General features: G+C 30.5%; 50 protein-coding genes, 2 other RNA genes and 2 riboswitches (1 of these 54 running past the window's edge). Of the genes, 14 read left to right on the top strand and 38 right to left on the bottom strand.

Features of this window, described 5'->3' with window-relative positions; all coding sequences use genetic code 11:
* From preA to ACJDTP_RS19140, 14 genes are all read right to left on the bottom strand, one after another.
* On the bottom strand, positions 1-878 hold the 5' portion of the coding sequence (gene preA / locus ACJDTP_RS19205) for an NAD-dependent dihydropyrimidine dehydrogenase subunit PreA (RefSeq protein ID WP_173706795.1). 622 nt of this gene lie to the left of the window's left edge; the window shows 878 of its 1,500 coding nt (coding positions 1-878); its start codon is at positions 876-878; its stop codon lies off the left edge, out of view.
* A 146-nt stretch (positions 879-1,024) separates the two neighbouring features.
* Positions 1,025-2,392, bottom strand: coding sequence for a dihydropyrimidinase (gene hydA, locus ACJDTP_RS19200; protein ID WP_406762135.1), 1,368 nt, complete (start codon positions 2,390-2,392; stop codon positions 1,025-1,027).
* Between the two features lie 238 nt (positions 2,393-2,630).
* Positions 2,631-3,692 (bottom strand): ABC transporter substrate-binding protein, encoded by a 1,062-nt coding sequence (locus ACJDTP_RS19195; RefSeq protein ID WP_078116987.1) that lies wholly within the window; start codon positions 3,690-3,692, stop codon positions 2,631-2,633.
* 155 nt (positions 3,693-3,847) lie between these two features.
* On the bottom strand, positions 3,848-4,615 hold the full coding sequence (locus tag ACJDTP_RS19190) for an ABC transporter permease (RefSeq protein WP_077844119.1): 768 nt from the start codon (positions 4,613-4,615) through the stop codon (positions 3,848-3,850).
* 12 nt (positions 4,616-4,627) lie between these two features.
* Positions 4,628-5,404 (bottom strand): ABC transporter permease, encoded by a 777-nt coding sequence (locus ACJDTP_RS19185; protein ID WP_012058170.1) that lies wholly within the window; start codon positions 5,402-5,404, stop codon positions 4,628-4,630.
* A gap of 2 nt (positions 5,405-5,406) precedes the next feature.
* Positions 5,407-6,240 carry an ABC transporter ATP-binding protein gene (locus tag ACJDTP_RS19180; RefSeq protein ID WP_077306094.1) on the bottom strand — a complete coding sequence of 278 codons (834 nt, stop codon included), beginning with the start codon at positions 6,238-6,240 and terminating at the stop codon, positions 5,407-5,409.
* Positions 6,241-6,312: 72 nt separating this feature from the next.
* On the bottom strand, positions 6,313-7,464 hold the full coding sequence (locus tag ACJDTP_RS19175; RefSeq protein WP_168981609.1) for an iron-containing alcohol dehydrogenase: 1,152 nt from the start codon (positions 7,462-7,464) through the stop codon (positions 6,313-6,315).
* A gap of 13 nt (positions 7,465-7,477) precedes the next feature.
* Positions 7,478-8,803 (bottom strand): aminotransferase class III-fold pyridoxal phosphate-dependent enzyme, encoded by a 1,326-nt coding sequence (locus ACJDTP_RS19170; protein ID WP_406762134.1) that lies wholly within the window; start codon positions 8,801-8,803, stop codon positions 7,478-7,480.
* 387 nt (positions 8,804-9,190) lie between these two features.
* Complete coding sequence (locus ACJDTP_RS19165) at positions 9,191-10,345, bottom strand: PucR family transcriptional regulator (protein WP_078116992.1); 1,155 nt, start codon at positions 10,343-10,345, stop codon at positions 9,191-9,193.
* 275 nt (positions 10,346-10,620) lie between these two features.
* Positions 10,621-10,980, bottom strand: coding sequence for a hypothetical protein (locus ACJDTP_RS19160; protein ID WP_103698929.1), 360 nt, complete (start codon positions 10,978-10,980; stop codon positions 10,621-10,623).
* Positions 10,981-11,239: 259 nt separating this feature from the next.
* Positions 11,240-12,517 carry an FAD-dependent oxidoreductase gene (locus ACJDTP_RS19155; RefSeq protein ID WP_168981607.1) on the bottom strand — a complete coding sequence of 426 codons (1,278 nt, stop codon included), beginning with the start codon at positions 12,515-12,517 and terminating at the stop codon, positions 11,240-11,242.
* 200 nt (positions 12,518-12,717) lie between these two features.
* Complete coding sequence (locus ACJDTP_RS19150; RefSeq protein WP_406762133.1) at positions 12,718-13,896, bottom strand: iron-containing alcohol dehydrogenase; 1,179 nt, start codon at positions 13,894-13,896, stop codon at positions 12,718-12,720.
* A 365-nt stretch (positions 13,897-14,261) separates the two neighbouring features.
* Positions 14,262-14,720, bottom strand: coding sequence for a hypothetical protein (locus ACJDTP_RS19145; RefSeq protein ID WP_077839396.1), 459 nt, complete (start codon positions 14,718-14,720; stop codon positions 14,262-14,264).
* Positions 14,721-14,887: 167 nt separating this feature from the next.
* Positions 14,888-15,256 (bottom strand): hypothetical protein, encoded by a 369-nt coding sequence (locus ACJDTP_RS19140; RefSeq protein WP_077844130.1) that lies wholly within the window; start codon positions 15,254-15,256, stop codon positions 14,888-14,890.
* A 423-nt stretch (positions 15,257-15,679) separates the two neighbouring features.
* Here ACJDTP_RS19140 and pknB point away from each other — a divergent pair, with 423 nt between their 5' ends.
* On the top strand, positions 15,680-17,176 hold the full coding sequence (gene pknB, locus ACJDTP_RS19135) for a Stk1 family PASTA domain-containing Ser/Thr kinase (protein WP_406762132.1): 1,497 nt from the start codon (positions 15,680-15,682) through the stop codon (positions 17,174-17,176).
* Between the two features lie 34 nt (positions 17,177-17,210).
* Here pknB and ACJDTP_RS19130 read toward each other — a convergent pair whose 3' ends face one another.
* Positions 17,211-18,317, bottom strand: coding sequence for a DUF3810 domain-containing protein (locus tag ACJDTP_RS19130; protein ID WP_406762131.1), 1,107 nt, complete (start codon positions 18,315-18,317; stop codon positions 17,211-17,213).
* 273 nt (positions 18,318-18,590) lie between these two features.
* Entirely contained in the window at positions 18,591-20,585 is a 1,995-nt protein-coding gene (locus ACJDTP_RS19125) for an oxidoreductase (RefSeq protein WP_168981604.1), read from the bottom strand.
* A 209-nt stretch (positions 20,586-20,794) separates the two neighbouring features.
* On the opposite strand from ACJDTP_RS19125, the gene ACJDTP_RS19120 reads away from it, so the two are divergent.
* Entirely contained in the window at positions 20,795-21,340 is a 546-nt protein-coding gene (locus ACJDTP_RS19120) for a PadR family transcriptional regulator (protein ID WP_078117000.1), read from the top strand.
* A 273-nt stretch (positions 21,341-21,613) separates the two neighbouring features.
* Positions 21,614-22,132, top strand: coding sequence for a hypothetical protein (locus ACJDTP_RS19115; protein ID WP_406762129.1), 519 nt, complete (start codon positions 21,614-21,616; stop codon positions 22,130-22,132).
* A gap of 50 nt (positions 22,133-22,182) precedes the next feature.
* Here ACJDTP_RS19115 and aspD read toward each other — a convergent pair whose 3' ends face one another.
* Positions 22,183-23,820: an aspartate 4-decarboxylase gene (gene aspD, locus ACJDTP_RS19110; RefSeq protein WP_406762128.1), complete on the bottom strand. Its 1,638-nt coding sequence runs from the start codon at positions 23,818-23,820 to the stop codon at positions 22,183-22,185.
* A gap of 230 nt (positions 23,821-24,050) precedes the next feature.
* On the opposite strand from aspD, the gene ffs reads away from it, so the two are divergent.
* An RNA gene (ffs, locus tag ACJDTP_RS19105) (signal recognition particle sRNA large type) lies at positions 24,051-24,316 on the top strand.
* 277 nt (positions 24,317-24,593) lie between these two features.
* Here ffs and ACJDTP_RS19095 read toward each other — a convergent pair.
* The gene (locus ACJDTP_RS19095) at positions 24,594-25,799 is read right to left on the bottom strand and encodes an MFS transporter (RefSeq protein ID WP_406762127.1); all 1,206 of its coding nucleotides are present in this window, start codon (positions 25,797-25,799) and stop codon (positions 24,594-24,596) included.
* A 332-nt stretch (positions 25,800-26,131) separates the two neighbouring features.
* Here ACJDTP_RS19095 and ACJDTP_RS19090 point away from each other — a divergent pair, with 332 nt between their 5' ends.
* Positions 26,132-27,175, top strand: a complete 1,044-nt coding sequence (locus tag ACJDTP_RS19090; protein ID WP_103698938.1) for an agmatine deiminase family protein — start codon at positions 26,132-26,134, stop codon at positions 27,173-27,175.
* A 22-nt stretch (positions 27,176-27,197) separates the two neighbouring features.
* A complete protein-coding gene (gene aguB / locus ACJDTP_RS19085) occupies positions 27,198-28,076 on the top strand; it encodes an N-carbamoylputrescine amidase (RefSeq protein ID WP_406762126.1) in 879 nt (292 codons plus the stop codon).
* Between the two features lie 493 nt (positions 28,077-28,569).
* Here aguB and ACJDTP_RS19080 read toward each other — a convergent pair whose 3' ends face one another.
* The 4 genes from ACJDTP_RS19080 to murQ all read right to left on the bottom strand — a co-directional run bounded on the left by ACJDTP_RS19080 (position 28,570) and on the right by murQ (position 32,968).
* A complete protein-coding gene (locus ACJDTP_RS19080; RefSeq protein ID WP_017209592.1) occupies positions 28,570-29,415 on the bottom strand; it encodes a MurR/RpiR family transcriptional regulator in 846 nt (281 codons plus the stop codon).
* A gap of 38 nt (positions 29,416-29,453) precedes the next feature.
* Complete coding sequence (locus tag ACJDTP_RS19075) at positions 29,454-30,527, bottom strand: DUF871 domain-containing protein (RefSeq protein ID WP_406762125.1); 1,074 nt, start codon at positions 30,525-30,527, stop codon at positions 29,454-29,456.
* Positions 30,528-30,671: 144 nt separating this feature from the next.
* Complete coding sequence (locus tag ACJDTP_RS19070) at positions 30,672-32,033, bottom strand: PTS transporter subunit EIIC (RefSeq protein ID WP_078117005.1); 1,362 nt, start codon at positions 32,031-32,033, stop codon at positions 30,672-30,674.
* Between the two features lie 14 nt (positions 32,034-32,047).
* Positions 32,048-32,968 (bottom strand): N-acetylmuramic acid 6-phosphate etherase, encoded by a 921-nt coding sequence (gene murQ / locus ACJDTP_RS19065; protein ID WP_207716591.1) that lies wholly within the window; start codon positions 32,966-32,968, stop codon positions 32,048-32,050.
* Positions 32,969-33,342: 374 nt separating this feature from the next.
* Between murQ and ssrS the strand changes: the two genes are divergently transcribed.
* Positions 33,343-33,535, top strand: a non-coding RNA gene (gene ssrS, locus ACJDTP_RS19060) — 6S RNA.
* Positions 33,536-33,654: 119 nt separating this feature from the next.
* On the opposite strand, the gene ACJDTP_RS19055 is transcribed toward ssrS, so the two are convergent.
* The gene (locus ACJDTP_RS19055; protein WP_406762124.1) at positions 33,655-34,332 is read right to left on the bottom strand and encodes an SIMPL domain-containing protein; all 678 of its coding nucleotides are present in this window, start codon (positions 34,330-34,332) and stop codon (positions 33,655-33,657) included.
* A gap of 164 nt (positions 34,333-34,496) precedes the next feature.
* Positions 34,497-34,961, bottom strand: a complete 465-nt coding sequence (locus ACJDTP_RS19050) for a hypothetical protein (protein ID WP_078117008.1) — start codon at positions 34,959-34,961, stop codon at positions 34,497-34,499.
* 380 nt (positions 34,962-35,341) lie between these two features.
* Between ACJDTP_RS19050 and bioB the strand changes: the two genes are divergently transcribed.
* Both bioB and ACJDTP_RS19040 read left to right on the top strand, forming a co-directional pair.
* On the top strand, positions 35,342-36,304 hold the full coding sequence (bioB, locus tag ACJDTP_RS19045; RefSeq protein ID WP_406762123.1) for a biotin synthase BioB: 963 nt from the start codon (positions 35,342-35,344) through the stop codon (positions 36,302-36,304).
* Positions 36,305-36,339: 35 nt separating this feature from the next.
* Positions 36,340-36,885 carry a biotin transporter BioY gene (locus ACJDTP_RS19040; protein WP_406762122.1) on the top strand — a complete coding sequence of 182 codons (546 nt, stop codon included), beginning with the start codon at positions 36,340-36,342 and terminating at the stop codon, positions 36,883-36,885.
* 92 nt (positions 36,886-36,977) lie between these two features.
* Here the strand turns inward: ACJDTP_RS19040 and ACJDTP_RS19035 are convergent, their stop codons facing one another.
* The 9 genes from ACJDTP_RS19035 to ACJDTP_RS18995 all read right to left on the bottom strand — a co-directional run bounded on the left by ACJDTP_RS19035 (position 36,978) and on the right by ACJDTP_RS18995 (position 46,966).
* Positions 36,978-37,151, bottom strand: a complete 174-nt coding sequence (locus ACJDTP_RS19035) for a hypothetical protein (RefSeq protein WP_017209600.1) — start codon at positions 37,149-37,151, stop codon at positions 36,978-36,980.
* 211 nt (positions 37,152-37,362) lie between these two features.
* Complete coding sequence (locus ACJDTP_RS19030) at positions 37,363-37,566, bottom strand: hypothetical protein (RefSeq protein WP_026887434.1); 204 nt, start codon at positions 37,564-37,566, stop codon at positions 37,363-37,365.
* Between the two features lie 115 nt (positions 37,567-37,681).
* Positions 37,682-37,765: riboswitch (cyclic di-GMP riboswitch) on the bottom strand.
* 859 nt (positions 37,766-38,624) lie between these two features.
* Positions 38,625-40,019 carry an NAD(P)/FAD-dependent oxidoreductase gene (locus tag ACJDTP_RS19025; protein WP_017209602.1) on the bottom strand — a complete coding sequence of 465 codons (1,395 nt, stop codon included), beginning with the start codon at positions 40,017-40,019 and terminating at the stop codon, positions 38,625-38,627.
* Between the two features lie 26 nt (positions 40,020-40,045).
* Positions 40,046-40,150, bottom strand: a riboswitch (purine riboswitch).
* 246 nt (positions 40,151-40,396) lie between these two features.
* On the bottom strand, positions 40,397-41,008 hold the full coding sequence (locus tag ACJDTP_RS19020) for an ECF transporter S component (RefSeq protein WP_103698329.1): 612 nt from the start codon (positions 41,006-41,008) through the stop codon (positions 40,397-40,399).
* 328 nt (positions 41,009-41,336) lie between these two features.
* The gene (locus tag ACJDTP_RS19015) at positions 41,337-42,737 is read right to left on the bottom strand and encodes a hypothetical protein (protein ID WP_406762121.1); all 1,401 of its coding nucleotides are present in this window, start codon (positions 42,735-42,737) and stop codon (positions 41,337-41,339) included.
* Between the two features lie 127 nt (positions 42,738-42,864).
* Complete coding sequence (locus tag ACJDTP_RS19010; protein WP_077839496.1) at positions 42,865-43,146, bottom strand: SoxR reducing system RseC family protein; 282 nt, start codon at positions 43,144-43,146, stop codon at positions 42,865-42,867.
* A gap of 239 nt (positions 43,147-43,385) precedes the next feature.
* Positions 43,386-45,872, bottom strand: a complete 2,487-nt coding sequence (locus ACJDTP_RS19005) for a CoA-disulfide reductase (RefSeq protein ID WP_406762120.1) — start codon at positions 45,870-45,872, stop codon at positions 43,386-43,388.
* A 301-nt stretch (positions 45,873-46,173) separates the two neighbouring features.
* Positions 46,174-46,329, bottom strand: coding sequence for a zinc-ribbon domain-containing protein (locus tag ACJDTP_RS19000; protein WP_012058137.1), 156 nt, complete (start codon positions 46,327-46,329; stop codon positions 46,174-46,176).
* Positions 46,330-46,462: 133 nt separating this feature from the next.
* Positions 46,463-46,966: a CarD family transcriptional regulator gene (locus tag ACJDTP_RS18995; protein WP_078117012.1), complete on the bottom strand. Its 504-nt coding sequence runs from the start codon at positions 46,964-46,966 to the stop codon at positions 46,463-46,465.
* A gap of 341 nt (positions 46,967-47,307) precedes the next feature.
* Between ACJDTP_RS18995 and fba the strand changes: the two genes are divergently transcribed.
* On the top strand, positions 47,308-48,174 hold the full coding sequence (gene fba / locus ACJDTP_RS18990; protein WP_078117013.1) for a class II fructose-1,6-bisphosphate aldolase: 867 nt from the start codon (positions 47,308-47,310) through the stop codon (positions 48,172-48,174).
* A gap of 80 nt (positions 48,175-48,254) precedes the next feature.
* Here fba and ACJDTP_RS18985 read toward each other — a convergent pair whose 3' ends face one another.
* Complete coding sequence (locus tag ACJDTP_RS18985; protein ID WP_171771148.1) at positions 48,255-48,611, bottom strand: hypothetical protein; 357 nt, start codon at positions 48,609-48,611, stop codon at positions 48,255-48,257.
* 247 nt (positions 48,612-48,858) lie between these two features.
* On the opposite strand from ACJDTP_RS18985, the gene ACJDTP_RS18980 reads away from it, so the two are divergent.
* Positions 48,859-50,208, top strand: coding sequence for a [Fe-Fe] hydrogenase large subunit C-terminal domain-containing protein (locus ACJDTP_RS18980; protein WP_406762119.1), 1,350 nt, complete (start codon positions 48,859-48,861; stop codon positions 50,206-50,208).
* A 140-nt stretch (positions 50,209-50,348) separates the two neighbouring features.
* Here ACJDTP_RS18980 and ACJDTP_RS18975 read toward each other — a convergent pair whose 3' ends face one another.
* Together ACJDTP_RS18975 and gloA are read right to left on the bottom strand one after the other, a co-directional pair.
* The gene (locus tag ACJDTP_RS18975; protein ID WP_406762118.1) at positions 50,349-52,382 is read right to left on the bottom strand and encodes a penicillin-binding transpeptidase domain-containing protein; all 2,034 of its coding nucleotides are present in this window, start codon (positions 52,380-52,382) and stop codon (positions 50,349-50,351) included.
* 177 nt (positions 52,383-52,559) lie between these two features.
* A complete protein-coding gene (gene gloA / locus ACJDTP_RS18970) occupies positions 52,560-52,937 on the bottom strand; it encodes a lactoylglutathione lyase (protein WP_406762117.1) in 378 nt (125 codons plus the stop codon).
* Positions 52,938-53,277: 340 nt separating this feature from the next.
* On the opposite strand from gloA, the gene cax reads away from it, so the two are divergent.
* Positions 53,278-54,324 carry a calcium/proton exchanger gene (gene cax / locus ACJDTP_RS18965; protein WP_017209612.1) on the top strand — a complete coding sequence of 349 codons (1,047 nt, stop codon included), beginning with the start codon at positions 53,278-53,280 and terminating at the stop codon, positions 54,322-54,324.
* 78 nt (positions 54,325-54,402) lie between these two features.
* Here the strand turns inward: cax and ACJDTP_RS18960 are convergent, their stop codons facing one another.
* Complete coding sequence (locus tag ACJDTP_RS18960) at positions 54,403-55,323, bottom strand: magnesium transporter CorA family protein (RefSeq protein WP_406762116.1); 921 nt, start codon at positions 55,321-55,323, stop codon at positions 54,403-54,405.
* Between the two features lie 284 nt (positions 55,324-55,607).
* Here ACJDTP_RS18960 and ACJDTP_RS18955 point away from each other — a divergent pair, with 284 nt between their 5' ends.
* Positions 55,608-56,174: a LemA family protein gene (locus ACJDTP_RS18955; RefSeq protein WP_077843698.1), complete on the top strand. Its 567-nt coding sequence runs from the start codon at positions 55,608-55,610 to the stop codon at positions 56,172-56,174.
* The gene (locus ACJDTP_RS18950; protein ID WP_173713478.1) at positions 56,171-56,965 is read left to right on the top strand and encodes a TPM domain-containing protein; all 795 of its coding nucleotides are present in this window, start codon (positions 56,171-56,173) and stop codon (positions 56,963-56,965) included. The genes ACJDTP_RS18955 and ACJDTP_RS18950 overlap by 4 nt, the downstream gene beginning before the upstream one ends.
* 87 nt (positions 56,966-57,052) lie before the next feature.
* Here ACJDTP_RS18950 and ACJDTP_RS18945 read toward each other — a convergent pair whose 3' ends face one another.
* Positions 57,053-57,322 carry a late competence development ComFB family protein gene (locus ACJDTP_RS18945; protein WP_012058126.1) on the bottom strand — a complete coding sequence of 90 codons (270 nt, stop codon included), beginning with the start codon at positions 57,320-57,322 and terminating at the stop codon, positions 57,053-57,055.
* Positions 57,323-57,671 lie beyond the last annotated feature (349 nt).

Raw genomic sequence — 57,671 nt, 5'->3', positions numbered from 1 at the left:
GTTGCTCCTGCCTCCATTGCAGCCATTGCTGGTATTTCCATATTTCCAATATTAGGTGTCATCTTCGCAAGTATAGGTAAATTTGTTCCCTTTCTAGTAGCTTTAGTATATAGTGCTACCAAATCTGGATTTTGTCCAACATCTGAACCTACGCCTTTACTTGTCATATGTGGACATGAGAAATTACATTCAATAATATCTGCTCCTGCCTCTGTCATTAGCTTGGCCAATTTAGTCCATTCTTCTTCATTTTGCCCCATAATTGATGCAACAATAATTTTGCTTGGATAGTCTTTTTTCAATCTTTTTAAGAATTCTATATTCTCTTCCAATGTGTGATCTGAAATCTGTTCTATATTTTTAAAACCAACAAATGGAACACTTTCTTTACTTAAAGCAGTAAACCTTGGTGAAACCTCCTTGGGTACAAACATACCAATAGTCTTAAATGCTACCCCTGCCCAGCCCATTTCAAATGCTTTAGCTACCATTTCGTAATTACTTCCAACTACTGATGATGAAAGGAAAAATGGATTTTCACACTTCACACCACAGAAATCTATTACTAAATCAACTTCATTTTCTTTAACTCTAGATTCAGTTGATATTGCTTTCATAACTTTGTCAATTGGTACTGATTCATTAATTTTTCCTTTTAAGCAAGCCTCCTTACATGGCTTTTCTTCACATGTGTCACAAGGAAGTAGATTGGGCAGTTTATTTACTGCCCCAGCCTTATTTTCAAACCTTAAAGAGCGAATAATAGTATCCACTTCAAGGGAGTGGGGACAAGCTTTGCGACAAGGTGCTTCATCACATAACAAACATCCTGACACATATTCATTTGTTGAAATATCTTTATAAAATAAACTACTCATTTCCATTCCTCCTAAATTATAATTTATCTGATGTTTAGCCTCTGTAACTCTCATTATTCTTAATCTGTAGATAACATCATTATCATAATCCTAGATAGCTTGAACTACAGTCAAGGTACTAAATATCACCAAAGCCAAGTTCCAATTTACTTTCTTCCTACTCGTTTTACAAATTGTCCAAATCCTGCTTTTCCAACGAATTCACCATTATCATAAACTAAATTTCCACGCACATAAGTTTGTACTGGATATCCATGAAGAGTTTTACCTTCCCAAATTGTATGATCATAATCTGAATGCATATTCTCTACCGAAATTGTGAAGTCTTTATTTGGATCATAAATTACAATGTCTGCATCTTTTCCAACTGTTAGAGAACCTTTTTCTGTGCATCCAAATATTTTAGCTGGATTAAATGAACATAATTCTACCGCTCTATTAAAAGTGATTTTTCCTTCATTTGCTGCTGAAAGCATATATGGATATAAATTTTCTACACCTGCACACCCATTTGGAATCTTCGTAAAATCATCTTTCCCCCAGTCCTTTTCATAGCTTTGGAATGGGCAGTGGTCTGTAGCTACAGTATCAATATCTCCTGATTTAATAGCTTTCCAAAGTGCATCTTGACTTTCTTGCCCTTTCATTGGTGGTGAACATACAAAATTTCTGCCATCTTCTCTTTTATAAACATCGCACGTAAATTCCAAATATTGTGGGCATGTTTCAACATATATATCATGACCTTCTCTTTTGGCTTCAATAGCAGTTTCTAATCCTTCCTTGTCTGCCATATGAACTAAATATAGTGGCGCTCCTATGGATTTAGCTAAATGCACTGCCCTTTTATCTGCCTCAGCTTCAACAAATTCTGGTCTGCTTAAGTAGTGATACCATGCTGAAGTTTTTCCTTCTTTTAAGAAGTTTTCAATATTTAAGTCAATCAAATCGGGATTTTCAGCATGGATGTTTGTCATCGCCCCAGTTTCTTTAGCCTTCAATAGTATTTTCACTAAAGTCGCATCATCCACCATCATCCCCTCTTTTTTATAAACTAAGAAACATTTAAAACTAGGTACTCCATATTCAACCGCATCTTCAAATTCATCTAAGATAGTTCCTTCATTTAAATCAGTTATGATACAATGAAATGCATAATCTACGCACGCCTCTGGATCACACATTTCTTTTCTTGTTTCAATGGTTTCAATTATTCCACTGCCTTTTCTTTGCATCGGATAATCAAATACTGTTGTAACACCTCCACATGCAGCTGCCCGTGTTCCGGCAAGATAGCTGTCAGCTGAAACAGTACCTCCAAACGGCATAGCTAAATGAGTATGTGCGTCTATAGCCCCTGGTAATATTAACTTGCCTTTAGCATCTACAACACTTGCACCTTCTTCTGAAAAACCTGTTCCAATCGCTACAATCTTTCCACCTTTTACAGCAAGGTCAGCTACATAAGATTCTAATGGTGTTACAATAGTTCCATTCTTAATAATTAAATCCATAAGTATTCTCCTTCCATTTATATATATCCTTAATATCTAAATAACTAATTTAGTTAATAATTTTCTCTTTAATGCTTCTGCTTTTTGTTGTACTTTTGATTTAAGCTTCCTAATGTATTTGTTTTTTAATAAATTAGTTCTTTTGTGATAAATTACTTTCTCAAATTAAAATTTTGTTATATAAATTTTAAGATGATTCCGTGTGGATTTAACCACACAGGAATCAATTTTTATCATATTATTTTGTTGCTTCTTCCCAATACTTTGAAGTGAATGTTGTATCATCTACCACTGGAGTTTTAGCTAAATCTTTATTATAAAGTTTTAAGAAATCCCCTGTTTGCTTAATTGCATTCATATCGATTTGTCCAATTTTTGAAGTATCAAATCCTTGAGGTGCAACAAGTTTAGCAACTTCTTTCGCCATATAAACTTGGTGATCTAATGAAACTGATTTATCTACATCATAAACTGTTTTTCCTGCTGCTTCTGGATCTTGGACTGCATCTTTCCACCCCTTTATAGATGCTTTTAAGAAACGAACTAATAAATCTTTATTCTTACCTGCCCATTCAGAGTTTACAAATAAACAATCTTCCATCATTGCAACACTTTCATTGTTCATATCAATTACATTTAAATCCTCTTTCTTCATGCCGCCTTCAAGTAATAAACCAAATTCGTTATAAGTCATTGCTGATGCTGCATCAACTGATCCTTCTTTTAATTGATCCATTGTAAAGTCTTGTTGTACAAGTTTTAGGTCTTTGTCTTTATCTAAATTGTATTTTGAAAGCAGAGCAAGAAGTTCATATTCATTACCACCAAACCAGTTACCTACTTTTTTACCAGCTAAATCTTTTGGCGAATTAATACCTTTTTCTTTTTTAGATACTAGTAACATGCCTGATTTTTGAAATACTTGAGCGATTTCTTGTAAATCATACCCTTGAGCTTGGTAAGTCATCAAACTTGAAACCCAAGTTACCCCTATATTGGCTACACCATTATAAACATTTTGCTCTGGAATAATGTCACTTCCTCCTGGAAGAATTTGAATATCTATTCCTTCATCTTTATAGTAACCTTTTGCTGCTGCTACGTAATATCCCATAAATTGTGATTGCGGAAGCCATTTTAATTGAAGTGTTACTTTTTCTAACTCCCCATCCTTCTTTGTAGTATCCTCTGATTTAGTTGCATCTTTCGCTGTTGTTTCTGATGTTTTTGATCCACATCCTATAAGCATCGTCCCCATCATTAATACAGCTAACCCTAAAGCTAATAACTTCTTTTTCATAATAAATTCCTCCTTATTAAATAAATATTATTTATCTTATACATGCCATGTGTGTGTTCTCTTGAAATTCTAAGAGATATCGGTGACTTTCAATTTTGCTTATAAAGCAAATAGTATATTAGGTTGAACTAAACTTTTCTATTTTAAAGTTGGTATTATCTTTGTGATGCATGCCATTTTATGGTTCTACGTTCTATTAATAAAATAATTAAGTATAAAACAATCCCAACTAATGCTGCCATTACTATATAGGACCACCCCATGGCCATCATTCCTTTTCTTAAATTATCTTTAATTCCAAAACCAATACCTGAAGTTGATGCTGCAAAGTATTCACTTATCATAGCCGCCATTATTGCTGCTGCCACATTAATTTTTAATGCAGTTAAAACACTCGGAAGACAATTAGGTAAACGAAGCTTGAAAAATATAATTTTTTCTGGTGCTGCATATGACTCTAATAAATCTTTTGCAAATGGTTTCAAATCATTTAATCCCCTATATGAGTTAATTGCCATAGCTGCCATACATACAACCGTTACAACACCAACCTTTTGTGCAAAACCACTTGTAAACCAACGATTCATAATAGGCGATAATGCAACTATTGGAATTGCATTAAATGCTGCTATTACACTAAGTCCTGTATATCCCCACTTTGGAAACTGCGTAGCTATCACTGCGACAATAAATCCAATTATGCATCCTAAAGCAAGTCCTACCAATGCCCCTGAAACTGTAATCATCGTGTCAGTTAGAGCTTTAGAAAAATTATCACTTAAAGTTTTAATAATTTGTGATGGTACTGGTAATTGAAAGGGTTTAAAACCTAATGCATCATGAATGATACCAACTTGCCATGCGATTATCATTAATATTCCAAAGCCTAAAGGCCATAAGACATTTTTAATTTTTTCATTCATAAAATTACCTCCCTATGTAGTCTGTTTTCTCCAAGGCATACAAATTTTTTCGAATAATATTACTATAAAATAACTCAAAATCCCCATTAAAGCGCTGGTAACTACTGATCCCCAGAATACATCTTTTGTTCCTGAGTATAACGAGTATAAAAGTTTCACTCCAATTCCACCACTTGAACCTAACATATCAACTAAGATAGATGCTGTTATTGACATTGGTGCCGCTATTTTTAAACCAGCAAATAAATATGGCATTGAATATGGAATCATAAGCTTATAATATATGCTTTTCTTTTTTGCAGCATATGAGTATAGCAATTCTTTTTTATCGCTTTCTACACTATTTAATCCACTAAGCATATTTACTGAAACTGGGAAAAATGTGATATATGCTGCAATTACTATTCTAGAAGTATTCATATCCCTGACTAAAGTAAAGATTATAGGAGCTAACCCTAAAACAGGTATCATTTGTGATATTATTAAATAAGGTAATGATATTTTTTCTGCTATTTTCGATAAACTCATAATTATTGCTAAAACAAATCCTATTGCAGCTCCAAGTGCAAACCCAAATACAGCTCTTGAAAAAGTAAGTCCAGCTGCGCTCATTAAATCAGTGAAATTTTCTGCTATTGATATGATGACACTATGTGGATAAGGCAATTTTGCTCCAGCCATTGGATCATGCATCACTTGTTCTAGAAAGAAAGCTACTAATTCCCAAGCTATAAAGATGCCTATAGCCCAAACTAGATTAACTTTATATTTCTCTTTCCTGCTAATCATAATCATACCCCCTCAAAGCTATTTCTTATTTTGGTTATATAATCATAAAATTGTTTTGACTGCTTTGATTCCATATTTCTTGGTCTTGGTATGTCAATATCAATCACAGCAGAAACACGTCCTGGATGTGGAGATAAAACCACAACTTTATCCGATAAAAATACTGCTTCTGAAATATTATGGGTTACAAAAACTACTGTCTTTTTGGTCTTTGTCCATATTTCTAAAAGATCTTCATGAAGCTTTTCACGTGTAAATTCGTCTAAAGCTGAGAATGGTTCATCCATAAGAAGTATTTCCGGATTAATGGCTAATGCTCTTGCTATACCAACCCTTTGCTGCATCCCTCCACTTAATTCATAAGGATAATGCGTACCAAAGTTAGTAAGTCCTACTAGATCAAGCATTTCCGTAACTCTTGAAGTACGATCCTGCTTCTTCATTCCTAGAAGCTCCATTGGCATACAAACATTTCTTCTTACTGTTCTCCAATCGTATAGAACTGGATTTTGAAATACGATGCCATATTTCTTTTGAAGTCTTATTTCTCTTGGACTTTGTCCTCGTACTATCACTTTTCCTGAAGAAGGTTGCAATAGATCAGCTATAATACGAAGTAACGTTGTCTTTCCGCAACCAGAAGGACCTAGTAATGAAATAAATTCTCCTTCTTTAATTTCTAAATTAACATTCTTAAGTGCTGTTACTGGTTCGCCCCCATTCTTATCTTGATAAACCATACTTAAATCTTCAATTTTAATTTCTACTTTTTCTTCTCTTGTCCTAAAAACATTTCTGCTTTCAAATTCTGTATCTATTTCATTCAACATACTCATTGATTTACGCCTCCTTTTAAACAAAAAACGGTACAAAACTATTTGTTTTGCACCGTTGCAATTATTTTATATTTACCATAATCTACTGTATATAGTTAATAAGTCTTCCTTTTTAACTTCTTTTATAGTATTCGATGGACTTCCACTGTTCATAGCATCTTGCGCCATCTTATCTACTACTTTATTGAATTCTTCTTTATTAATTCCATACTCTTTTAAAGTTGGTATTTCACATATGTTACATAACTCTGTTAATTTTTCTAGAAAAGCTTCTGCTGCTTCCTTATCACTTTTCTTATCGTCTGCTACATTAATTGCTCTACCTATTGTACCAAAACGTTCATAGCTTCCATCTAAAACATAAGATAAACATTCCTTTATAAGCATAGCATTTGAAATTCCATGAGCAACATGAAAATTAGCTCCAATTGGTCTGCTCATGCCATGCACCAAGGTAACTGAAGAATTATTTATACATACACCAGCTTCATATGCAGCAATGGCCATTTCTTCTCTAGCCTTTTTATTTTCACCATCTTTATAAACCAATGGTAAAAACTCAAAAATTCTTTTGATTGCAGATAATGCAAAGGTATCTGTTAGTGAATTTGCTTTTCTTGATGTATACGCTTCTACTGCATGAGTTAACGCATCCATGCCCGTTGCCGCTGTTACGCTTTTAGGTGATGTCATTGAGAATTTTGAATCAATCACTGCCAAATCAGGTAGTAATGCTTCTCCCTTTAGAAGCATTTTTATATTCCTCTTTGAATCTGTAATAACCGTAAATTTGGTAGCTTCTGAACCTGTTCCTGCTGTAGTTGGAATCAAAACCAATGGTGGAAAATCTCCTTCAATTGTTTTTCCCATGTAATCAGATATTGAACCTTCTAATTTTGTCATGGCAGCAATAGCTTTACCGCTATCTAATGGACTTCCTCCTCCAATTGCTATGCAGAAATCACATTTAGCGTTTTTATAGGCTTTTACTCCACTTTCAATCATTAAATCGGTTGGCTCTCCAATAATATCATTAAAAATTTCATATTCAATTCCTAAGTTATCTAAACAGTCTGTCAAAACTTTAACTGTTCCAATTCTAGTTACATTTTTTCCAGATACAATAAATGCTTTTTTCCCAAGGGATTTTATCAAGCTCTCGCTTGATTCTAATGCGTTATCTCCAATAATCGTACGTCTTGGTAAACTAAACTCATATGCCATTTTCTCACCTCATCTAGATAAATTGTTTGTCTACAATTCCAAGTACTTCGTCTAATTTAGCTAACTCTTCTTCTAATTGCTCCTTAGTAATTATTAGTGGAGGGGCAACAAGTATCATGTTCTCATGAGTATATGTCATAAACTTTCTTTCCTTTAATAATCCTAAAATTTTCCCCATAACTCCTTCTGGATCCTTTCCATATGGTACTAAGGGTTCCTTGCTTCCTTTATCCTTTACTAATTCCACTGCTGAAAATAATCCAATATACCTCACATCTCCAACTGATGGGTGAGAAGCTTTCATCTCTTCTAGTTTTTCACCAAGTACACTACCTACTTCGTTAACATTTTTTAGTATACCTGCTTCTTCATAATAGTTTATACACGCTACACCTGCTGCACAAGCTAGTGGATGTCCACTATAAGTTAGTCCGCAAGATAATAAATTATCATCAAAGTAAGCTGCTATTTCTTTACTTACTACAACTCCACCAAGTTGAACATATCCACAAGTAACACCTTTTGCAAAAGTTACTATATCTGGTTTTACATCAAAATTCTCAAAGCCAAACATTCTACCCGTTCTGCCCCAGCCTGTCATAACTTCATCACAAATCATTAAGATTTTAAATTCATCACATAAAGCTCTAACTCCTGGAAGATATCCTTTTGGCGGAATGATAACTCCATTTGAACCTGTTATAGTCTCTAAAACTATTGCAGCCACACTGTCAGGTCCTTCATAAATTATTTGTTCTCTTAGCTTGGCCAAGTAATATTTTGTTGCAGCTTCTTCTGATTCGAATTCTATTGGTTCTCTATAAATATATGGATCAAAGAATTTTACGAATCCTGGAATACCAGGTTCTAATTGATATCTTCTAGGTTCACCTGTTAAATTACCAGCACCAAACGAAGATCCGTGATAACTTCTATAACGGCTGAACACCTTTGTCTTACCTGTGAACATTCTTGCTATCTTTACAGCATTCTCATTTGATTCTGCACCTGCATTTGTGAAAAATACCTTTCCCATATTATCAGGCATTAATTCAACAATCTTCTTTGCAAGCTTGGCTCTGGATTCAGCTCCATAAGATGGCCCTACAAAACAATATTTATCTACTTGTTCTTTTATTGCATCTCCAATCGCTTTATTTCCAAAACCTAAATTCATATTAACAAGTTGTGACGACATATCTGAATATCTATTTCCATCATAATCCCAAAAGTAAATACCATCAGCTTTTTCAATTGAAATAGGATTTAAATTTCTTTGTTTGCTCCATGATTGTAAATTATATTCTTTTAAAGTACTCCTAATTTCTTCACCATTCATCTTTATACACTCCCTCATATACATTTAATATTTTCCTCAAATAAAAAAACGGAACTTATTCAAGTGAACAAGCTCCGTTGCTGTTATCTCTATTAAATTCGTTTTTTCTTTAAGTTGTTTTTATTATATACTAGTAAAACTGTTATATCAATGAATAAGTGACTAAGTTTATTTGTGCAACTGCACATTTAGGCACATAAAAATAAATAACAATTCCTAAGTTGTCATGAAGGTTCTTTATATACAACATAGCTGCTTCCTTTCAATGTGCATATTTTTAGGCAAGGAAGCAAATTGCCCTCATAGCGGGCCTATTAGGTCAATTTGCCGACGCAGTATGATGGAAAATAGACTGGCAAATGGACTTGTTATTTTTTTGAATGTGCCTTACATAACATCCCTTACAAAAAAACCTAAATAAAATCGTAGTTTTTCTTCTAAATTTGATGGATTATATCCAGTAATCTTTTCAATCTTTTTAAGCTGATTATTTACTGTATTCCTATGAATATATTGTTTCTCAGCAACAAGACTTTGACTACCGTTGTTCTGTAAAAACATATATAAGAAGCTCATTAAATCAGTGTTATTTTCCTTATCATATTTTTCTAACTTACCTAGAGTATCCTTGTAATATTCTTTAAGCACTTCTTTATCCTTAGCATTTAAAAGCAATTTATGAATATCTAATTTATCATAAAACACCATTTCTTTGCCTTGTTTTTTTGCCATCGTCATTGCTGTAAAAGCATTATTAAAATTCTCCGCCTGCATTTTAATGCCTGCTTTATTTTCACTTATTCCCATATGAACCTTCCATGAAGGTTCATTCCAATTCTTAAAAAAAGTATCAACAAAATTAGTGACATCGTAATTTCCATAATTCACAAGAGCCAGAACCCAAGAATCTTTATATGAAAATGAAATATATAATTCATGAATACTTCTAGCTAATCTTTCTGAATACATTTTAATTTTATTCATATCAAATTCTAATTGATTGTCTTCTTTGTGTTCAAAGGACATGACTATAAAGCAGAAATGACTGTCTCTCAAATACCCATATCTCTCCATCTGTAAAATTAATGTTTCTATATCACCTGTTTTAAATATAATATTCTTAATCGTACTTGCTATACTTATTTCTACTTGCTCACTTTGCATTATTCGATAACATATATTCCGTGTTAAATCTACCATTCTTGTTTCCCATGGAATAGTATAAAGAGGCATTTTTATTTGGTTACAATATTCTATAACATCGTTAGGTATTGACTTGGTGTATGGCCCAATATTTACAACAAAAGCGCTTGCCCGAGCAGCATATAGTTTTTTTGTATATTCTAACAACCATCCATCACCATCATTTAGAATGCCTGACGTAAGGACAACTTCATTTCCATGAAGAAATTCACTCACCTCATCATTTTCAATAATATGTACCCATTCCACTAGATTATTAAGACCTTTCTGTCCTGCTAGCAGTTTCATTTGATATAAAACAGCCCCATTTCCAAATAATTTCCCTACAGTAATTGACATATTATCACCCCAATTTTATATAAAACTATAAGAGTTTTATGCCTATTATATCATAATTTTATTTTAATTAAATTTTATTAAATAATACAAAAACTTATTTATATTATTTATTTATAAATAGAAACTTAATAAAGTTAAGCTGGTTTTACAATTAGTAATCTTTGCTATAAAATGATTCGGATGTATTCTACATAAAAGAATTCTACCCATATTACTTAAGGCAATAAATAAAGAGGCACTTTGATAAAAATCAAAATACCTCTTTATTTATTTCTTTACTTATTATTAATTGACTTTAAATATTCTTTAACACTTGGCGATATTCCTATAATATATACGCTAAAGATATACACTATCATTAAAATAGTAATCATTATATTAGGCGAAATCATAATTGCTGCAACTGCCGCTAAAATGACAATTATAAGCAAAATTATCATTATAATCTTAGCCCATGCTTTTCCTTTAAATATAAAATATAAGAGAATAGCTTCTACTACAGTCCTAGTTAGTCCTGAAATTATTCCTATGTTTCCTTGCATAAAATAGCTAAATGCAGTTGTAACTATACTTACAGCTAATATTGCTATTACCATGGATAAAAATAGTTTTTTTCCTTTTTCTATACTTTTCATAATATCCTCCATAACAATGTATTACACTAATTGGATATAACGTTTTAATTAAATAAATAAGTAATTATTATTAATAATTACTTATTTATTTTTACTTAACATTGCGTTATTATTCCTTAAAAATAAATCTTTATGTACATTACCATATTTTATATTTATTATAACATGAATTCATAGAATTTATATTCTTATTTTCATTCATAATTATTGGGAAGCTAATAAAAGCTCCCCAAAATTTAATATTTTTAATTATAGAAACCTAGTTTTTACATTGCTTTGAAAATATATTTGTTAGATTTAGTTTTTTAACTCTTGATCTTATTTCATCATTATCTATACTATACAATCCTAAATCTTTCATCCTTTCAAAATATTCTGCTCCTGAAAATGTATATCTTTCACTCATTTTTCCTTCCTTAACTTTGTCATTTGCATATGCAATAATATCACCTGTAGCAAGCTCTCTTGGCAATTCTAATAAAGGCTTTTTCTCCAAATATTGAACTGCATTATAACCTGCTAAAGTCCCTGTAGTCATAGCCTCAGTATGACCTACAAAGAATCCACTTTTTTCACCTCCACAAAATAAATTTTCAACTCCATTTACTTGCATTGAATTATTTCTAGGCGCAGCACATAAATATCTAATTGAATTACCATTACTTCCAACTAGTGGATCTATATAAACTACATTTTCTAATCCTTTTATTTTCCTTAATTTATCTAGTGGATAGTGAGATGTCATAAGCTTTACGCGTCCTGTATCTAATAATATAATATTCTCTGCAAATTCTAAGGTCGCATATTGCTGACATACCTTTTGTTCTAACTTTTCTAAATGTACATCTTCCTTAGGTATAGGAATAACTACAACCCCATTTTTCTCTAATTCTTTTATTATGTCTTTTGATAAAGATTCTCTAGGAAATTCACAAGATCCGCTCATTGCACCCTTCATTCCATTTGCTCTTTCTCCTACTAAGTCATTTACTCCTGCTCTGCTGCTTATACTAACTCTTGCGCCAAAGCTAGGACATCTTAATGTACACATGACGCATCCATTTCCATACTTCACACAATTAGGCATTGATCCTGTTGAGCCTGTAGTTTCTACAAATACATCTCCATTTATAATATCTTTATTAAATAATACCAATGATTTTATTTTATTGTCTTTCATATTTACATCTGTTATTCTACTTTGCAGAAATATTTTAACTCCACATTCTATTAAATATCTTCGAACAATAGGCTCAGCTTTACCTATATCACATAGCCATGCATGTTTGTGTTCTGGGAAATCTATATTCTTATGAATTGCTATTGAATCCATAATTCTTATGAAATCACCTGCGCCAAGATTTATAAGCTCTTCTGCAGCAGTATATCTTCCATTATTCCTCATTATTCCCCCAACATTTCCTACTCCAAGTAGCAAGTCAGTTCTCTCATATAACTCAACTTCTGCACCTAATTTTACTGCTTCTAATGCGGCTGAGCACCCTGCCCATCCTCCACCTATAATTATAACCTTCATTTTATTCTCCTTTAAAATAGTTATCTATTATATATTGTATTCAATTTTTTGTCTAAGTTGAGTCTTATCATGTTTACTGATCAAATTCTCTAAAAATTTATCACCACTTATTAACGTATAAAAAAGCCAAAAAGCTGATCTTGTCTGCTTTTTGGCTCCTTAAAAATCTATAACGCTGACTATAATTCCTGAAATAATTTTTATCTAGCCATTATATAAATTTTTTTCATGTCTTCCATATTAAGTTTTTGGAATTCTCCTATGGTTCTAGTATCTTTGAAGCTACATTTATAAGCTAGTTCATTAATTTGATCATCTGTCAAATTAACTCCAAGTTCTTTTATTGATATTGGCATATCAATGGAATGATAAAAACTTTCCATTGCTTCGATTCCCTCTAATGCAACTTTTTCTGGATTATAAAAGTCATTGGTTATTCCCATTACGTTTACAGCGAATTGTACAAAACGGCTTATATTACTTTTGTACACATACCTAGCCCAGCTTCCCCAAACTGCTGCCAAACCAGCTCCGTGGGCAACATCAAACATACCTCCAAGTTCATGTTCTAATTGATGACATGACCAATCACCAACTGAACCACATCCAGTTAAATCATTATGCGAAAGACTTCCTGCCCACATTACTTCAGCACGTGCATTATAATCTGTTGGATTTTCCATTAATATTTTTACATTATGAATCACTGTTCTCATTAATCCTTCGCTAATTCTATCTGTTATCTCCATGCTCTGTTCTTTTGTAAAATAACGTTCCATAGTATGCATTAATATATCAGTAGCTCCACTGGCAGTCTGATATTTAGGTAATGTATAAGTAAGTTCCGGATTCATAATTGCAAATTTACAACGTGCATACTCAGAATTACATCCTCTTTTCAGCCATCCTTCTTCATTTGTAATAACCGATGAATTGCTCATTTCACTTCCTGCAGCTGCAATAGTTAAAACTGCCCCAACAGGTAAGCAGCCGGTTGGAATAACTTTTTTACTATATATATCCCATACATCACACTCATTAGCCACGCCATATCCTATTGCTTTTGCTGAATCAATAACACTGCCTCCCCCAACAGCTAATATAAAATCTACCTTTTCCTTTTTGCATAAATTGATTCCTTCATATACTTTTGAAAGTCTAGGATTAGGTACAACTCCGCCTAAGCTAACATAATCGATTTCAGCTTTCTTTAAAGATTCAAAAATTTTATCTAAAAGCCCAGACTTTTTCGCACTGCTTCCACCAAAATGAACTAGGACTTTCTTACAATTTTGATTCTTTATAATAGTGCCGATCTGTTTTTCTGAATCCTTTCCAAAAATCACTCTCGTAGGAGCATAAAATTCAAAATTCTTCATTATTAATGCACTTCCTTATTTCTAATTTAGTATTAAGTTCTTTAATAATATATTACTCCTTCGAGACAACTCTAAGTCAAGAGAAATATATGAATAAAATAGTAAAATGAAAAACTAACTTCTTGATTGCAAGAGTAAATTCATCTTACAAGAAGTTAGTATCAATTGAATACTTAACCTATCACAGCTTCAAATAAAAATTTATTATTGAATACATATAAGTTAAAATTATATTATTAAACTAAATTTAAGATATTGCATTATAAAAAATACACTCCTAAAGTTTTATATTAAAATAAATGATATTATTTAAAATATTACCAACATTCTAAGTTTTAGATTTTTATTTTTCTATTTAAAGACCTTTAGAGTGTGATGTTATTCATTTCATTTATCATGTTGGTGACTAGATCATCCATTCCTATATTTTCTAGCCCACTAGGAACTATAAAATTAGGATCGTCTAACTCTCCACCAGCTTTAGCTATAATTTGTTTTGCCCTTTCGGCATTATTTTCATCTGTATTTACAATCACCTTATAATTTACATCAGCTATTTCCTCAAAACCGCCCATACCGCTTACCATTGGATTTGCAGCTGCCATTGGCCCATAACCTGGATCAACCGTAGGATTATCGTTAGATAGTATTAAGTTTGCTAAACTATTTGTGCTGCTTTCAGTACCTGGCCTGTTTTGTCCTGGGTTATCATTTGTATAATGATCATTTATATCTGCCACAGCATCTTTTATGCCTATTTTATTTAATGCTTCTACAGCTTGATTAGCTGCTTTTATACCGCTAAAATAACCTTCTATCTTCATAAAAAATACCTCCTCTTATACTTTTATTCAGTGGTATTTTTTCACTATGTTTAAACTATTATTCCTAAATCTTGAATATCTAAATATCTTTTTTTAATTTTTTGCACTAAAAAGCAACTGCAGGGTTGCTTCATTTACCTATCCCGCAATTGCTTTTTTATAATTACCTATTTATTGGGTTCACATGGATATATATAATTTCCTATAGTACGAACTCTTAATCTTTCTGGATCACATTCTTCGTGTTCTGGAATTACGAACACTATTTTACGCTCAATAGTTCCACATGCATCACGATCGCAAGGATCTTCATGTGCCATTGTTACAAATCCTTTGAATGCAAGTATTCTATCGCAATCATCATATAAAATAGCTGCAATAGCTACTTTTTTGCCTAAGCAAACATTATTTACTTTTATTTTTACTGTTACTAATTTTGCACCATGCTTTTCCAAATTAACTGGTTTTGATTTGATTGTACTACATAATTCGCAGTCATGCTTAGTACACTTACATTTATTTTCATATCTTTCCATTCTATACAACTCCTTGCATATAAACTCAAAATGAAATAAAAATTACTTATATTGACTTGGTCATTTTAAATTTTTTATAGTTACATATATCATTAAAATATATCTTCAACATAAAGTATAAGTTGATATATGTTCTCCAAAATCAACTGAGTATCTTTAAAACGCATTTATTGCACATATGCACTGCTTTATCAGTAACGGATCTTTAATGAAAATATTTAATGTGCTTCCTATGTTTATAATATATTCTGTAATAAATATTTATGTGAAAGAAAACGACATTTTTTCCTATAAAATAAAATCATAAATTTAAACAAAATGACATTTCCTGTAATAATATTCTTTTTTCTTTGCTATTATTTGAAAACAAATATAAAATTAGTTATGATATAATAGATATACAACTGTTTTAGGGGGACATATATGATTGGAACATTACTTATAAACAGGTATGAGTTGCTTGAAAAAATAGGTGAAGGTGGTATGGGAATTGTCTATAAAGCAAAATGCCATTTATTAAATAGATTTGTAGCTGTAAAAATATTAAAATCAGAATTAAGTAATAATGAAGAATTTATTCTCAGATTTAAGAGAGAGGCAAATTCAATTGCAAGTTTATCACATCCAAATATAGTAAATATTTATGATATTGGCTCAGAGAATAATATTAATTTTATTGTTATGGAATATATTAATGGTAAAACATTAAAACAAGTATTAAGGGATAATGTACGTCTCAGCCCTGATACTACCTTAAATATATCTTTACAAATGGCTGAAGCTTTAATATACGCTCATAAAAATAATATAATTCATCGAGATATAAAGTGTGATAATATTTTAATTTCAGATGATAACATTGCAAAATTAACAGACTTCGGAATTGCAAAACTTCCAAATTCTTCAACAATAACAAATTCAAATAAAATTATAGGTTCAGTACACTACTTTTCACCTGAGCAAGCTAAAGGAGGATACGTTGATTTCAGAACTGACATCTATGCTCTTGGTATTGTCATGTATGAAATGATTACTGGAAATGTTCCTTTTAATGGGAAAACGTCTATTTCAGTAGCAATTATGCATATACAAGAGCCTGTTATTCCTCCAAAGAATTTTATTTCAGATATACCTGAGAACATTAATTTAGTAATTCTAAAAGCCTTAGAAAAAAATCCAGCTGATAGATTTAAATCAGCTAAAGAATTTGCTAATGTTTTAAGCTCAATAAAAGAAAATCCCAACTTAAAAATAGACTTTGATAGCACATTAATAGAAGATTCAACTGTCATGATTGATACCCATAAAGAAATTGATCCCACTGTGATTATGAGCAAAGAGCCAATACAAGAAACTGTGCTATTAAAGAACGTTACTAATACTTTACATATAAACAACCTAAAAAGTAAATCCAAAAAATTTATTTTACCAATTGGGATGATTGCGTTTTGCATTGCTGCCTTTGCCTTAGGCGAATATTTCTATGGAGGATTCTCTAAAAGTACAGGATATAAAGATTCTCCTATAAATAGCAGCATCGAAGAAAATACTTTAGGAACCACTAGTAAAGAAAATAATGACAAGTTGCAACCAAGTGAAGAAAGGCAAGTACCACTATTAGTTGGAAAATCTCAAGATACTGCTGAATCTATTATAAATAGTAATGAATTTTTACTTGGAAATATAAGTTATGAATACAGCGATAATGTAGCAAATGGTCTAGTTATAAGTCAATCTCCTACTGTTGGTACCTCTTATGAAAAAAGTGGAAAGATAGATTTGATTATAAGCCAAGGACAAAAAGTTACTCAACCTGCACCAGAAACAAGAAAAAATAATAGCAATAATAATAATAATAATAATAATGGCAATGGTAACGGTAATGGAAAAGAAAAAGAGAAAAAGCAAAAAAATAAATGACCAAAGGAAAGTTTATCTCCTTGGTCATTTCTTATTAAAATTGAACTTTATACCCTGATATGAGTAGTTTCACGACAGCATTATAACTTTTAATTCCTTCTGTTTGACCACCAGCTTTTAATATCTTATCATATACATTATCATACAGCTTTGATATTTTACCTCTATAATTGCTCCAGTATAACGAATCATTTTTTAATTCTAATTTCACATTATCTGAAAGTTCATTATTTATTCTTTTAAAGGCTTCTTGATTGAAATAATATAAATCATTCATGCAGTAAGAATACGCTATAAGATATCCGCTATATTGATATTCATAATTTTTAGAGTTAGTGCATGCTAGAAAACTTATATAATTTGCTTCATCTTCACTATTAAAACCTCTTACATGGCTCAATTCATGACAAATTGTACTTGGAACATTCCATTTGGGCATATCATTATTATAATTAGCTTCAATGGTAAAAGTTGTTTCTCCTTCCAACAATTGATATGACATAAGTTTTGAAAAAACAACTGGCTTTGGATTTGGATAAAAACCTTGCAAAGACGGATAAATTTCTCCTATATGTTCCATACTAATTATTCCTTCTTTTTTTGAATCATAATCTAGCTTTAATAGTCCATCTTCATCTCTTTTTATCTTTCCATCTAACTCATTCAATCTAACTTTTAAATAGTCACAAAGTTCTATTAATTTTTCTTCTGAATTATCCTGCACTTTTAATCCAGTTAATTCAACAAAATTTGATCTGAATGAGTTTATCCCTAGAGTCATTATATTTAAAAATACAAATGCTGATATATATATAAGCACATTTGAAGTAGCTCTTATTATTATTTTTTTTAATGAATGTTGTTTTGAAAAGAGTAGATATGTATAATTTAATATTCTTACAAGAATATATATAAGGAAAGCATATAATATTATTTCGTATACTGAAAATGGTATTAATGACAAACATCTTGAAAGTGTATTTACCAGTGTTAAATAAATATACTTGTAATAGAAATTTGAAAATCCATATATATACCGTGCCATTGCAAATAAAATGATGCTGAATCCAAGTAGTAATCCACTTATTATAAACTTAGTTTTAATTGATATATTCTTTTTTCTTTTTAGTAAATTTCCCATTCTCAATGTTCCTTTCTTACTAAGAAACTAACCTTCTAATATTGTAAATCAGTTCCAATATCATTATAATATCACTTTTTATTTTTACATTCTATACAAAAAAAAACAGTAAATTTATAAATACAAATTCACTGCCTTTTTATAATTCCCATACATATATTACAATATTGATTTTGTAAATAAAATTTACTCCTAAAATACTATATGAAAAACCTTCTAAATATAAAGTGCCATATAAATAGCTTATATAACACTTTGCTAACATTAGATTAATTATATATGATTTGTGACCTCATATGCATCCCAGATAGCATACATAATATTCGAAACCTTACGTGCATCTCCTAATAGATAAATTTCTGGAATCTCAAATTCCAATTCTCTATATAAAGAATTTTCTTCTTTATATCCTACTGAAAGTATTACTGAATCACATTTGATTTTTTCTACTCCATTTTCTGTTTCTATCTCAAGATTTCCATCCTTATAAGCTTTAACTTTTGAATTTACTTTTACTTCAATACTGTTAAATGGTATTAATCTTTCAAGCATTTCACTATTTGCAGAACACAAAGGCCCATTTAGTGAAAGAATCTTATGCAATGCTTCTACTATAGTAACTTTCTTACCCTTCTTAGCTAGATGAAGTGCTAATTCACAGCCAACTAATCCACCACCAACTACTACAGTATTATTACCTGACTCTTTCTTTCCTAATAATACATCTGCTGCTGTAAATACTTTCTCATCATCTCCCAATGAAAATACTTTAGGAGTAGATCCTGTTGCTATTATCACAGAATCTGCCTTATAACTTAGTATTTGTTCTTTTGTAATTTCGCTATTTAAATTAACTTCTACATTTAGTTCCTTCAATGTATTTGCATACCAGTTAGCTAATGCAATATCATCTTCTTTAAAGTCTGGCGAACCTCCTGGTATAAGATTTCCACCTAATCTATCAGTCTTTTCATAAAGTACTGGTTCATGCCCTCTAAGAGCTAAAACCCTTGCTGCTTCACAACCTGCAACTCCACCACCAACTATAAGTACTTTTTTCTTTCCTAATATAGGAGTTAATGCATTGTCCTTTTCTTTACATGCTTGTGGATTTACCGCACAGTTAAGCATAGCATAATTTTGAAGACGTCCCATACATCCTTCTTGACATGATATACAAGGTCTAATTGAATTACACTTATTTGCCCTTAATTTATTTACATAATCAGGATCTGCAAGAAGTGGCCTTCCAAGACTCACAATATCACAAGTTCCATTTTCAATTGCCTCAAGAGCCATATCAGGATTATCCATTCTTCCAGCACATATTACTGGAACATCAACAGTTTCTTTCATTAATTTAGCATATGGTCTGTATAACCCCTTTTCTTGATACATTGGTGGGTGACTCCACCACCATGAATCATAAGATCCAACATCTGTATCTAATGAATCATATCCATAGGATACAAGTAACTTAGCAGCTTCAATACCTTCTTCTAAATCTCTTCCTTTTTCAATAAATTCTTCTCCTGGAAGTGCTCCATCTCTTAAATCTTTAATAAAACTCTTTGGAGAATATCTAAGAGTTACAGGGAAATCCTCTCCACATCTATCTTTAATTTCTTCTACTATTTCACGTGCAAATCTAAGTCTATTTTCTAGGCTTCCACCATATTCATCAGTTCTATGATTAAATAATGAAATAGCAAATTGATCTATTAAATAACCTTCATGTACAGCATGAATTTGTACACCATCAAATCCTGCTCTCTTTGCGTTATAAGCCCCATCTCCAAATTTTTTAACTATAGATTTAATTTCATCTATTGTAAGTTCACGACATATTTTATCAAGCCATCTATGTTGAATTGCTGATGGTGCAACTGGTGGATATTCTCCAAGATTAGTAGGAATTGTAACCCTTCCAAATCCACCTGACATTTGTAAAAATACTTTTGCATTATATGCATGTATCCTTTCAGTCATTTCTTTGCTTGTTCTAACAAAATGTACTGGGTTATGTGTAGGACATGGAGTACTTGGCATACCATGTTCTTCTACTTCATTATCCACAAAAGTAACTCCAGTGATAATTAGGCCTGTCCCACCTTTAGCTCTTTCAGTATAGTAATCAATTCCCCTTTGATTAAATCCACCTTCGCTATCAGCTAGTCCAAGTGGTCCCATTGGCGCTAATGCAAAACGATTTTTTATCTCACAGTTACCAATTTTAATAGGTTCAAATAGCTTTTTATACTTATTCATAAATTTCCTCCTATAATATTTGAACGTTTAATTATCTGATTACATTAATTTCCTTATTTAACTATATTATAATACTGCAAAAATAAACATGTCAACATTTACATGTTTAACAGTTAATATTTTTCTATTTCACTTTATATTTTACTATGCTAAAATTGTCATTGGATAAACTCAAGCGAATAAGCTACAGAAATATTAGAGGTGCATGTATGAGAACTTTAAAATATGCTATTTTAGGACTTATTAATAGAAATCCTTTAACCGGATATGATATAACAAAAGAATTTAATTCTGGTTTAGTTGAATTTTGGTATGCTAAGCATAGTCAAATATACCCCGAATTAAAAAAATTAACCGATGAAGGCTTAATTTCATATGAGACTGTTATACAAGGAGAAAAGTTAGAAAAAAAGTTATATACTATAACTGAAAAAGGGCGAAAGTCATTGCAGAAATGGCTTTCAAAAGACGATCCTTTAGAGCCAACCCCAAAAGATATTTTTAAACTTAAAGCTTATTTTTGTGATGAGATGGATCACGATACTTTAATAAAGCAGTTTAAAAATACACTAACCAAACACATTGAAAGATTGGAATACCTTGAAAATTCAATGGATGAACTTTTAAAAATAAAAGACATTTCAGCAGTATCCTCTCCAGGTTTCGGGGACTATATAATATTGAATGGAGCCATTATGCGAGAGAAATCATACATAGATTGGCTGGAAGATTGTTTAAGAAAGATGCATTTATAGTTTGCAATTTTCTTGGTAAATTAATCTTTAACTGCTTAAATATAGATATAGATAAACAATATATAACTTAGACTTATGCAATAATCTGCCGAAAGTAAAAACATTGTTATTTCACAGGACTATGAAAATTTCGCTGAAAGTACTAAATTGCAGGTTGTATCCTCTTTACAAAAATAAATTAAAAATTAAAGTTATTTTTATCAATAAAATCAGAATTATTTTTTCAATGTGAAAAAAACTATATAATAAAATATCGTAAGGAGGATCACAAAAATGAAAAACTCTAGATCAAAAAGCTTATATATATTAGTAATAATATTGTTTATAGTACTTATATCTGCATTTTCTTTTTTCAGATATTCCAATAGTAATCCGCCCAAAGGCAATAGTGATTTATCAAATAATGAAAGCCAAGACTCTTCATATTATAAAAGTCTATATGGTACTTGGACTATTGAAAAGCATATACCTTCCAATATAAAAACTACTCTAAGTGAGTCTACTATTTCTCTATGTATAGGCCAAAAATTTACTATAGAGAAAGATAAGATTTCTTCAATTTACGGAACTGTATCTGATCCAACTATTAATGAAGGAACAATTACAGCTACAGAATTTTATAACACTTATAATGATACTTTCAAAAATCTTGGTATTTTAGGTGATAAAATTAAATATATAAAAATAACTCAGCCTGAAAAGACAACTCATTCTGCAACTCTTTTTATTACAGATGATCAAAAAGTCTATGCTTTATTAGGTGGAGCACTTTTTGAGTTAAAGAAACAGTAAAAAAGCTAAAAAGATAACTAAATTAATTCTAGTTATCTTTTTAGCTTTTTTTATGACTTATTTCCTTGATTTCTCCATGAATTAACATATTCATCTAAAATTTTATGAAGTGCCTCTCCAATCCTTGAATATGCATCATCATTAAGATTAGCCAGAGATATTCTAATTGACCACTCTGGTCCTTTAAACCCTCCACCACTTAATAGAACTATAGATGATTCCTCAGCCAATTTGTATAAAATATCTACTGGCTTATAGTTAATTTGAAGATATTCACCAAATTCACTTCCATAATAGCAAGTAGCCCATTCTAATAAATCAAATTCTGTATAATATGCAGCATCATACGGATCTTCTCTTAAATCTAATCCGAGGCCATTAAACAAAAGTTTTTGTCTTCGTTTGCAAATATCTTTGGTTTGTTCTTTATATATGTTTTCTTCGTCTAATAGAGCAAACGCACAAAAGAAGGCCATTTGAACTTGCTGTGGAGTTGATAATCCTGCCGTGTGATTAAGAGCTACTTGTCGGCTGTCTGCTACAATTCTATCTATAAATTTTATATCATCTGGAGTCGTTGAAAGATCTCCATACCGCTGCCTTAACTCAACCTTTTTATCTTCTGGTAAATTCTTTAATAATTTATCAAAGACATTCTCTGAATAAAGTGATATTGTTCCAAGTCTCCATCCAGTTACTCCAAAATATTTTGAAAAAGAATAAACACCTATCGTATTATATGGCAAGTCTGCCATTAGAGATCTATAATTATTTACAAAAGTGCTGTAAACATCATCTGAAATAATCATTAAATTAGGGTTATAATCTTCTACTATATTTATTAACTGCTTAACGCTCTCTGGTTTAATTGCTACAGAAGGAGGATTACTTGGATTAACAACGAATAGAGCCTTAATACTACAATCTTTAAGCTTATTAAGTTCTGATTCTGGATATTGCCACGTATGAGTTCCATCCTCTGTAAGTTCTGTCGCTTCAATATGTATAATTTCAAAGTTATAACGCGGCAAATGTGGTATTTCCAAATAAGGTGTAAAAACTGGAACCATTAGTCCTATTTTGTCTCCAGGAGCCAGCAATTCATTTGCGATTAAGCTATCGAATATATAACACATTGCTGCAGTAGCCCCTTCAACTGCAAAAATGTTAAATCTACCTACAGGCGGTTTATTGTAACAAAGCTCTGAGACAAGATACTCATGAACAATTTTTTCAATATGTATTAGCATCCGATCTGGCACTGGATAATTATCTCCTATAATAGAATCTGTAAGCTCAAATATCCATGAGTCTGCATCAAAAACTTGATTTTTAATACCATAATCGATTATTCTTCTTAAAAGCTCTATTCCTGGCATCTCTTTATTTTTGTCTAGAAAGTTATAAAATCTTTCAGCTATCCCCTCTTTTTTAGGCATGCCAGCTAAATCGCCATCATTCCAAACTCTTCTTGTTTCTTCTACTGCAAAAATTCCAAAAGTAAAAAAAGCTTCTCTAGGTGTTGCAGCAGTCCAGTTAGGATTGCCTCTTCCTGCGTTTAATAGCGTACGTGCGCTCTTTTTTCTTTGACCTTCAGCTAAATTTATTAATTCATTTTTGAATTCAAATGGACTTATTTTACCATAAACTTTTTCTATTTCTTGACGCTGAACATTTTTAATACTCATAAATAGTACTCCTTACTCAAGTTATATGAACATATTTGTTATTATTGTTCAACAAGTTAAGATAATTTATTCCTAACTGATCATACAACTTTTTATAAGAATATTTTTTCAAATACTGCAAACTTATCAAATATGAACTTAAATTCCCACGGAAATGTCTCTTGAATATAAGCTTCAAAGATGTTATTATTATTTCACGGCAAGAAAATGCTTGTCATTATAAGTAATTTTCGTGCTAGATGGGGAGCTAGCGGTGCCCTGTAACCTGCAATCCGCTATAGCAGGATTGAATTCTCATTATAGGCTTTAATCTATTTGGTCAGCTTAATACAAGTGGTGTTGAGAATCGGGTCCCATGCAGCAGAAACTCATGAATTCCGTCAGATCTGGAAGGAAGCAGCGGTAAATGATAACTTCTGAGTGCCGTGGATAAACCTAGTTTGAGCTAACTATATTAGTAGCGCAAGTATGTTAATTGTCAACAATGAGTGCACGTTTCCTTGATTATTAATTCTGAGATATTCGTTAAGCTCTTATTTTGAACCTACAAATTAAATTCGGGAGTTTAATATTTAGATGATGAAATGTACTTTTGAGTGAATCCTTTTACGGTTTTAAAAGCGATTGAGGCATCTTTGAAAACACCCACCTGTCGAGAGATAGGCGTCAAAATTGGAGTACCGATATTTTGGATCTTATTTTAGAGATTTAAAGCCAATGCTTAACAATATTAAGCATTGGCTTTTTGTTTTTTTCTAGAAACAAACCAAATTCTATCCATGATTTTCTACCTTAATAAGTTTTAAAACTGATGATAAGCCAATTAGAATAAAAAATGCAACTGCTAAAAAACATGATATCATAATAACAACGCCTTCCCATCCATATAAAGACCAAAACGTTCCTCCAGCAGTTCCACCAACGCTTGAGCCAACATAATAAAACAATAAATAAAGGGATGACGCCTGAGCCTTATCATGAGTTGCTATTTTGCCAATCCAACTACTAATTATTGAGTGTCCTGCAAAGAAACCAAATGTTAAAAGAGCTATTCCAATAATCTTTAGCAAAAGACTTACATTTAATGTAATGCTTATCCCAAATAACATTATAAAAATTGAAATGCATAACATTATATATTGTCCATGTTTATCTGCTAGACGTCCCATAAATGTTGAACTAAATGTTCCTACTATATATATTACAAAAATAAAGCTCACTAAAGTTTGGCTCAAATTGTATGGTCGTTCAATTAATTGAAAACCTATAAAATTATATAACGAAACAAAACTTCCCATAATTAAAAATCCAATACAATATAAGCAAAGAAGATTAGGATTCTTTAAATGATTAAAACTCGATTTAATTAAATTTTTAATTTCAAAGGACCTAGCCTCGAAATGCTTTGATAAAGGCAGCTTTCTCCAAAACAAAAAACTTGAAATAAGGCCTAAAATACCTATAACCGCTAAGGCTAATCTCCAGTTAAAAAAATCATTAACTACTCCTATAATAATACGTCCACTCATTCCACCTATAGAATTACCACTTATATATAATCCCATTACTAATCCTAAACTTGATTTGTCAATTTCCTCACTAATATAAGCCATAGCTATTGCAGGCAATCCCGCTAAGACAAATCCTTGCAAACATCGTATTACTAGCATACTGTTAAAATTAGGAACAATAGCCGTCAATACTGCTAGTATTGATGAAGCAAAAAGAGAAAAACACATAATTGGCTTTCTCCCAAGAACTTCTGACAATGAACCAAAAATCAACATACTAACAGCCAATGTACATGTTGTAACTGACAGCGACAAACTTGCCATTGTAGGTGATATACCAAATTCCTTAGACAAATAAGGCATTAATGGTTGTGTACAATATAAAATCGCAAATGTATTAAAACCGCCAGCAAATAAAGCAATACTAGCATGGCGAAATTCACGTGTACCTTTTTGAATATAGCTCATAATAATCACTCCATACTTTATTCTATGAAACATGGTTATAATAACCACTATAATTTTAGCACAATGAATTATACGTTTAATTTATAAAAATAGTGTAATATTTTGTATTAGGCTTATGATAACGTTTATAGATGTATATTTCTACAATTTTCATAAAAACATAAACAAGGTAAAAAATATACCTTATTCTTAAAAATGTAACCGTTAAAAATTCATCTATATTCTTCCTATAATTCAGGCCTTGACATTGATGCAATGTGGAGTTTATTATATGATAGATACTATATATAGTATTAAAAATATAAAATATAAGCATGAAAAAGAGGTATTGTATGTATCCAAAAGATTTTAATTATAAAATGCCTGCTGAATGGACTGCTCATGAGCGTACATTCATATCTTGGCCAGTAAAAGATTCAATGTGTCATCCAGATAACTATAAAGATGTTTGTGCTGGATATGCAGAATATATTCAAGCAATTGCTGAATTTGAACCAGTTTCAGTAATTGTTAATCCATATGAATTGGATAATGTAAAAAAACTTTTTAGTGAGTCTAATATAGAACTACTCCCTATTGAACATAGTGATGCATGGCTTAGAGATAATGGCCCTACATTCCTAATTGACGATGAAGGAAATAGAGCAGGTGTAAATTGGAAGTTTAATGCCTGGGGTGAAAAATATGCACCATGGGATTTAGATGATAAAGTAGCTCCGCAAATTTTAGAACATTACAATATTAAAAAATTTGATGCTCCTTTAATTATGGAAGGAGGTTCTCTTCATACTGATGGTGAGGGGACATTGATTACTACTGAGGAATGTTTGCTAAATCCTAACAGAAATCCTAACCTTACTAGAGAGCAAATTGAAACATATTTAAAACAATACTTGAACATAGAAAAAATTATTTGGCTAAAGAACGGACTAGATGGTGATGAAACTGACGGGCATGTCGATAATATAGCCTGCTTTGCTGAACCTACTAAAATAATTATTCAAACTTGTGATGATCCAAATGATGCAAATTACAAAATTACTTTGGAAAATATTGAAATCTTAAAGAATTCAACAGACGCAAAAGGCAGAAAGTTTGAAATTATCCCAATTAATCAACCACCTAGAGCTGAATACAAAGGTGAAAGGCTAACTCTAAGTTATCTAAACTTTTATTTTGTTAATGATGGTATTATCTTACCTACTTTTGGTGGAAATGCATCAGAAGCAGACAAAATGGCTGAGAAAGTATTAAGTTTAACTTTCCCAAAAAGAAGAATAAGAACTGTAGATGGAATGGCTGTTATTAAAGAAGGCGGTAATGTACATTGCACAACACAACAAATGCCATTTCCAAGAAACCTAAAAGTACTATAGAAAAATAAGATGAGGTGATAACATGAGAAAAGTTAAAGTTGCAGCTACACAAATGAGCTGTTCATGCAATATTAACGAAAATATTTCTAAAGCAGAAAAATTCGTAAGAGAAGCAGCCGGAAAAGGTGCTCAAATTATTCTACTTCAAGAATTATTTGAAACTCCATATTTTTGTCAAAAAGAGAAATCTGATTACTACGTATATGCTACCGAAGTAGCACAAAATAAAGCAATAAATCATTTTAAAGAAATTGCTAAAGAGCTTAAGGTAGTGTTACCAATCAGCTTCTATGAAAAGAAGAATTATGCTAGATATAATGCTATAGCAATAATAGATGCTAATGGTGAAGTACTTGGAACTTACAGAAAGAGTCACATTCCTGATGGTCCTGGATATGAAGAAAAATTCTACTTTAATCCTGGAGATACCGGATTTAAAGTATGGAATACACGCTACGGAAAAATCGGTGTAGGTATCTGCTGGGATCAATGGTATCCTGAAGCTGCTAGATGCATGACTTTAATGGGAGCTGAAATGATATTCTATCCTACTGCTATTGGCTCTGAGCCACAAGACGGTTCTATTGATTCAAAAGACCATTGGCAAGCTTGCATGTTAGGTCATGCTGCTGCAAATTTAGTTCCTGTAATTGCATCAAACCGTGTTGGGGTTGAAGAAGATGAAGATTCTAAAATAACATTTTATGGTTCTTCTTTTATAGCAGGTCCTCAAGGAAATAAACTTGTTGAAGCTAATCGTACAGAAGAAACAGTATTAGTTGCTGAATTTGATTTAGATCAATTGGAGACACAACGTATTGAATGGGGAATATTCAGAGATCGTCGCCCTGATTTATATAAAATAATTACATCATATGATGGAGATCTAATAATTAAATAGCTACTATTTTCATTATTAGATATTAAAATTTTTGAAAAATAATAAGAGTTAAATACTTTTTAAAGCATTTTAACTCTCTCTAAATATTTTTAAGAATTCATTAGTTCAAAAGCTATGATTATAAGATATCAAACACTCTTATAACCATAGCTTTTATTTTAATCTTATGATATTTATAATTTTTCTTCTCCTCCCTATGTCCCTCTTTATTAATATTTTCATAAGCTATTTACCACACATCTTCCGACCTATTGCATTTCATAGCCTTTTATTCTGTCATTAAAAATTGCTGCTTTCGTAGTTGCTTCTTCGATACAAATCCTCTGTATCCCTGTTTTTTCCATAAATTGTTATATTTTTAAATTGTTTTCTTGTTAAATTTGTATACTTTTTCCTTCATAAATTGTTTTCTTCATACCTTTTTAAATTATTAATTTTAAACATTTTTTACTTTTAAACGTAAATATGTTTTAATTCTTATGTAGTTTTACTTTTATAGTTCTTTAACAGCTTTCCTTGTAGAAATTAATTTCTCCTCTACTTCTTTTATGTTATTTCTAATCATCCCAATATATAACATATCTATTATTGCTAATTGAGAAATTCTCGAGCTAATTGCTCCTTCTCTTATTGATTTTTCTACAGCTGGTATACGAATTACTATATCAGAAATATCAGCTATGGTATTATTTACACTAGCCTTTGTTATTGATATAACTGGAACTTTTCTATGTCTTGCATTTTTTACACACTTAATGACTTCCTTAGTCTCTCCTGAATATGATATTGCTAGTGCTACATCTCCTTCTTCTAATAATACAGATGAAGTTATTTGAAGGTGAGTATCTGTATTACATATACATCTCTTATTCATCCTGCTTAGTTTATAATAGAAATCCTGGCCAACAAGTCCTGATACCCCTACACTAAAGATATAAATATTTTTAGCGCTTATAAGTAATTCAATTGCTTTATCTAAACATTCTTCATCTAGTAAGCTGACCGTTTGTTCCATAATTGAATCTACTGATTGTTTAATTCCATAGATAATATTTTTTGTTCCTAAATCGTTGTCTAAATATTGAAACTGTATAGCTCCTGCTTCCTCTTCTTTGCTAATATTAATAGATAATTTTAGTTTCAATTCATTTAAAGTATTAAACCCTATTTTTTTAGCAAATCTTACTACCGTTGGAGCTGAAGTTTTTGTAGCCTCAGCTATATCTCTTGCAGACATTGATATAATCCGTTCCTTAGTTTCTATTAAATAATCTGCTATTAACTTTTCTCTATCTGTAAAACTGTCATAATTTTGCTTAATATACTGTAATACATTCATAATCTCACACCTTATCGTACTTGGTTTTGCTCTTACAATTATTTTATATTAAAATAAAATCTTTTACCACCATCTATATATTTCAATAAATATAAGTAATCTTTCGTAACTGAAGCTATGACATTTGTTCTAATATCAGCTTTTTGATTTGTTTTAAGAATCTGTAATTCCCCCATATATCTCATATAATTTACATTATCCAATGTAATATCACCGAAGTTCTTGTCTATTGTATTAAATGGCTCTATAGTTTCTCCATTAAGAAGTAATCTACTTTCAGCTGCTCTTATTGCATCTCTAGCCTCATCTATTCTTTGGGTATAAGTTTCTTTTAGCAATTTTAGAGTTATATCATTATAATCTTTTAACTCTATTAGTAGCTCAACTGCATTAGGATCTAATGATGATAAATCTTCTAGTTCTTTTTTACTTGGAAGAGAATCTCCAATGAAAACGCATTGATTTCCTAATGCAAATAAATGGTTAGCAGCTTCTCTTACATTTTTCCCTCTATGATCCTCTAATGTTGGTAATCCATCTTTCAAAGGCGCTCTTCTTCTATTATTTGATTGCACAAAAGCAGAGAATTTAATCCCTCGCTCGCTCAAAATAGCATTTTTTTCTTTCATACATTCTTCAGAGATTCCAGTTCTTACCCTTGGATAAAAATTGTGAAGTGCATCTATATTCTCATATTGTGGTGAATAATTATCTAATCTCTCAAAAAATCTCTTAGTAATTGTTGATGCATTTAATTGAATTTTAATTCCATAAGGATTTTTGCTCATTCTCGCTATTTCTTCTTCGATATACCCAAAATCTATTCTAATAGTCTTAACACCCATGTTACCTAATCCTTTTAAGTCCATGTTTTCTAATTCTAAGAACTTAAAAGTATTAGGTGATATATCACTTATTATATCCATATTATATTCTTTTGCTAACTTAAAGAATTCTATTACTTCCAACTTTAAAACATCATAATTTGCCTCTGGTATATGAAGGGATGTAAATATCCTTGTAATATTAAGGTTATGTGCATCCTTTAACAATTTTATATTTTCTTCTTTAGTATTATCCAATCCAAAATAAACAGAAAATCCATAATTCATAATAATGCCCCTTTGCTAGATTTATATGAAATTAAATAAAAGTTTTTTTATAATTCACGTATAATGATAATTTATTTATATAACTACTATAATTCTATTCTCTTATTCATTAACTAAAAAGACCCTTTCGGGTCTTTTTAAACTTTATTCAATTGGGTCGTCGAAGCCTAAAATGTTAGTAAATAGATATCCACTTGCATATGAAACCAATACTCCTATTAAGAACACTCCAATTTTCCCATTTGCAATTAACAATGCTAAAGGTAGTCCTGATACCCCCATTGCAACTGCTCCTACTTTAAATATCGCCATTGCTGCGCCACCCACTGCAGCTCCTAAACAAGCTCCAATAAATGGTTTACCAAGAGGTAAAGTTATTCCATATATTAACGGTTCTCCTATTCCTAAAAATCCTGGTACTAATCCATTTTTAGCAATTTTCTTTAATCTTTCATTTTTTGTTTTTCTTAGTACAGCTATAGTTGCTCCTACCTGCGCCATTCCAGCTGTTGCTAGTATAGGCAATAATACAGTATACCCAACATTGGCTATTAAATCTGCATGTATTGGAGTTAACGCCTGATGCATTCCTGTCATAACTAATGGCAAGAATAAACCTCCTGATACAGCACCAGATATAACTGCTATAAGAATATTGTCTGATGCTATTGTTTTTGCAACTAAGAATCCTATACTATCTGAAATAGCTCCCCCAACTGGTTGAAGGATAAATAATGCCGCTAAGGCTGAAACTGAAAGTGTAACTAATGGAGTAACAAACAAATCTAATACATCTGGTACAACTTTTCTGCATGCTTTCTCAATAAAACAAGCTAATACTACTACCAATATTACTGATATAACCCCTCCACGTCCTGGAGTTAATTTTTGTCCAAAAAGAGTTATGTTTGCAAGGGTTGCTGATGAGAGAATTCCGCCTAATACTCCACCGAGCATTGGCATTTGTGAGCCAAATTCTTTTGCTGCATTTACACCAACTAAAACTGATAATATAGAAAATACTCCATTTCCTATAAGCCCTATAATTTGAGCAGCTGTTGTTTTTGTATAAGCATCTTTAAAATACACTCCTGCAATATTATTTATTGCAAGCACAAGTCCACAAGCCACAAATAATGGAATCAAAGGAATGAACACATTTCCTAGTTTTTTAAGAATATTCTTAAACTTAGTATCATTCTTTTCCTTCAATTTAGCCTTTGTTTCAGCTACTGCATCTTCTCCTATAACTACCTTTGTTCCTATTATTTTCTTTACTTCTTCAGTTACTTTATTTACCTTTCCTGGTCCATAAATAACTTGTAGTTGTTCTTTAGTCTCAACTATACCAAGAACCCCTTCTGATTTCTTAATATCTTCTACATTAGCTTTTGAAAAGTTATTTAATTCAAATCTACAGCGTGTCATACAATTAGTAACTGATTTTACGTTATCTTTACCTCCAACTAATTCTACTAATCTTATAGCAATCTCTTTATTTGTCATAAATCTCCTCTCCTTTACTTATTATCTATTTCTTGTAACGCTTTAGCTATATAACCTTTATTTTTATCTAATTTAATTCTCGCCTCATCTTTATCTAGCTTTGAAAGTATCATAAATATTGCTAGTTTGACATCATAATCTGTTTTATTTAGTGCTTCTGTTGCCTCTTCCATGTTTATACCCGTTGCTTTACAAACTATTCCTTTCGCTCTTTCAATTAGCTTTTCATTTGTAGCTCTTAAATCTACCATTAGATTTCCATATACTTTTCCAAGCTTAATCATGACACCAGTTGATATCATATTCAATACTAGCTTTTGAGCTGTCCCAGACTTTAGTCTTGTTGAACCTGTTACAACTTCCGGACCAACTACTGGCGCAATTGAAATATAAGCTTCCTTTGCAACATCTGAATTTTCATTACAAGTCACTGAAACTGTTAACGCACCTATTTGCTCAGCATACCTTAATCCTCCTATAACATAAGGGGTTCTTCCAGAAGCTGCAAGTCCTATTATTGTATCATTCTCTGTTATATTTTTACTCTTTAAATCTTTCACTGCTAATTCTTCTGAATCCTCTGCTCCCTCTTTTGCTCTAAATATAGCTTCTTTTCCCCCAGCTATAATTCCTTGCACCAATTCTTCTGAAACTCCATATGTTGGTGGACATTCTGAGGCATCTAATACGCCAAGCCTTCCTGATGTTCCTGCACCTATATAAATTAATCTTCCTCCTCTATGAATTCTTTCAGCTATCATATCTATAGCTTTTGCTATTTTAGGAATCTCTTTTTCTACAGCGTTTGCCACCTTTTTATCCTCATCGTTCATGATTTTTACCATTTCTAAAGTCGATACTTTATCTATATTTATTGTAGTTTCATTTCTGCTTTCAGTTGTTAGATTTTTTAAATTTAAACTATCCACAATCATCGCCTCCATATAAAACATTTAATTTTGACTACGTTTTCACTTGATATATACATCATAACACTTTTGAAATTTTGTTTCAATATATTTTTAAAAATATATTATTTTGTTTCTAAAACATAATTTAGTTGTATCATATTTTCTCTATACCTTTAGGTTTAACAGATTTCTTTATAAGATATTGTTATATTAATTCTAAACAACCTTAATAAAAACCGCTTAAATTCCTTGTGTAAATACTATTACAAATTATCTATAAACATTAGTCTAAATTATCATAAAAACCTCTTGCATAAGAAATTTAAATATGTTATTATATCTTCACGGCCTAAGAACAAATGATATTAAGTTGTTCAAGCAGGCTTATATATTGATTATAAATTCTGGGATATTCGTTAAGCTCTTATTTTGAACCTACACTTAAATTACGGGAGTTCAATTATCTAGATGTGGAAATGTACTTTCATATGAGTCCTTTTACGGCTTTGAAGGCGATTGAATCATCTGTGAGGGCACCCACCTATCGAAGGATAGGGGTCAAAATTAGAGTACCGGTATTTTGGATATTATATAAGACATTCTATGCCAATGCTTAATATTAAGCATTGGCTTTTTATTTTCCTAAATTAAAACTAAGGTAAATGTTTAAAAACTTAAACTAATAACTACTCTTCTTCTAATTATTTTTATTATCCTACATATGTGAATATGGCCTCTATATCTGCATTTATAATATTTTCTCCTGCTTCAATAGGGGTAGTATTACTAGTAGATTTAAGAGTCATTACTAGTGGTGTACTAGTGGTCTCATTTTGTTCATTTATTTGAATTGGTATAATATTTAGCTTTACTTTAAGTTGGTCAGCTACAACTCGAGCTTTATTTTGAGCATCTTGGAGAGCTCTTCTTAACGCTTCATAATAATACTTTGTTTCATCTGAGACAATAAAGATAATCCCCGTTAATGAATTTGCCCCATTGCTTACTGCAGTATCAATTACTACACCTACATTATTAACATTGCTAATTAAAATTTTCAAATTATTTATTACTTCATATCCTCTAAAAACCTGCTTTCCATTGATATAATCATAATTTGGACGTATGCTATAGTTTTCTGTTTGTATATTCTTAAGAGGTATTCCCAAGGCTCTTAGACTATTTATAACATCTTGAGTTATCTTAGCATTCTCCTCTTGTGCAACTTCCAATTGCAAATCTTCAGTTATAACTCCAACGACTATTTCTGCTAAATCTGGTTTTACACTTATCGTTCCTTTTCCTATATCTTTTAGCTTATTAGGTGAACATTGATCATTGTTCAAATCATTTAAGCTATATATACCTCCCTGCCCTAAAGTATGCATCTCATTTTTCCCTTCAAAAAATTAGTCATTACTTCATAATATGATGAATCATTAGAAATGTCTCTAAACTACATACATCAATGTTCGGAATTCTTTATAATTAGAAATAGGCTTAAATTTATCTAAAATTTAAGCCTTAAATATACTTTACTGAATTCAAAATCCTAAAAGGAATAATGTTTTTCCACCACTTCTCTTGTAAAGCCATAATCAATTATAACTGGCTTTCCATCAATCATTCCCCAGCTGCTTTTCCTACAAAAATCCCCCAATAACAACCTATAGTTTTTCTTTATTTCTTGCAATTCCTGAGTTTTTAAAAATTCATCTCTATTCGATACATTAAAATACTTCCATACATATAAAATATCACTTATCTTGCTTGCTTTTTGCATTATAAGTAAGCTAAAGTCACTTGAAACTTGTATAACTTTTGCAAATAACTTAGTATGATCATTATCCGAAATAATATATTCAGCTTTATTTTGTGCTATTCCAGCCTTATTTTTTGCTATCTTCAAAACATATCCATTTCCTAAATCGAATACTTTCCTGCCAGAACCTGAACCAATATATTTATAATAGCCTTGTTTTATATTAAACATAATTTTATCAAAATCAATAGTCATTCTAGCACCTACTCATAACCATATTTTAATCCATTCGAATACTCTACATATTACATTACTCTATTCTATGAAAATTTGTTCTTATTAAACTAAACTTTATTTTTATTAGTGCTATGCAATTTCTTATATAGATTAAAATACTAAATTTATATTTGAATCTATAGCAAACCAAGAGCTTAATTAAGACCATAATTATAGAAACTTAATTGAAATATATTATATATACTTATAAAATATTTTGTTAAGCTATTTGATTTATATGCATATATTAAGCACAGCTAACATTGTTAACTCTTTTTTTATATTTAGTTGACAATATTAAATATTAATTATATACTTGTCTTGAAATTATTTAATAAATTGGGGCGTGGTAAAATTATATGGAAAAATTAGCAGAAGAAATTATTAACGGAAGACGATTAACTAGATCTGATAATTTAGAATTTTTATTAACTTGTGATTTAAAGAAAATTTGTGATGGTGCTAATAAAATTCGTAAAACACTATGCGGAGAAAACGTGGACCTTTGTACAATTATTAATGGTCGCAGTGGAAAATGCAGTGAGAACTGTAAGTTTTGTGCTCAATCAAAACACCACAAAACAGAAATTAAAGAATATGATTTTTTAGATCCTAATGTAATTTTAAAAGACTGCAAAAAAAATGAAGCTAATGGTGTACATAGATACTCTATTGTTACAGCCGGAAGAGCATTAGTTGGAAGCGATTTTGATAAAGCTGTACAAGCATACAAAATGATGAATAAAGAATGTTCTATCAACCTATGTGCATCTCACGGTTTTTTAAGTGAAGAACAATTTGTACTTTTAAAAGAAGCAGGAGTAACAATGTACCATGCAAACATCGAAACTTCTAAAAGAAACTTTCACAATATTTGTACTACTCATTCATATGATGACAAGATTGAAGAAATTAAACTAGCGCAAAATGCAGGTTTAAAAGTTTGTTCCGGTGGTATTATAGGAATGGGTGAAACTTGGTATGACAGAATTGACATGGCTATAAGCTTATCAGAACTTGGAGTTATATCTATACCAATAAATGTATTAATGCCTATCAAAGGTACTCCATTAGAAAATTTAAAAAGGATTTCTAATGATGATATCTTAAGAACGATTGCAATTTTTCGTTACATAAATCCAACAGCTTATATTCGTATGGCTGCCGGAAGAACTTATTTTGAAGATGGCGGCATAGAAATTTTTCAATCTGGAGCTAATGCAACGATAACTGGTGATATGCTGACTACTGTAGGTAACAATACATGTCAAGATAAAATAATGTTGCAAACACTCGGTTTTTCAATTAAAAAAGAATTATAGAAAAGAAATATAATATATAAAGGAGATTTAAAATTATGGAAAATATACGTAGAACTAACGCGCGTCAGTTAACAATAATCGGAATAATGAGTGCTTTTATATGTACATCTGCGCCGTTTTCAATTCCTATTGGTATAGTACCAATTACATTAACAAATTTAGCAATTTACCTTACTATATATATAACTGGAAAAAATGAAGGAACTATTAGTTATCTTATTTATCTTCTCATAGGTGCATTGGGATTGCCAGTTTTTTCAGGATTCTCTGGGGGATTTACTAAATTAGCAGGGCCAACAGGTGGATACCTAATTGGATTCGCTTTTATGGCATTTATAAGTGGATTATTTATTGATAAATTTCCTAATAAAATTTTCATGTGCTTTTTAGGTATGCTGCTAGGTACACTAGTAACCTACATATTTGGAACAGTATGGCTAGCATATGTTGCACATCTACCATTTAATAAGGCCTTAACAATTGGTGTTCTTCCATTTATTCCTGGTGACCTCGCAAAGATGGTAGTTGCATCACTAATAGGCCCTCAGATTAGAAAAAGAATTAAAAGCACTGGATTATAATAGTTAAAATATATATATTAATAAAAAATGAGTTTCTTTAAATTATAAAATTAAGGAAACTCATTTATATTATAAATCAACTAGATCCACTTCTACTTTTTTCTGACTTCTCTAAGTATTCTCTCACTTATCTCTTCAACTTCTTCATTATTCAATCCTTTTCTTTTAATAGCATTAGCAAATATATTTGTCATTTGCTCCCAATCACTAATTTTCTCTGAATGTAATTTTATCTCTTCTAATAACTCATATACCTTTTTATTCATACCATTGCTCTCCTCGTAAAATCTACTATATTATTATAACAAAAAAATAAGAATCATAAACAATATTTCTAATGTCCATGATTCTTATTAATTAAACCTCTTTATGAGAAAAGTCTGTAATTATTTTATTCTCATCATCTTCTGTTTTCTTTATTTTACCTAATTTAATCTTAATAGTTAGTGTCATGTCTTTCCTCTTCCTACATATTAATTAACGTGAATAATTAATCTTTATATAAGTATTATTTATTATTTTATAATTGAACTTCGCTTTTATACTATCAATACTCGATATCTTTTCAATATAATACATATCTGCTAAAGTTAAATCTCTTAACTCTGCAACAAATTCAAATTTAGAACACTTTGCCAAATTATCATTTATAACTTTCATGATTTCATTATGTATCTTCATAGCATATCACCTCTCATATATTAACTTTAAAAACTATTTTATTTACTTTTAACTCTATTATGTTTAATTCCAAAAATATAAAAAACCAATCAAAACTAATTAAAAAAATTAATTAGTTTTGATTGGTGGGTTGCATCATTAACTCCAAATTCTCAAGATGCCCAAATACAGAGAATTCTTCATAGTTCCCAATCTTTGTATATTTATGTTGCTTTATGTCTTTCTATGTATATATTATAACAATAATATAAGAAAAATCAACATTAAATGCAATAATTACCTTACAATAATTGTTACATATTTAAAGGTAATTATTAAATGTATAAAAAATTTTATTTACTGTCCCTAAATATCATATTTAAGTTTATTTTAATATAATGTTTATATTGAATTAACATATTTGTTATAATTTTGTAATAATTATAAGCTATAATAAAAAAATAAGATAATTTCTTATTAACTATTTATCCTTCTATATAAAATCGTTTATGGGTAACTTATTTATGTATTGTAATAATAAGTTACCCTTGTTGCTTTTGCAATTCTCATATAGATAACCTAACTAAGGTCTGATCTTATGCATATAAATTACCGAAATGAGTAACATACTTTTGTTCCAGTTTCTAGGTAATTCTTATGGGTGATTCTAAGGCTATAAAGTTGCGCCCAAAGTGCTAGCCTCAAAGAACAAGCTTTGAACTAGCACATTTGGAACAACTTATAGCCAAAGAATCACATCCATCATAATTACCAATGAAACATTCCATATTATGACCCTTGTGGTTACAAAAGTATATTACTCATTTCTAGTTAGAAGATATTTCATAGTTCAAATATAGTTATTATTGTGTTATCTACATATTTCTTTATACAATTTATAATCTTAACTTTAGGTTATTACTGATAACTACATCATTTAAATTAATATATCTTTTATAAAAAAACAGCATCCCCCATAATTTTCAGAAAAAATTATGTAGAATACTGTTTAATGGATGTTATCATCCCCTGAATTTATGAATACTTAATATTAATACAACTTAGTATTTTCAATATTTTTAAAGTTTTCTACCCATTATCACACCCATGGCTGATGCCATCATAAGTCCTCTAGTCCATCCACTTGAGTCACCTAAACAATGTAAGCCTTTTATATTAGTTTCGAAATTTTTATCTAAATCAATTCTGTTACTGTAGAATTTTATTTCTGGACCATATAATAATGTTTCTCTGCTTGCAAATCCTGGAACTACTGTATCCATGGCTTGTATGAAGTTTAAAATATTTGTCATAGTTCTATATGGCATAGCTGATGTTAAATCTCCAGCTTCTGCGTCTGGTAATGTATGTCTAACGTTTGATTCGTACAATTCCTTTTCCCAAGTTCTTTTACCATCCAATATATCTCCATATCTTTGAACTAATATTTTTCCATTTCCCAACATATTAACAAGTTCCGCAACCTTCTGCCCATATTCAATTGGTTCATTGAAAGGAGCCGAAAAATTATGTGAACTTAAAATTGCTAAGTTTGTATTATCAGATTTCTTATCTTTATAAGAGTGGCCATTAACTATTGCTAAATTATTATCATAATTCTCTTGACTTACAAAACCACCTGGATTTTGACAGAAAGTCCTAACCTTATCTTTAAATGGTGCTGGATGCCCTATAAGTTTCGATTCATAAAGTACATTATTTACACTTTCCATTACTTCATTTCTGAGCTCAACTCTAACACCTATATCAACTGGTCCTGCACTATGATTTATCTTGTGCTCAATACACATGTCTTTTAACCAATCAGCACCTTTTCTACCTGTTGCTACAACTACTTTATCTGAAAACATTTCTTCATCATTAGTTCTAGTTAATGAATCTGTTATTAATACCCCAGATACTTCATTGTTTCTTATCAAAAGATTTTTAACTGTTGTATCAAATTTAATTTCAACGCCAGCATTTAATAGATGTTTTTGAATCTTCAAATATATCTCTTGAGCTTTTTCAGTTCCTAAATGTCTTATTGGACAATCTACTAATTTTAATCCACCTTGTATTGCTTTTCTTCTTATTTCTTTAACTGCTTCATTATTTCCTACACCTTCAACTTTAGTATCTGCTCCAAAGTCCAAATAAATTGAATCTGTATAGTCTATGTATTCTTGTATTAAATCAGCACCTGCAAGTTCAGGTAGATCTCCACCCACTTCATAGCTTAAAGATAGCTTTCCATCTGAAAACGCTCCTGCGCCAGAAAATCCAGTAGTAATATGACAATAAGGTTTGCATGACACACACTTTTTAGTTTTATCTTTTGGACAATGTCTCTTGTCAATGCTCTTCCCTGATTCAACTAAAAGGATTTTAGATTGAGGTTTTTGTTTCTTTAGTTCATATGCAGTAAATATTCCTGCTGGACCAGCACCTACTATTATTACATCATAATTCATTCTTATCTCTCCTTGACATTAAATATAATTTTTAAGTAGACACTTATAGTCCTATAGCAATTTACGGTAGCTTGGTAGAAACATCCGACCCTTATTATCAGATTTATATAAGTGAATATTATTAACTTTTTTTCAAAAATAGTTCTTATTACTAGGTAATTTTAGCTCATATATTAATAAAAATCAATAACAAATTATTTTTTTCTTCTTTTTTTTCTTACAAACACGAACATTAACCTAATCACAAAGAATAAAACTCTCATCTATATGATAATATGGTCTTATAAAAATTAAAATTTATTGTATTTTAAATTAGTAAAAACCACCAAAATCAGAAATTTTGATTTTGATGGTTTATTACATAAAAAATAAAGTTATTATTTTACTATAGATTTTCTTTCTCCAACTGGCAATAATAATCCAGACTTTGATAAAACGGGTCTTATAGCATTATAAATAATACTTACTAATATTACTGATACTATGGCATTAACAAAGGTTGCAAATACACTTATTTTTGCCAAGGCTGCTGCCATTTGCTGTGGCTGCCCAAGAATATATTGTTTATAAAAATATCCAGCTATAGGATCAAAAACAACATTAAAAGCTAATCCTCCAATTGCAGCAATAATGGTCCATTTAGCTATATACTTTTTATCGCTACTTTCATCTATTTTTGCATATTTATGAGCAATTAAACCAGTTATCAAACCAATGCATAACTTTAAAATGAAAGTTTTAGGTGCTCCGATTGCATATGTTGGATCTAATAGATCTGATATTGTCATACCTATAGCCCCTGATAATCCACCATACCAGCCTCCTAGAAGTAATGCTGCTAATACACAAAACGCATTCCCAATGTGCAGTGAAACCGCATCTTCACCTACAGGTATTTTTATTGAAAGAAAAGTAAATGATACAAAGCATAATGCTGCAAGGACACCCGTCTGAATTACTTTTACAATTCTTGAATTCTTATTTTCCATATAATAGTCCCCCTTATTGTATTATTCTATCTTCATAGGAAAATGTTGTGATTATTATAACACTATAAGAGTTCTCTAGCAATTGTATGGGTTCATTTATATTTCACATTGCATCTTTTATTATATATTATGTTTAAATTTACAATGCACATTTCACAATTACGGCTAGAATCCTTGCAATGTTTTTAGAAATTTTATGAAGAATTATTTTTGCAATATATGCAAAAAATAAGACTCCCTCTAAATCACAAATTAGTGGAGTCTTTTAATCGTAATCTTCTATTTTAATAATTATATAGCTATTTAATTTAGCCTGATTTTAACTTTGTTAAATAATAATTATTGCTACTATTGTTGTAATAATTAATCCTATAACAACCGGTTTGAGATTTTTTTTAGCTAATTCAAATGCATCCACACCGCAAATAGCTGCTACTGGTATTATTGCCCATGGGATCACGGTTCCTCCACCTACCCATATTCCTGCAATTTGTCCTAAAGCTGTTAATGTTGCTACACCACCACCCAAAGCAGTTGAGAATATTTTGGAAATTGATCCTACCAAAGATATTCCTGAAAAGCCTGATCCATCTAAGCCTGTAATTGCGCCAACTACTGTAAGTGTACCGGCAGAAATAGTTGAGTTTATTGGAACGTTATTTGCAAGTGCAGCACCTAAATCATTAACTATGCCGTTTGAGCCTTCTGGAAGTATTTTCCCAAATATATCTATAAACGCCGAGTCACCTAAATAAAAAAATGCAGCTATTGGTATAACGACTCCAAATATTTTGAAACCAAACTGGAGCCCTTTAACAAGATTATCAGTAATTTTATCTAGTGATTTTTCTTTATAAGCTAGTATTGAAATTAAGCTCAGTATAAATATAGCAGTCCCCCCAATAAGCGCTGTTGCATCACCACCTTGTAATTTAGCAATATACATTATAAAAATATCTAATGCAAATAATACTAGAATTAATAACGCTAAAAACCTTCTTATTTTTTTTGAATAAATAAGCATTGAAGAACTTGAAATTGATGTTGAATCTTCTATTTCCTCATATTCACTAGGCAACTCTCCTGATTTAATCTCCTTCCTGAGGAAATAAAATGCAGCCACTGTTGTAACTATTCCCATTGTTAGTTCAAGTGGAATACTAGCAGATATAACCTCAGAAACCGGTATACTTGCTGCATCAGCAGTAAGTTTTGGTGCTGCCTGAATTATATAATCGCTTGATAAAGCTATACCATGTCCAAATAAATTCATTGAAATAGCTACTCCCATAGCTGGAAGTCCAGCTTTCTTAGCAATAGGTAGAAACAATGCTCCTATAAGTGCAACTGCTGGAGATGGCCAGAAAAACCACGATAAAACCATCATAAAAATTCCAATTACCCAATAAGCAATCCAATAATTTTTAATCACTTTTCTAAAAGGAGACACCATCTCATCATTTATTCCAGAGTCCATTAATGTATTACTCATTGCTGTTATTATTGATATTATAAAAATTGTTGGCATCAATTCCTTTGCTGCATAAACAAAACTATTAAATACTCCCATTACAGATTTATAAATTGACTCTGTTCCGGCCAATCCCAGAATAAAAATGCCTAGTATACATAAAAGAGAGATATCTTTCTTCTTCACCATAGCCAATATAATTATAATTATAAAAATAAGATAAATATAGTGAAGCGGTGTTAATACTAAGTTAATCATATATTTCTCCTATAAAAGTTCTTGTACTTATAAATTATGTGGGAAATATATGCTTAGTTACTATATATTAAACAATTGTCAACAAATATTTTTTATTTAGCAATTCCTTATTATTTCTATCAGTTATTTATAAATCATCCCAATAAATCTTCTCAGCCTTTTCATCTGCTTTTGAATGTTTATCAAACGCTTTGACTATTATAGCTGATAACAAAAAGCCAATTACTCCACCTACGATTTGAAAAGTTCTATTAGAAGCCACTAGCATATTTTCACCTATTATTCCACCTATAAAAGCCCCTATAAATACCAATATTATTGGCAAAATGAAAATCATGAACGCAGCTAGTATCATACTCGTATTTTTCTTTTTTGTCTTTAAATTTGAGCCCTTTTCTAAATCTCTCATAAAATTCCTCGCTTTCATATTAATATCTTTATATAAACGTTTATTAACTTGTTTTACCTGGATTATAATATTTTCAAATTAAAATATATCCCATTTTAATTATATATTTTAATCCCGATACTTGTCTTCTATAATTTTATATTATCACCAATCATTGTAAAAACAAACAACAAAAATAGACTTGGTGAAATTATTAATTACCAAGTCTATAAATTATTTATATTACAAACAATTATTAATTAAATAAATAAATTTAGTCCAGAACCTTCTGTTGATCCTAAATATGAAGCAACTCCACCAATTTCAACCCCATCAATAAATTCTTCTTTTTTAATACCCATTAACTCCATGCTCATAGAACACGCTACCACTTTAACCCCCATATCTATAGCATTTTTTATTAATGTTTCTAAACTATCAACATTATGCTTTTTCATTATCTTCTTTATCATAACAGGCCCCATACCCATCATGTTCATTTGTGATAATGGTAATTTACCAGCATGTGCTGGGAGCATAGTATCAAACATTTTTTCCATAATGTCTTTAGTTACACTAGGCTTATCTTGGCTTTTTAATATATTTAATCCCCAAAAAGTAAAGAACATAGTAACTTCTTTTCCCATAGATGCCGCTCCTGTAGCTATAATAAACGAAGCTATTGCTTTATCTAAATCCCCACTAAATACTACTAATGTAGCTCCATTTTTTTCAGCAGTTTTCGGAGATAGTGTTTTTTCTACTGATTTTAATTCTCTTCCCTTTTGAATATACGCTACAAATGCTTTTCCTTTATTATCAAATTCTGATTTTAGTAATGTATTTCCTGTTGAGTCGCACCATGATTTTATATCCTTACTAAATCCAGGGTCACTTGCTTTAACTTCTAAAACACTTCCACTTTCCATTTTCTTAACTTCTTCAAACACTCTTTTTATTGGTCCTGGACATTGAAGGCCACATGCATTCAGCTTAATATCAGCATTTACTTTGCCTAAATCCATATTTTCTTCCCTCATTACGGCTACCTCATTGTTAATTCTCTCACTCTTTTTAAACTGATTTCTAATCATTTCTTTAGCTCTCTTTACATATAGATATGTTTTCATTCCTCCATCTACATTTGTACATTTTATTCCATTTTGTTCAAGGATTCTGCAAGCAATATATCCTCTTAGACCAACTTGGCATGTAACATATATATCCTTGTTTCTTGGGATTTCATTTAATCTATCTCTTAATTTTTCTAGAGGAATATGAATAGAATTTTTTAAAGTACCTGTAACTAATTCAAATTCTTCTCTTATATCTATAATTGCCGATTTTTCTTTATCTAAGCTATCAATTTCATCCCATTGAATTGCTTTCGTAATTCCTTCTATAATATTTGATGCATAATATCCAAGCATATTGACTGGATCTTTTGCAGAATTGTATGGAGGTGCATAACACGGCTCAATATCTTGCAAATCAAAAACTGTAAGGTTGCCTTTAATAGCTGTTGCGAGAACATCTATACGTTTCTCAACGCCATCAATTCCCACACCTTGTGCTCCAAATATTTTCCCTGACTTTGGATCGAACAACATCTTTAAGGATATAGGAAAAGATCCTGGGTAATATCCAGCATGAGAACCTGGGTGTATATGAATTGTTTCATATTCTATACCTAACCTTTTTAACATCTTTTCATTATTGCCTGTTGTAGCTACCGTATAATCAAATATCTTTGCAACAGATGATCCAAGAGTACCTTTATATTCAACGTTTTTTCCACATATATTATCGGCTACTATCCTACCTTGTCTGTTTGCAGGCCAAGCTAAAGGAATCATTGTTGGTTTTTTATTTACAAAGTCTATGACTTCTACTGCATCTCCCAATGCATAGATGCTTGAATCTGAAGTTTTCATAAATTTATCAACTATAATAGCGCCTCTTTCATTTAATTTAAGGTCAGCTTGCCTTGCAATTGCTGTTTCTGGCCTAACTCCAATTGATAATATTATCATATCTGTTTTTATTTCTTTTCCGCTATCAAGTATAATTTTTTTTCCATTGTCTTTAAATTCAGACACTCCATTTTTTAATATTAGTTCAACATTTTTATCTATTAAATGTTCATGTAATATACTCGCCATTTCTATATCAAGAGGAGCCATAACCTGATCACTTGCTTCTATAAGTGTAACATCTATTCCCCTAGCATGAAGATTTTCTACCATCTCTAAGCCTATAAATCCTCCACCTATTACTGTTGCATGTTTTGGTTTATTATTATCCACATAAGCTTTAATTCTATCTGTATCTGGTATATTTCTAAGAGTGAATAAACTACTACAATCTTCTATTCCAGGTATTTTAGGGCTGATTGGTGCTGCTCCTGGAGATAAAACTAAAATATCATAAGTTTCATCATACTCTTCCTTTGTTCTAATATTTCTTACTCTAACTTTTTTGTTTTCCTTATCTATGCTAATAACTTCATTTAAATTTCTTATATCTAAATTAAACTTATTACTCATTTCCTCTACAGTTTGAACTATTAGTTTCCCTCTTTCATCAATGGTCTCTCCTATATAATATGGAAGTCCACAATTAGCAAAAGATATATATTTACCTTTTTCTATCATAATAATTTCAGCATTTTCATCTAACCTTCTAAGTCTAGCTGCTGTTGAGGCACCTCCAGCAACTCCACCAATAATAATAATTTTTCTATCCATAATAGCTCTCTCCTTTTATAAATGCAATGCATTTCTTTAATTTAAGTTTAGCTAAAATGGCTGATATCTTCTGTGACTTTATCACAATGATTAAAAACTTCAGTTAATGCTATATAAAATTAATCATATAGACTCCTATAAAGTAAATGTGACTTAACCCCGCATACTTCGGGGCAATTTATTTTCCTACCTTATACTACTTACTCAATTAACATAATTAGATTTTAATATTTACTCTTTTATCCCTTTATATATCAAAAAAGAGTTGTAAGAAAATCTTACAACTCTTAATAAAATAATATTATCTTCTATTATTTTGTTCCTTTTTAATTCTTCTGCAAGATATACATCTTGTAGGTTCATTAGTAAATCCTTTTTCTTGGTAGAATTCTTGTTCTCCCACAGTGAAAACAAATTCTTCTCCACAATCTCTGCATACTAAAGTCTTATCTGTCATATAAAGTTCCTCCTTTAACTAAAGATTAATATATTGATTCATATAATTCTCTAAAGGAGAAATTTACATATCTATAAAAAACCTTTTATTTACAATAACTATTATAACATACTTCAGTAAAATAGCAAACCTTTTAGCTTAACTTATTTAAATTAATTGAAAGATCCAATAACTCAGAAGCTTCATTGCTTGTTAATCCTTTTGCTTGAGCGATCTCCTCTATGACAATTTTCTTTATATAATTTAGCATTTGTTTTTCACTTGAATTTAAACTATGCCATTTTTTTAATTGTGTTAGATCAAAGATTACTTCAAGAAATTCATCAAATGTACCTGATTTTATTTTTATTTTGCTAACGCTTCTTCTTTCTTTATAATTAATTTTAGAAAACTTCTCTGCCTCCGCCACAAATCTATCTACATGTTTTAAGCTATTCTCTAACGTTTTAATGTCACTTATTAACCTCATATTAGATGTATTTGCTGTCCTAATAGGCAAGGTTAACTTCATAGTATTATTAATTAAGTGTATTATATAGCATTTTATTTTTTCACCATTGAGTTCTTTTTCTTCTATAACATCAATTATTCCTATTCCTTGACTTGGGTATACAACCTTATCTCCTATGTTAAACAAAAAATGACCTCCTCACATGTAATAAAATTTTAACATCTTAATTATTTTTAGAATGTTTCAAGTTTTCCCTTAAAAATCTTTTTCTTAACACAATCCTACATATTACCACTCTTTCATAAAATAAGTTCTTTATTATCTAAATATATATTATGTAAATTTCGTATAAAGATACATATGATTTATTAAAAGAAGCAGATTTTTCAATTTATTGTTTTCATATAGTTAATTTTAGAGTATAATAAGTTTGAAAAAGGAAAAACTGATGTGTAAAGTACATAAATCAGTTTTCTTAAGCTATTATAGTTATTATAATAAATATACAAGTATACGGAGGTCGTAAAATGTTAACATCAGCTAAAGAAATGTTAAACAAAGCTAGACAAGGAAAATACGCAGTTGGTCAATTCAACATCAACAACTTAGAATGGACTAAAGCTGTATTATTAACTGCACAAGAAAATAATTCACCAGTTATCTTAGGTGTATCTGAAGGTGCTGGAAAATATATGACAGGATATAAGACTGTATCTGCAATGGTTAAAGCAATGATCGAAGAATTAAACATCACTGTACCAGTTGCTTTACACTTAGATCACGGCAGCTATGAAGGTGCAAAAAAATGTATCGAAGCTGGATTCTCATCAATCATGTTTGATGGATCTCATTATCCAATAGCTGAAAATATAGAAAAGACTAAAGAATTAGTTGCTATAACTAATGAAAAAGGGCTTTCTTTAGAAGCAGAAGTTGGTTCAATTGGTGGAGAAGAAGACGGAGTTGTAGGTAAAGGTGAAGTTGCTGATGCAAATGAGTGTAAGCAAATAGCTGAATTAGGAGTTACTATGTTAGCTGCTGGTATTGGAAATATTCATGGAAAATACCCTGCAAACTGGGCTGGATTAGATTTTGATGCATTAGCTAAAATTGAAGAAGCTGTAGGAACTTCAATGCCATTAGTATTACATGGTGGTACTGGAATCCCTGAAGATATGATAAAGAAAGCTATATCTCTTGGAGTAGCTAAGATCAATGTTAATACTGAATGCCAATTATCATTCCAAGAAGCTACTAGAAAATATATTGAAGCTGGAAAAGATTTAGAAGGAAAAGGATTTGACCCAAGAAAGTTATTAAATCCTGGATTCGAAGCTATCAAAGCTACAGTTAAAGAAAAAATGGAATTATTCGGTTCAGTAAACAGAGCTTAATTTCATTGAATATAAGGAGCACTATATTTAGTGCTCCTTTTTATTTTAAATTAATATTTCAATCAAATCCCTTTCTGAATCTAAAACATTGCTTTCATTAACATATTTTCTAACATTGATATTGAATCTATGATTACTTTTTCTTTTTTTTTAATATAAAAATTATCATGTGCATTTTCAATTATCCAATTATAGTCATTATAAACTATAAATTTACTTAAAAGTTCAATTCTGTCATTTCTATTCAATTTATATTTATCCAAAATTGCTATAATATCTTCTATTTTACTATTAAAACTTTTAATATCAGAACCTCTTTTAATATTTGCTAACCTCGAGATATAATCTGTATCATTAATAATTTCACTGTTTGATAACTCATTAATTTTATTTTTCCGTGCCCCATCATTTAAAATATTTAATATATAAATAAACATTTCTACCTCTCCCCAATAAGAACAAAATTCAATTCTAATTATACGTTTACAATTAATAAAATTCAAGATTAACATGAAATTTATTAATTGTAATTTAAATATTGATTCTACATCTGTGTTTGTTTTTCCTTCCATTTTCTTATTTTTTTCTATTTTAATTTAACTTATGCTGAATTTTAGTATTAATATATGCAAATAAATATATAATAATATATAATAGATATTTTTGCAATTTGGAGGTGTCTTAATGAATAATAAATATAATGATTTATTCGATGAGTTAGTCAAATCATATTACAATGGTAATTTTGACGAAACTCTTAAACGTATTATGGTATGTCATAAAAAGTCTCCACAAGAAACTTTTGAAATTATTAGATCGTTGTGTGGCGTTGATATGGAGTTCGATAATAATTATGTATATAATTTTAAAAAAGCAATTACAGAATATACAGTTAATACAAGATTAATTGAAAAACTTAAAGGCTGTGATAAATCCTGTCCTAGAAATGAAGATGGTAAATTTAGCTGTCAGGTTGCTTGTCCTTTTGATGCCATTCTTTATGATAAAAATGAAAAATCAACCTACATAGATAATGATAAATGCCTAAATTGTGGTGTATGCGTCGATTCATGTAAGCATGGATTAATATTAGATAAAGTTTATTTTCTTCCTGTTTTAGACTTAATACAGAACAATGAAAAAGTCTTTGCTGCAGTTGCTCCTGCTATTAGCGGTCAATTTGGTGATGAAGTTACTATGGATCAAATCAGGGCTGCCCTTATAAAAATAGGTTTTACTGATATGATCGAAGTTGCCTTTGCAGCAGATGTATTAACAATAAAAGAAGCTGTTGAGTTTGATAAGCATGTAAATGGGCCTAAGGACTTGATGATTACTTCATGTTGCTGCCCTATTTGGATAGGAATGCTTAGAAAAGTTTACAAGGAACTTGTTCCTGATTTATCCCCATCGGTTTCACCTATGGTTGCTGCTGCTCGAATGATAAAAAGTCTTGATTCCGATGCAAAAGTAGTTTTTATAGGCCCATGTATTGCAAAAAAAGCTGAAGCTAAAGATAAGGATTTAAACGATGCAGTAGATTTTGTATTAACATTTCAAGAGCTTGACGAAGTATTCAGAGCTTTAGACATAAAGCCTGGTAATTTGGATGGTGTGCCATCCGTTGAGTACGCTTCTAGAGGCGGAAGATTATACGCCCGTAGTGGTGGCGTTTCAATTGCTGTATCAGAAACAGTTGAAGAACTTTTCCCTGAAAAGCACAAGTATTTTAAAGCTGCAAAAGCCTCTGGAGTAAAAGATTGTAAAGAACTTCTTGAAAACGCTCTAAATAGAAATGTTGATGCAAACTTCTTAGAAGGAATGGGATGCGTTGGCGGATGTGTTGGTGGTCCTAAAGCAATAATTCCTACAGAACAAGGTAAGGAATCAGCCGATAAATTTGCTTATGATTCACCCATAAAGGTTCCAGTTCATAGTAAAGTACTTGATGAGGTGTTGAATAAACTTGGTATAAACTCAATAGAAGACTTTCACGATCATGAAAAAGTGAGCATCTTTGAACGTGAGTTTTAACCTAATTTTATTTTAACTTCCTAATCTATCTATAATTTCATCTGCACGCTAACTAACATAAATATTTATAATATATTTGACTTAAAATGGCTGTATAAATATACAGCCATTTCATATATAAATTTCAATTATTAAACTTACTAATTTACAGTTTCCAGAGCTTTCTTTACCTTAGGAACTACATAGTGGCTACTACCTCTGTCTTTAACATCTTCAATCATCATTACTACCAATAGATTGTTTGGAGATTTATTAGTGGTCATCCCAACGAACCATCCTAATTCTGTACCATTATTATCATCCTGAGATGCTTTTATCTCAGCCGTTCCTGTCTTTCCAGCTATAGTTAATCCACTAGTATAAGCTCCATGACCTGTTCCACCTGAATTTTCTACTACTTGTATTAAATCTTGAAGTACCATATTAGCTGAGTCTTTTGACACAACATTAGCTTTCCATACTTTTTTATCTGAATTATCCTTTGTCGCAAGATAAGGTGTTAATATATTTCCTTCATTTTGAAACATAGTGTAAAGCGCTGCCAAATGCACAGGGTTTACCAAAACTTCACCCTGACCATATCCACTGTCCGCTAGCTGTACCTCAGATTTAAAATCCTTCTCACTTGAATATTGTGAATTATATAATGGATATTCAAATGGGATTTTATCAAAAAATCCAAAGCTATTTAACTTATCTTTAAGTATATCCTTTCCAATATCCAACGCAGCCTGAGCAAAGTAGATATTATCAGAATAAACAAGTGCATTCAATAGATTTGATGGTCCTTTATAATCGCTTACTCTTGTAACTGAGTAATTTCCCCAACTGCTATCCTTTTTCCAACTAAGACCAGTTATATTTTTATTGGCGTTAGGATCTATCTTTTTTGTATCTAAACCAATAACCGCAGTAATTGGCTTAAAGGAAGAACCTGGCACTAATGTTGCTTGAAATCTATTATACATAGGTTTCTTAACATCATTATTCAAACTATTCCATTTATCCCCTGACATACCCAAGACAAAATCATTTGGATTAAATGCTGGTGTGCTAACCAACGCTAAAACCTCTCCTGTATTAGGATTCATAGCAACTGAAGTTCCTTTATCACTACCAAGCTGACTATATAATAAACTTTGTAAATTGCCATCAATTGTTAATTTTAAATCCGTACCATTTTTAACATCTTTTGTTATAATTGATTTTTTCTTTTCGCCTTGAATATTTTGAATATATATTTCAGCCCCATCAATTCCTCTTAATGTATCTTCGTATGTTTTTTCAAGTCCTGATTTACCAATTGTAGAATTTTCAGTATACTCCTCACCTTTATGTTTGTCCAATTCATCAGCATTTATAGCTTGTACATACCCTGTTAGATGAGCCGCCTGCTCTCCTAGAGGATAAACTCTTGCATCTTTATCATTAATTTTAACTCCCGGAATTTTAAGAAGGCTCGGAATTCTTTCATCACCATATGGTATTGTCTTCACTGGAATGAACATATCTGCCTTAACATATGATGCATTTAGTTGACTGTTTATATAATCAACAGTTATCCCTAATATTTTTGAAATTTCATCAATTGATTTATCTTTGTTTTCACCTAAGTTTCCTGGAACAATTCCAACGTTAGATGAAAAAGAATCTGTTGCCAGTTTAGCTCCATTTCTATCTAATATGTCTCCTCTTTTAGATTTTATTATTTTAACTCTTATTTTGTCACTATCAGCTAAGTCCGGGAATATTGCTTGAGAATTCCAGATTAAAGCATAATCCTTTCCAATCTTCCTATTCATAGTTGCACTATTTAAAAATTCTAATTTTCCACATATTGTATCCATGCTGGTTTCATAGTCCACGGTAGCTTTATCACCATCTTTTTTTACATTTTTTATGTGAATTTCAATATTGCTAGCGCCAATACCTTCATAAATATTTTTATTTCTTGTAATAAAATCATCTTTGGACATCTTTTGTATGATTTCACCATCCGTCAAATCATACATTTTTTCATATTCCTTTGAATTTAATAAGCTAAAGTACTCCAGTAATTTATTTTCTGGTTTATGCGTCTTATTGTAAAAAAAGAAAGCAGCTAAACTAATAATAAATGGAATTATTACTATTCCTGCTCCAATTAATATATAAATATTTTTCTTTTTATCCATAAAATCTAACCTTCTCTATCCTAAATATCTAAATAAATTATATCATATAAATGTATATCTTTACATATCCAATTCCATATTATGAAAATATAAAGAGAGACTACTTTTATATTTTCGTAATCTCTCTTAATCCAATATATATTTATATAATTTACTTATTTTTCAAGCATAAGAGTATTATCTTCGTATAACTTCCACTTTATATCCATCTGGATCAGTCACAAAATAATATCCTGGTTTTTCTCCTGGTAATCCTTTCAAAGGCGTAACTTCGTATCCTAACTCTATATGTTTTTCTCTCATTTCTTCTAAATTTTCAACACCTATTGCAGTATGGCTAAATCCATTTCCTAAATCGTATTTTTCAACACCATAATTATAGGTAAGTTCAATTTCATATCCCCCCATCTCATTTGATAAATAAACAAGAGTGAATTTATGTTCTGTGAAATCTTTTCTTCTAGTTTCTATAAGACCTAATGCATCTCTATAAAACTTTAAAGATTCCTCTAAATTTTTAACTCTAATACAAGTATGCAACATTTTTACTGACATTTCAGTTCCTCCTTAATTTAAATAATTATGCAATTTATTTGCAGCAATAGTATATATTTCTTTATACAACATTACTTTGCATTTATATACACTAATTTCTTATATTAATATACCACATAAAATGCAAATAATAAAATAATTTCCTATTCCTAAAATAAAGGTAAAACCACCTTTAACTATTTTCCTAATTAGAAAAATATAGCATAATGTAAAATTATAGTTTATAATATTATGATGTGTTCATTAAACTCTAAATTTTACTCAATTATTATTTGAATCTTCAATTAAAATTAATTAAAATTATTAAATTTATAATAATTATTCAAGGAGGCAATATTTCATGAAATTACTTAAATACATGCTTATTTTTATTCCGATAAGTTTTATAGCAGAATTTGTTATGCATGTATCTCCATCAATAATGTTTATACTTGCAGCATTATCTATAGTACCACTAGCAGGACTTATGGGTGAAGCAACTGAGGAAATTTCATTCTACTCAGGCCCTAAGATTGGCGGTTTTTTAAATGGTACTTTCGGAAATGCAACAGAACTGATAATATCTTTTTTTGCTCTTAAAGAAGGGCTTTTTGATGTTGTCAAATCTTCTATAGCTGGGTCTGTAATAGGAAATATATTATTAGTACTTGGTGCCAGTATGCTTGCTGGAGGGTTAAAACATAAAACTCAGACTTTTAACAAAAAAGTTGTTGAAGTTTCTTCAAGTATGTTACTATTTGCTGTTGTTGGCTTGTGTGTACCTGCTTTATTCACCCATACTGTGGACCCAACTCTTTTGAATACTAGGTATGAAGGATTAAGTATAATAGTTGCAATAGTAATGCTTTCTATTTACATTTTAAGTCTTATTTTTTCATTCTTCACTCACAAAGATATTTATACAGTTTCTAATCAAGAGGAAGGTAGTGCTAAATGGACATTAAAGAAAGCAATCTCTATATTAGTCATTGCTACAGTTCTAGTGGCTATAGAAAGTGAATTCTTGGTAAGTGGAATAGAATCTATAACTTCAAGCTTAGGACTTAGTGAATTTTTCGTTGGTATTATTTTAATCCCTATCATAGGAAATGCTGCTGAACATAGTACTTCTGTTGTAATGGCAATGAAGAATAAAATGGATGTTGCTTTGGAAATAGCTATTGGCTCAAGCTTGCAAATTATATTATTTGTAGCACCAGTATTAATATTCTTAAGTTTATTATTCACTCCTATGAGTATTGTTTTCAATGAATTTGAACTGATTGGCCTTATAGTTGCTGTATTAATAGCTAATAGAGTTTCCAACGATGGAGAATCAAATTGGTTAGAAGGAGTTCAACTCCTTGCTGTATATTTAATAGTTGCCGCATCATTCTTTATTTTGTAAAATTCAAAAAATAATCTAATTCCATTTTAATGCTAATACCTCATAATTTCTTATTTATAAAATTATGAGGTATTATTTTTATAACCACTTATTTTTCTTAAACCACACGCCACATAACACAACTACGCTGATACTTATTGAAATCACAAATGGATATCCATAACTCCAGCCATATTCCGGCATATTAAAATTCATTCCATACCATCCTACTATAAGAGTAAGTGGCAAAAATATAGTCGTGACCACTGTGAATAACTTCATTAATTGATTTTGATTTATGTCAACTTGAGCTTGATATGCTTCCCTTACTTGGGTAACATAATCTCTAAGATTATTCACATTCTGATATAGTCTATTAATACGATTAGTGAACATTCTAAAGTATCTTATTATTTTTTTATCAATTAATCCATTATCATTTTCTTCTATAGAATCTGCAATATTTAATAATCTTTCATAATACCTCTTTAATTTTAATAATTTTTTTCTCAACATAATAATCTTCTTTAAGTAATTATCATTCTTTGAAGTTATTAAGCCTTCTTCAAGTGCTGCAATTTCATATTCAAGTTCTTCAATATGATAAGTGTCCTCAAATGTAAGTTTATCAAAAAATGCATATAAAAGCTTACTAAGATTCAAGCCTTTAATCTCACCCGTTTTACTCTTAGAAATTACCTCTTCTATAATATCATTTCCATCACTTATAAATACAAGTACGTTTTTCTGAAGAAACATACTTACTTTTTTTGATTGTTTTAATACATTATTAATTAAAGGAATCTTTAAAGATATGTAATCTAGACCTTCATAACTTTCAAATTTAGATGTTCTTCCATTTATACAATCATATAATAATTTTTCGTTTATATTGAGGATATCCGAAACTGATTTAAGTTCATCAAATTTGATGACAGCAACAAATAATTTATTATTATTTGTTGTTATATTTTCAATTTTATCACTTTGTAATATATCATTCTCTAAAACATAGACCATTTTTAATCTCCTAATTATAAATTTATTATATTTTAACATATTAACATAATTATTTCACTATATCCTTAAACTTCATAATGATTCGTTAATTAAATAAATTCGTTTATCGTTATGATACTTAAATTTTAGCATCATAAGTATTCTTCTTATTTAATTCAAAATTACTAATCCAAAGCTACTTGTAATTTTGAATTATTAGTTGAAATTTTGTTATATGGTTAGTTTACTATATAAAATTTATATTTCTGCACATAATATAATTAATTTAGAAGGGAGGCTTTTTAATGCGAAAAAGTACAAAAATAGCAATAATTGTGGTAATAATCTTGATAGCCGTAGGTATTCCTATAAGTAGTTATAATAATCTAGTTTCTTTAGAACAGACTGCCAATTCTGCATCTTCAAACATTGACACTCAATTGCAAAGAAGATCTGACTTAATTCCCAATTTAGTTAGTACAGTTAAGGGCTATGCTACACAAGAGAAATCCATATTTACTGATATCGCCAATGCAAGAAGCAGGTTATCTGGGGCAACAAATATACAGGAACAAGCTGATGCTGACAATCAACTTTCTGGTTCTCTTTCGAGATTATTGGCTATAGTGGAAAATTATCCTGAACTAAAGTCTAATCAGAATTTCAGAGATCTATCAGTCCAGTTGGAAGGAACAGAAAATAGAATTGCAATAGCGAGGCAAGATTATAATACTGCTGTAACAAATTATAATACTAAAAGAAGAAGTTTTCCAAGTAATATAGTATCTTCATTATTTGGTTTCCAAGAAAAACCGCTCTATAAAGCTAGCGAAGGTTCAAAAGAGGTTCCTTCAGTAGATTTTGCAAAATGATAGAAAAATTAATACATAAATCTTTAAATTCATTATTAAGCTTTCTTCTTTTAGTTGTTTCTTCAATTTTCCTCCTTTCAGCAAGTGCTGAAATTAAAGTTCCTTCTCCTACATCTTACAAATATTTAAATGATTATGTACATATAATTAGCGAGACTGAGATGAATGGGTTACTATCTATAGGAAAGGAATTAGAAGACAAAACTGGCGCACAAGCTGTTGTAGTTATTATAAATTCAACTAATAATGTACCTATTGAAGATTATGCTAATACTCTTTTTAGGTCATGGGGCATCGGAGAAAAAGGTAAAGATAACGGCTTATTGATTCTTTTAGCACTAAATGATAGGGCGTGGAGAGTTGAAGTTGGCCGTGGACTTGAAGGTGCTATTCCAGACGTTTTAAGCAGCAGAATTATGGAATCAGTTGCCAAACCTAGTTTTATAGAAGGAAAATATGGTGAAGGATTACTTAATTCTTATAGTACTTTCTGCGATCATATAGCAAAAGAATATAATGTTACTCTAGATAAATCACTAAACATCTCGGAAAAAAATACAAATACTATTAAGTCTAATACAGGAACTAAAGTGTTTGGAAGTATAATGCTAGGCCTGCTATTGCTAGATATTATCTTTAATAGAGGTAGGATTTCTTTTTCATTACTTCAGATTATTTTCTGGAATAATATTTTTAGAGGCCATGGTCCCAGAGGTGGATCATCTGGCGGAGGTTTTGGTGGCTTCGGCGGTGGTTCTTCTGGTGGTGGTGGCTCTAGTGGAAACTGGTAGAACCACCAAAACCATAAAATAAAGTTGTTCTTCTAAACGATATTTTATGGTCTTCTGAATATCAGTAGTAATATTTTCCTGAAACGTTTATCTATCATGATTAGGGTTATTACTAACCTTATTTATCGCTGTTGTAACTTGTACTATTATATCAGTTTCAACTTGTTGTTTAGTACTTTCTATTTTGGCCATTATCTTTCCTAAAGGTGTTGCCACATAGTAAGGTTTTAAATTGTTAAGAGAAAGTGTGAAGATGTCCCTTTTACATTTATCGCATTTACATCCATCTGTTTTGGCTAACAAGATTTCCATATACTCCTTAACCCATATTTCCATATAATTAATAACATTCTCCATTATGTTTTCTCCTTAATATTAAAGTCTTAAGCATTATCTAATCTTTACCACTGATAATGATATTGTACCACAATTTTCTAACAGAACAATTATATCACTAATCTTTGAATATTTTAACCCTTATAAAATCATTTATCTGTATTTAAAATAATAAAAGATGAGTTCTACTAAACTCATCTTTTATTGCTTTATACTAGTTAGTTAACTCACTATGCTAAAATATTTTATACAAGATTTATTCCTTTTTAAGAATTTTAATTTGGTTTATATAATTGAGCAAATTTCATATTTGCTAAATAGCTAATTTTCTAGTTTTAAGTTATTTAAAAAAGGAAAATCACCCCAAGTG

This window comes from Candidatus Clostridium helianthi (assembly GCF_045310795.1).
In the GTDB taxonomy this organism is placed as follows: Bacteria; Bacillota; Clostridia; order Clostridiales; family Clostridiaceae; genus Clostridium; species Clostridium helianthi.
The sequence above is the reverse complement of the archived record's forward strand: the minus strand, read 5'-3'. Positions and strand labels throughout refer to the sequence as shown.

Excerpts from the sequence above, each read along its gene's own strand:
- cax (WP_017209612.1), top strand. The coding sequence starts at position 53,278 with ATGAAATTACTTAAATACATGCTTATTTTTATTCCGATAAGTTTTATA.
- ACJDTP_RS19000 (WP_012058137.1), bottom strand. The coding sequence starts at position 46,329 with ATGACAGATAAGACTTTAGTATGCAGAGATTGTGGAGAAGAATTTGTT.
- ACJDTP_RS19165 (WP_078116992.1), bottom strand. The coding sequence starts at position 10,345 with ATGTCAATTACTGTAGGGAAATTATTTGGAAATGGGGCTGTTTTATAT.
- ACJDTP_RS18945 (WP_012058126.1), bottom strand. The coding sequence starts at position 57,322 with ATGGAGAATGTTATTAATTATATGGAAATATGGGTTAAGGAGTATATG.
- ACJDTP_RS18960 (WP_406762116.1), bottom strand. The coding sequence starts at position 55,323 with ATGGTCTATGTTTTAGAGAATGATATATTACAAAGTGATAAAATTGAA.
- ACJDTP_RS19055 (WP_406762124.1), bottom strand. The coding sequence starts at position 34,332 with ATGCATACTTTAGGGCAGGGAGGTATATATAGCTTAAATGATTTGAAC.
- ACJDTP_RS19125 (WP_168981604.1), bottom strand. The coding sequence starts at position 20,585 with ATGAATAAGTATAAAAAGCTATTTGAACCTATTAAAATTGGTAACTGT.
- ACJDTP_RS19080 (WP_017209592.1), bottom strand. The coding sequence starts at position 29,415 with ATGAATGTATTACAGTATATTAAGCAAAATTATGACAGTTTTACAGAT.
- ACJDTP_RS19180 (WP_077306094.1), bottom strand. The coding sequence starts at position 6,240 with ATGAGTATGTTGAATGAAATAGATACAGAATTTGAAAGCAGAAATGTT.
- ACJDTP_RS19070 (WP_078117005.1), bottom strand. The coding sequence starts at position 32,033 with ATGACAAATAAAGAGATTGCTATAAGATTAGTAGAATTAGTTGGAGGT.
- ACJDTP_RS19020 (WP_103698329.1), bottom strand. The coding sequence starts at position 41,008 with ATGGAAAATAAGAATTCAAGAATTGTAAAAGTAATTCAGACGGGTGTC.
- fba (WP_078117013.1), top strand. The coding sequence starts at position 47,308 with ATGTTAACATCAGCTAAAGAAATGTTAAACAAAGCTAGACAAGGAAAA.
- murQ (WP_207716591.1), bottom strand. The coding sequence starts at position 32,968 with ATGATTGTGGATAGTTTAAATTTAAAAAATCTAACAACTGAAAGCAGA.
- ACJDTP_RS18980 (WP_406762119.1), top strand. The coding sequence starts at position 48,859 with ATGAATAATAAATATAATGATTTATTCGATGAGTTAGTCAAATCATAT.
- ACJDTP_RS19170 (WP_406762134.1), bottom strand. The coding sequence starts at position 8,803 with ATGAATGGTGAAGAAATTAGGAGTACTTTAAAAGAATATAATTTACAA.
- ACJDTP_RS19005 (WP_406762120.1), bottom strand. The coding sequence starts at position 45,872 with ATGGATAGAAAAATTATTATTATTGGTGGAGTTGCTGGAGGTGCCTCA.
- ACJDTP_RS19175 (WP_168981609.1), bottom strand. The coding sequence starts at position 7,464 with ATGGCATATGAGTTTAGTTTACCAAGACGTACGATTATTGGAGATAAC.
- ACJDTP_RS19115 (WP_406762129.1), top strand. The coding sequence starts at position 21,614 with ATGAAAAACTCTAGATCAAAAAGCTTATATATATTAGTAATAATATTG.
- ACJDTP_RS18950 (WP_173713478.1), top strand. The coding sequence starts at position 56,171 with ATGATAGAAAAATTAATACATAAATCTTTAAATTCATTATTAAGCTTT.
- gloA (WP_406762117.1), bottom strand. The coding sequence starts at position 52,937 with ATGTCAGTAAAAATGTTGCATACTTGTATTAGAGTTAAAAATTTAGAG.
- ACJDTP_RS19040 (WP_406762122.1), top strand. The coding sequence starts at position 36,340 with ATGGAAAATATACGTAGAACTAACGCGCGTCAGTTAACAATAATCGGA.
- pknB (WP_406762132.1), top strand. The coding sequence starts at position 15,680 with ATGATTGGAACATTACTTATAAACAGGTATGAGTTGCTTGAAAAAATA.
- ACJDTP_RS19090 (WP_103698938.1), top strand. The coding sequence starts at position 26,132 with ATGTATCCAAAAGATTTTAATTATAAAATGCCTGCTGAATGGACTGCT.
- ACJDTP_RS19155 (WP_168981607.1), bottom strand. The coding sequence starts at position 12,517 with ATGAAGGTTATAATTATAGGTGGAGGATGGGCAGGGTGCTCAGCCGCA.
- ACJDTP_RS19140 (WP_077844130.1), bottom strand. The coding sequence starts at position 15,256 with ATGGAAAGATATGAAAATAAATGTAAGTGTACTAAGCATGACTGCGAA.
- ACJDTP_RS19030 (WP_026887434.1), bottom strand. The coding sequence starts at position 37,566 with ATGAAGATACATAATGAAATCATGAAAGTTATAAATGATAATTTGGCA.
- ACJDTP_RS19025 (WP_017209602.1), bottom strand. The coding sequence starts at position 40,019 with ATGAATTATGATGTAATAATAGTAGGTGCTGGTCCAGCAGGAATATTT.
- hydA (WP_406762135.1), bottom strand. The coding sequence starts at position 2,392 with ATGGATTTAATTATTAAGAATGGAACTATTGTAACACCATTAGAATCT.
- ACJDTP_RS19145 (WP_077839396.1), bottom strand. The coding sequence starts at position 14,720 with ATGAAGATAGAAGGTTATTTTAGCGGTATAAAAGCAGCTAATCAAGCT.
- aguB (WP_406762126.1), top strand. The coding sequence starts at position 27,198 with ATGAGAAAAGTTAAAGTTGCAGCTACACAAATGAGCTGTTCATGCAAT.
- ACJDTP_RS19190 (WP_077844119.1), bottom strand. The coding sequence starts at position 4,615 with ATGAATGAAAAAATTAAAAATGTCTTATGGCCTTTAGGCTTTGGAATA.
- ACJDTP_RS19050 (WP_078117008.1), bottom strand. The coding sequence starts at position 34,961 with ATGACTATTGATTTTGATAAAATTATGTTTAATATAAAACAAGGCTAT.
- ACJDTP_RS19035 (WP_017209600.1), bottom strand. The coding sequence starts at position 37,151 with ATGAATAAAAAGGTATATGAGTTATTAGAAGAGATAAAATTACATTCA.
- ACJDTP_RS19075 (WP_406762125.1), bottom strand. The coding sequence starts at position 30,527 with ATGAATTATGGATTTTCTGTTTATTTTGGATTGGATAATACTAAAGAA.
- ACJDTP_RS19195 (WP_078116987.1), bottom strand. The coding sequence starts at position 3,692 with ATGAAAAAGAAGTTATTAGCTTTAGGGTTAGCTGTATTAATGATGGGG.
- ACJDTP_RS19130 (WP_406762131.1), bottom strand. The coding sequence starts at position 18,317 with ATGGGAAATTTACTAAAAAGAAAAAAGAATATATCAATTAAAACTAAG.
- ACJDTP_RS19185 (WP_012058170.1), bottom strand. The coding sequence starts at position 5,404 with ATGATTAGCAGGAAAGAGAAATATAAAGTTAATCTAGTTTGGGCTATA.
- ACJDTP_RS19010 (WP_077839496.1), bottom strand. The coding sequence starts at position 43,146 with ATGAGAGATTTAGAAAAGGGCTCAAATTTAAAGACAAAAAAGAAAAAT.
- ACJDTP_RS18955 (WP_077843698.1), top strand. The coding sequence starts at position 55,608 with ATGCGAAAAAGTACAAAAATAGCAATAATTGTGGTAATAATCTTGATA.
- ACJDTP_RS19150 (WP_406762133.1), bottom strand. The coding sequence starts at position 13,896 with ATGAAGAATTTTGAATTTTATGCTCCTACGAGAGTGATTTTTGGAAAG.
- ACJDTP_RS18975 (WP_406762118.1), bottom strand. The coding sequence starts at position 52,382 with ATGGATAAAAAGAAAAATATTTATATATTAATTGGAGCAGGAATAGTA.
- aspD (WP_406762128.1), bottom strand. The coding sequence starts at position 23,820 with ATGAGTATTAAAAATGTTCAGCGTCAAGAAATAGAAAAAGTTTATGGT.
- ACJDTP_RS19120 (WP_078117000.1), top strand. The coding sequence starts at position 20,795 with ATGAGAACTTTAAAATATGCTATTTTAGGACTTATTAATAGAAATCCT.
- ACJDTP_RS18985 (WP_171771148.1), bottom strand. The coding sequence starts at position 48,611 with ATGTTTATTTATATATTAAATATTTTAAATGATGGGGCACGGAAAAAT.
- ACJDTP_RS19160 (WP_103698929.1), bottom strand. The coding sequence starts at position 10,980 with ATGAAAAGTATAGAAAAAGGAAAAAAACTATTTTTATCCATGGTAATA.
- bioB (WP_406762123.1), top strand. The coding sequence starts at position 35,342 with ATGGAAAAATTAGCAGAAGAAATTATTAACGGAAGACGATTAACTAGA.
- ACJDTP_RS19015 (WP_406762121.1), bottom strand. The coding sequence starts at position 42,737 with ATGATTAACTTAGTATTAACACCGCTTCACTATATTTATCTTATTTTT.
- ACJDTP_RS19095 (WP_406762127.1), bottom strand. The coding sequence starts at position 25,799 with ATGAGCTATATTCAAAAAGGTACACGTGAATTTCGCCATGCTAGTATT.